Origin of the sequence: Vibrio genomosp. F10 str. ZF-129, from assembly GCF_000287055.2 — a bacterium.
Classification (GTDB): Bacteria; Pseudomonadota; Gammaproteobacteria; order Enterobacterales; family Vibrionaceae; genus Vibrio.
On sequence record NZ_AJYQ02000016.1, the window covers coordinates 1 to 55,376 of the forward strand.

Here is a 55,376-nt window from a genome sequence, read left to right on the forward strand (position 1 = left end):
CGGTTTTACCGCCGATATCTCGGCGTTTGAGTGGTTGTGCTCGCCACCCTGTACCGTTCCACCCTGTACCATCACGCCAGTTGCCGCCACCCCAAACATTGCTGTACATCATTTCGCGCATTAAGAATGCGGTTTGTTCAGAGATAACTTGCGGTGCATATTGAGGTTGATTAAGGTCGACATCCTGCTCCATAAATTCATTGCTACTATCACTGTCAGGGGTAGTGAGCATTTCACAGTTTTCGCGACATATTGTTTTTGGAGTAGCTTGCCATTCAATGTCACCAAATCGGCTCTCTACACGGCCAATATAAAATGGGTCGACATAATAACCGCCATTAGCAAACACCGAGTAGCCTTGGGCCATTTTCACCGGAGTGAGACTGCCTGCGCCAAGTGCTATCGTCTCCGAGCGGGGAAGCTCATCAATATCAAATCCAAAACGGGTTAAGTACTCGCGAGTCTCGTCGAGGCCAACCGCTCTTAACACGCGAACCGCCATGACGTTTTTAGACTGTGCTAGACCAATGCGAACGCGAGTCGGGCCTGTATAGGTTGGTGGTGAGTTTTTAGGGCGCCATGCGGTACCTTGGCTTTTGTCCCACTGGTTGATCGGAGCATCGTTCACTAGAGTCGCCAGAGTCATGCCTTGATCCATTGCTGCGGCATAGATAAATGGTTTAATACTGGAGCCCACTTGTCGAACCGATTGAGTGGCGCGGTTAAATTTGTTGTGCACGAAGTTAAAGCCACCGACGAGTGACAAAATAGCGCCGTTTTCTGGATTCATCGCTACAAAAGCCGTATTGGCATTAGGAACTTGGCTTAAACGCCAGATAGGTTCAATACCGAGTTTGGCAATGTCGTCATTGCTATCGTCAGAGGCAATCTCTGAATTCACTTCATTTTCAAGGATCGGATCGGCCTGTTCTGCGGTGTTACGTACCCAGATTTGTTCACCCACGGATAAAATATCTGAGGCTGCCTTTGGTTCTGGACCTTGGCGGTCATCGGTTAAAAAGCGACGAGCCCAATTCATTTGCGCCCATTCGACTTGTTGCGGGCCGTGATTTTTCACCCAAATAGACGCGGTGTTGCCTTGAATATCAGTGACGATGGCAGGCAGCAATGCGCCATAAGTCGGTTCTTTTGCTAGGTGACGTCGAAATTCTTGAGCAGTGTTCAGTGTTGGCGCTTTTGTCCATACCACTTTTTCTGCGCCTCGGTAACCATGACGCTCATCGTAGGCCAGGAGATTATCAATCGCGGCCTTATTGGCGGCCTCTTGTAATTTAGAATCAACCGTGGTGTAAACGCTCATACCTTGCGTATAAGCGGCTTCGCCATGTTGTTCAACCATCCAAGCGCGTGCTAATTCAGCCACATACGGCGCACTCAGTTCTATTTCTGCACTGTGATAGCGCGATTCGATGACTTCAGCTCTCGCGTCATCAAATTCGCCTTGAGTAATGTAATTCTCATCGAACATGCGTCGCAGTACCACATTACGTCGATTCGTGGCTCTTTCAAGCGAGTAAATCGGGTTCATGGTCGATGGCGCTTTTGGCATGCCGGCAAGCGTGGCTAATTCACTGAGTGTTAGCTCGTTGAGATCGCGCCCGAAGTAGGTTTGCGCTGCGGCGCCAAAGCCATAAGAGCGATAGCCCAAGAAAATCTTGTTAACGTATAGCTGCATGATTTCTTGCTTGCTTAGCGATTGTTCAATCCTAATTGCCAGGAATATCTCTTTGATCTTTCTTATTATTTTCTTCTCATTAGACAAGAAAAAGTTACGTGCCAGTTGCTGAGTGATCGTACTTGCCCCTTGCTTTGCTGATCCTGACATCGCCACGACGACGGCGGCACGAGCAATACCAATCGGGTCAATACCGTAGTGGCTGTAAAAACGGCTGTCTTCGGTCGCGATGAGGGCTTCAATTAAGTGCTGAGGAATATCTTGATATTCAACGGGGGTTCGGCGTTTTTCTCCAAACTGTGCGATTAATTTGCCATCTTGACTGAATACTTGCATCGGAGCTTCAAGCTCAACGTGTCGTAACTCTTCTACGTCTGGTAGATCAGGTTTTACGTAAAAGTAGAAACCAATGATCGTACTGACTCCAAGAATCATGCAAACCAATGTGAATATAAATAGTCGCTTTATGAACTTCACCGAAGAATCCCTGATTAGTAGAGGTAGCCAAAGAGCAACCCCTTGTATTCTAAAATAAAAAATAACTTAGTTTTATATGACGGTGCTAACGCTAGCAACGATCTCTATTGTTGGTCAATAGAGCCACTGGAGCAAAACACATGGGTAAACCATTAATAACTGGTATAGATATTGGCCACTATAGTATTAAAGCCGTGGTCTTAAAGCCAGCAAGTGATGACTATTCAATCGTAAGTTTTAAAGAATTGCCCATTTCAGGTGATGTATTCTCTGATAATCACACCGTTAATCATCAACAAATTGTCAATAAGTTAAAAGAGCTACGAAAATTTCTCCCCATTTGGAGTAAAAGAGTCGCGATTGCGATCCCTGATAACGCAGTGATCAGCAAATTACTGCAAATTGATAGCGATCTTGATGAGCGTGAGACAGAGTTTGCCATCTATCAAGGCTTCTCCCATCAATCCCCTTTTCCTATCGAAGAACTCCGTTTGGACTTTGTTCGGGTTGATAACGACAGCAAAACGCCGACCGCTGCCTATCAAGTTTATGCCACTAAAAAAGAAGTGGTTGACAGTCGTTACCATTCAGTCAAAAAAGCCGGATTTTCTCCGTTAGTGTGTGATGTTCAAGCTCATGGGTTAGTGAGCGTTTGGCGGCAGGCGGCAAAAAAGACAGCCCACCCAGATTGGTTGTTGGTGGATGTTGGTTACACCCAAACATCTTTGTGTATGGACTTTGATAATAAGGCTCATTTTAGTAAAGAGATTGCCCTAGGTACACAATACATGGATCAAGATCCGTCATCGATGGGTTCTTTACTTGAGCAGAAAACGGATCAATTTAATCAGTTGATGATTGACCGAATTCAGCGGCAAATACAAATGTTGCTGTCCGTGAACGGTGATTCATCAGTCAAAGGGATTTGGTTATCTGGGGGCGGCGCGACAACGCCAATGTTGGTTGAGGAAATTCAGCGTAGGCTTTGTATTGAATGTCAGGTTCTAAATCCTCTCGCTTTGTTGGGGCGCTCACGGACTAGAAAGCCACATCATTATAGTGATTTGCATGGTTTTAATACCGCAGTGGGAATCGCAATGAGAGGTCACGATTGGTTGGAGGTTCAACATGCTTTATAGCGTAAACCTTCTACCGTGGCGAGATGAGAAGCGTAAAAAACACAAAAAACGATTTTTCAGCTTGATCGTGCTGTCACTTCTGGTCTCTTTTTTACTGCAATATGTGGCCGGTTGGTACTTCATCGCTGAACTTAATCAACAGCAAGGGCGAATTAACTATTTTACCCGATACATTGAACAACTCGATCAAAAAATCAATGAGCTGAAGCTAACCGAGCAAGACCATTCGGCATTACTCACTCGATTATCTGTCGTGGAAGAACTGCAATCCTCGCGCAATAGAAGTACTGAATTTATGGTTGAAATACAGAAGTTGGTACCGGAAGGGGTGTACGTCGACAAGATAAAAATGAAGGGTAATGAAATAGAGATGAAAGGGATCAGCGATAGCACTGCGCATCTGGCGACGATGCTCGATAATCTCGAAAAGTCTGCATTTTTAGAAGATGTCTCAATGCACTCTATCATCCATGATCAAAAGCGTTTTGGTCAAAGCTATCAGACTTTCGAAGCGTCTTTTCGCATTGCAGTGACCGATGAACGTCCTCTCGATGATGGTATTAGCCAAATGAGACCGAGTAGCAAGACACTAAGTGGCCAGATACCGAGTGAAAAGATAGCCGATAAAGAACGCCGCCGTGCAATGTGCTTAGCGATCTTGAATGTTCATCACTGTGTTGAAGAGCTAGATGGTATGGGGGTTCTGCATGGTTAATTTTCGAGACCTGGACATCGATGAAGTGACAGAATGGCCTTTATTGCCTCAGATGTTGGTATTGCTGCTGCTCCTTATTCTCTTACAGGGAGTCGGTGGCTGGTTTTATATTTTACCTAAAATGGAACAGCTTGAAGTATTGAAAGATGAAGAGCAAACACTGAAGTCAACCTTGCGAATAAAAGCCAATAAAGCGGCCACTCTACCCGTATTACGTGCTCAGCTTGATGAGCTAGAAGAGCGATACGATTACCTGTTGCGTCAGTTACCGGAACAGAAAGAGTTGGCAAGCATGTTGGCATCGGTCAATGAATTTGGTTTAAAGAATTCACTGACCTTTACTCGTATCGATTGGGGCCAAAGGCAGAATCAGACGTTTTTGTATCGGTTGCCTCTCAACTTTGAATTGACGGGAAGTTACGACAACATCGGTCATTTTTCAGAGGCCATTGCGAACTTACCAAGAATCATCGTTCTTGAAGACATTGATTGGCAGCGAGTGAGTCAAGAAAGCAGCACATTACATTTTCGGGTCCGCGCTTATACCTATCAATTCAAAGCGGAGGTCAAAGATGAAGGCTAATGGTTTTTTTCTTTTTCTCTTCGCGGGCTTTCTGAACGGTTGCCAAGCCAACAATGACTCGATCGATGAGTATATTCAGGCCATTGAATCCCAGGCCCGTAAAGAGGTTGTTCGCCTAGAGCCCGTGATTATGTTTCAAGCTTCCGCTTACCAGAGTACCGAGCTTCGTGAGCCGTTTTTTTTACCCAGTGCAGCACTGGTACAAGAGCAGGCGATGGTTAAAAAAGATTGTTGGCAACCCCCAAAGCGAACCAAATCAGGGCCGCTTGAACGCTATCCAATGAGTAAGTTGAGATTAAAAGGCGTCATGGGGAGTGCGAATAGCGTGTCAGCGCTCGTCCAAACGCCTAAAGGTCAAGTGATCAACGTGAGTGAGGGTCAGTTTATTGGTCTTAATAACGGCAGAGTCACTAGAGTGACATCTCATTATGTGTTGATTAATGAAACGCTGCCCGATGGCCTAGGTTGCTGGAGTAAGCGTAACGTCAAGCTTGCTCTTAAATAGAATTATTTGTTTGAGATATCATCATGATTAAAGGATTAACAATGAAAATAGCGACAGTTTGTTCGTTATTCACCGTCACTCTACTGAGCATTCTACTCTTCAGTGTTAATGTGCTGGCAGCTGACACCAATCAATTGAAAAGCATTGATTTTCGGGTGGATGGTGACAAAAGCGCACGCATAATTATCGAGCTAGCCAGTCCATCTTCGGTTGTTGATTTGCAGAAGGTGCAAGAAGGGCTGAGTATTGAGCTACTGCAAACCGATGTCAGTGATGAGCAGTTGTATCTACTCGATGTCAAAGACTTCGGCACAGTGGTGCAGAATATTGAGGTATTTCGTAAAGAGCCGAGTACTTTGTTGGTGGCGTCCATCAGTGGTGATTATGATTTTAACTACAGTTTGAAAGGGAAGTATCTTGACGTTGTGGTGACTCAAGCCAAAGCCGTTCAAAAGCCCAAGCAGGCCAGTCTACTCGAAAAAGAAGGCAAGCTGATTTCAATAAACTTCCAAGATATCCCGGTAAGGAATGTCTTGCAGCTCATCGCCGATTACAACGCATTCAACTTAGTCGTGTCTGACTCGGTGTCCGGTAATCTTACCTTGCGCTTGGACGGGGTGCCTTGGCAACAGGTTCTTGATATTATCTTGCAAGTCAAAGGGCTGGATAAAAGAGTAGAAGGGAATGTTATTTTGGTCGCGCCAACCGCAGAGCTTGATTTGCAAGAACAGCAAAAACTCGAAAAATCCCGCCTTGCTGAGGAGTTAGGCGATCTCTCTTCCGACATTCTCAAAATTAACTTTGCTAAAGCTTCTGATATTGCCGATATGATTGGCGGAGATGGCCCTGTGAGCATGCTGTCTGATCGTGGTTCCATCAGCATTGATGAACGAACCAATTCTTTACTGATTCGCGAGTTGCCTGACAATATTGAGATTATTCGTGACATTGTTTCTTCACTTGATATTCCTGTAAAGCAAGTGCAGATTGAAGCTCGCATAGTGACCATTAATGAAGGCAACATGGATGAGCTCGGTGTTCGTTGGGGGTTTACTCATACCAATGGGAATAATACCGCAGGGGGATCGATAGAAAGTAACTTATGGCAAGTAGGCGCGTTGGCGGGGGATGAGTTGCCCATTGATGACTTTCTCAATGTTAATTTAGGCGCGACGTCAGCGAATGCTTCATCAATTGCGTTTCAAGTGGCCAAATTAGGCTCAGACATGTTACTTGATCTTGAACTGTCGGCATTACAGCGTGAATCGAAGGCTGAGATTATTTCTAGCCCCCGCTTGATTACTACCAATAAAAAACCAGCCTATATTGAGCAAGGCACCGAAATTCCGTATCTAGAGTCCTCGTCTAGTGGCGCAACGACCGTGGCATTTAAAAAAGCGGTCTTAAGTTTGAAAGTCACCCCTCAAATCACCCCAGACAATCGTTTAGTGCTTGATTTAAGTGTGACTCAAGACAGGCCGGGAGAAATCGTTAAGACGGGAACCGGGGAGGCGGTGGCGATTGACACACAAAGAATTGGAACTCAAGTACTGGTCAATAATGGGGAAACCGTGGTGCTCGGTGGAATCTACCAGCACAGCACCACCAATTCGGTAGATAAAGTGCCATTGCTTGGTGATCTACCATTATTGGGGGCGCTTTTCCGCCGAACTTATGAACAAAAAGGCAAAAGTGAACTGCTAATTTTCGTGACTCCGAAAGTAATTCTCCAGTAGTGGGGAATAAATAATCGCGATCAACAAAAAATAAAGTTGCATTAGTGTCATCAGATCTAGATAATTTCGGGTCTTATCACGAAACATCTGTGAGGAATAGGTGCCACAAGCAACTATAAGACTTGAAAATTTCAGGTTACTCTTGTGGCGATGTCATTGAATTAACGTTGTAAATTACTGCTAAAAACATGGCTGAGAAACGCAATATCTTTCTTGTTGGCCCAATGGGCGCCGGCAAAAGTACAATTGGTAGACACCTTGCTCAACAACTGCATATGGAGTTTTTAGACTCAGATACAGTTATTGAAGAACGCACAGGTGCTGATATCGCATGGGTTTTTGATGTTGAGGGCGAAGAAGGCTTCCGTAAGCGAGAAGAATCTGTCATCAATGATCTAACTGACAAGCAAGGCATTGTTCTTGCGACAGGGGGCGGCTCTGTAAATAGTAAGGATAACCGTAATCGTCTATCTGCACGTGGCATTGTTGTTTACCTAGAAACAACAATTGAAAAGCAACTTGCGCGTACAAATCGCGACAAGAAGCGCCCGTTGCTACAAACGGACAATCCGAGAGATGTATTAGAATCTTTGGCGGGTGAGCGCAATAACCTCTACGAAGAAGTAGCGGATTATACCGTTCGTACCGATGACCAGAGTGCAAAAGTAGTAGCCAATCAGATCGTAAAAATGCTAGAAGAACGTTAAGTCGTTTTTTATCGGAGAGCAAACCATGGAACGGATTACGGTCAGTTTGGGCGAGCGAAGCTACCCAATCTCTATCGGTGCCGGATTATTTAATAATTCGGCACAACTTTTTTCTTCTTATATCGATCAAGCATTCTCTGCTTATCAGAAAGTAGTGGTTATCAGTAATGTGACCGTTGCTCCGCTTTATGCCGACCAAATTTTGGCTCAGTTTAAGCAGCTTGGTTGTGAAACCTCATTACTCGAACTTCCCGATGGTGAACAATACAAGAGCCTCGATACCTTTAATCAAGTCATGACCTTTCTGTTAGAAGGCAATTATAGCCGCGATGTGGTTGTGGTAGCACTGGGTGGTGGTGTGATTGGTGACCTTGTTGGCTTTTCTGCTTCGTGCTATCAGCGCGGTGTGGACTTCATCCAAATTCCTACGACATTATTATCGCAAGTCGACTCTTCTGTCGGTGGGAAAACGGCGGTGAATCATCCACTTGGCAAAAATATGATTGGTGCCTTCTACCAACCTAAATCTGTCATCATTGATACCGACTGTTTAGCTACCCTGCCTGAGCGTGAATTTGCAGCGGGCATTGCTGAAGTGATCAAATATGGCATCATTTACGATGTCGCTTTTTTTGAGTGGCTAGAAATCAATTTAGATAAACTCTACGCCCTTGATAAAGAAGCATTAAATTATGCAATATCTCGTTGCTGTGAAATCAAAGCTGAAGTCGTCGCTCAGGATGAAAAAGAGTCGGGTATTCGTGCTTTATTGAACCTGGGTCATACATTTGGTCATGCCATTGAAGCGGAACTAGGGTATGGTAATTGGTTGCATGGGGAAGCGGTTGCATCGGGTACGGTTATGGCGGCGAAAACAGCACAACTGCAAGGATTGATTTCTGAGCAGCAAGTTACGCGAATCATTTCTATACTTAAAAATGCAAAGTTGCCGGTACATACCCCAGAAAGCATGGTTTTTGGTGATTTTATGAAGCACATGATGAGAGACAAAAAGGTATTGGCCGGAGAACTTCGCTTAGTGCTACCCACCAGTATCGGTAGTGCTGAAGTCGTTAAAGGTGTTCCTGAATCTGTACTTGAGCAAGCCATTGATTTTTGTCGTAGTATATAATTTTATTTTATAGACAGTCTTCTGTCAGTAGGACGGCCTAATGAGTTTAACGCATGAATCACGTGTGTTGGAATTAGAGTCTCAAACCGAGTTGCTAGAGCGTTTACAGCTATTGACTAATTTCGGCTCCAATCTTGTCACCGTCGGTGGTGAGATTGGTGCGGGAAAATCGTGGTTGGCGCAACGTTACCTAGAAGCTTGGGCGCAAGATAAAAATCAGTCATTGCTGATGTGTCACCCCAATCAAGATGACTCTCAACGCCGTTCTACTATTTTAAATCAGATCATTTCCAACTCTCTTTTTAGCCCCCAAGATTCCCTCGTTGATAGCCTTGAGCAAATCTTAGAAGGCGAACCTTGTGATCTCGTCATTGTGGTTGATGATGCCCACTTATTGACCGAGTCGTTTATTTCAGAACTGTGGATGTTGGTTCTTGAAGCGCAAAGCAATCCCCATTGGAGCATTAACGTCGTTCTGTTTGCTAAATCCAATAGCATCGAGGGTTTGCTAACCCGTTTAAGCTACGGGCAAGAGCACAAACCGATTGAATTAGAGGTTGATTCACTACGTTCAGAAGAGGCGGAGCGGTTCTTTGAATTTCTTGTCATTCGATATGTGGATGATAATCTAGAAAAACGAGTTCGTCAGGTGTACAAAAAGACCCCGCCTTTACCGGGTGCAATCATGGCATTAGGAGATCATAAAGTGGAAAAACGTATCATCATTCGTTCAATTGTCGGCTCTCCTGGCAAAATTGCTGCACTCATTATTTTACTCTTGTTGATTATTGGTGGTGGTTACTATTGGATGATTAGCCAGCCTTCACCCGATGAGAAAGCGCAACAGATAACCGATAGCCTTGAACAGACCGTTATCCCAACGCTTCCTAGTGTGTCTTCATCGGTTACGACGATGGATGGCGAGTTGGTTACCAATGAAAACCAAGGTGGTGCTGAACTTGTTGATCCTAGCTACCAAGGTGCGATTGATGACAGTATGTCGCTCCCACCGGATGTGGTGGACGAAACGGCAAGTGTAGGGCTCGCTGATGATGATCAGCAACGTGTCGTGATTAACTCGGATGTGGTTGATGCCCTGTTAGATGATAAACCGGCGGACACCAGCACGATTGACAATGCCATTACAGACGCTCAGCAACAAGCCGATGAGGGTGTTGAAGCAGAATCTGTGATTGAAGCCGAATCCGCACCGAGTGAAAAAATCATCACATTCTCATTTTCTCGCGAGGCATTGAAGGCATTTTCACCGCGTAGTTACACGCTCCAACTCGCCGCCATGAACTCGTTAACCGAAGTCCAAGAATTTATCGAGCAGTACGCTATCGAAGATCAAGTTCGTGTTTATCCAACCATGCGAAATGACATCGAGTGGTATATTGTGACTTATGAAAACTACCCAACGATTCAGGTTGCCAGAGACGCCGTCGATACACTGCCAGAAGCGCTGCGTGAACTTGGGCCTTGGGCGAAATCAATGAGTCAGGTTCATAGAGAAATCGATCGTGAGAAATAACGCTGAGCTTAATGCGAAAATATGTTACATTTCGCAGCCTTATTTTGTGGTGGATAGACAGAGCAGTAAATGAAAAAGCAGCGTGCCTTTTTAAAATGGGCGGGTGGAAAATATGGCCTCGTTGAAGATATTCAGCATCACCTGCCTCCTGCTCGTAAGTTAATAGAGCCCTTTATTGGCGCTGGTTCCGTTTTCCTTAATACAGATTTTGAGCAATACCTGCTGGCTGATATTAACCCGGACCTCATTAACTTATACAATCTCTTAAAAGAGCAACCCGAGCTCTATATTTCAGAAGCCAAACGTTGGTTCACTCCACACCATAATCAAAAAGAGGTGTACTTAGACGTACGCGCTCAATTCAATGCAACCGATGATGTGATGTATCGTTCATTGGCCTTTCTGTACATGAACCGTTTTGGCTTTAATGGCTTGTGCCGTTATAACAAAAAAGGTGGGTTTAACGTGCCGTTTGGGTCATACAAAAAACCGTACTTCCCCGAAGCTGAACTAGAGTTTTTTGCGCAAAAAGCAAAGAAAGCGACCTTTATCTGTGAAGGTTACGTTGAGACATTCAAACGGGCTCGAAAAGGCTGTGTAGTTTATTGCGACCCTCCTTATGCACCATTGTCGACGACATCCAACTTTACCTCATACGCAGGAAATGGGTTCTCACTTGACGACCAAGCGGCTCTAGCGGATATCGCTGAGAAAACCGCTTATGAGCGCGGTATTCCGGTATTGATTTCCAACCATGATACAACGCTGACTCGTCGTCTTTATCACGGAGCACAACTCAACACCGTGAAAGTAAAACGAACCATCAGTCGGAATGGCGCTGGGCGCAATAAAGTCGATGAGCTACTTGCGCTGTTTTATGAAAAACAAAATCACATCGCAGACAAATCACTTTAAGCACTAGGATCTCACGACTGGCTTATGTAGAATTGCGCGCGAAACTTGTTCAATCCCCGTTTTAGTTAACTCGCGATTTGAACGGTTTATGTATCCGTTTGGTTGTTTATCCCATTAGGTATTTTAAGCACGCATTTAAGTACGAATTTAAACATAGAGGCTAGGTATGAAAGATTTTCTCATCGCTCCATCCATTTTATCGGCGGATTTTGCTCGCCTAGGCGCAGACGTTGAAAAAGTACTCGCAGACGGTGCCGATGTTGTGCACTTCGATGTGATGGACAACCATTACGTACCTAACCTAACGTTCGGTGCGCCAATCTGTAAAGCATTGCGAGACTATGGCATCACTGCACCAATCGATGTTCATCTTATGGTGAAGCCGGTCGATCGCATTATCCCAGATTTCGCGAAAGCGGGCGCGACGATGATTACGTTCCATGTCGAAGCCTCTGAGCACGTTGATCGTACTTTACAGCTTATCAAAGAACATGGTTGCCAAGCGGGCGTGGTATTAAACCCTGCAACCCCATTGTCTTGTCTTGAGTTTATTATGGATAAGGTCGACATGATTCTTCTGATGTCGGTGAACCCAGGGTTTGGTGGTCAATCGTTTATTCCTCATACTCTTGATAAGCTTCGTTCTGTTCGTAAGATGATTGATGAATCTGGCCGTGATATTCGCTTAGAGATTGATGGTGGTGTTAAAGTCGATAACATTCGAGAGATCGCTGAAGCCGGCGCCGATATGTTTGTTGCAGGTTCTGCAATATTTGGTCGTCCTGATTACAAAGAAGTCATTGACGAAATGCGCGCTGAGCTTGCAAAAGTTAACGCATAAAAGTAGAACTAAGGTCTGTTGACCTAAAACCAAAAATTTAAATTAAGGGGGGCGCATTGCCCCCTTTTTTACGTCTTGTAGCTCAACCTTTAAGACGAACATAATAAATAGGAAAGTAAGATGCCATTAAGCTCAATAAAACTGATTGCCTTCGATTTAGATGGAACTCTGTTAGATAGCGTGCCAGATCTGGCGATCGCTGCTGACCTTGCTGTCAAAGCCTTGGGTTTCCCATCTGTAACGGAAGAACAAGTTCGTGATTATGTTGGCAACGGTGCAGACATACTGATTGGCCGATCCCTCAGCCAGAATTTAATCGTGAATCCAGAGTTGAGTGAAGAGACTCGCCGTAAAGCCCGCATCTTGTTTGATGACTTTTATGAGCAAGGGGGTCATAAGCTGAGCCACCTTTATCCATCGGTTAAAGAGACCCTCGCGGCGCTCTCCAAAGCGGGCTTTACTATGGCTATCGTGACCAACAAGCCGACGAAATTTGTGCCGGACGTGCTGGCTCAGCATGATATTGCTCAGTACTTTACTGATGTCATTGGTGGCGATACTTTCGCGAACAAAAAACCGGATCCGATGGCGTTAAACTGGTTGCTAGAAAAACATGGCGTTAAAGCGGATGAAATGCTGATGGTCGGGGATTCGAGTAATGATATCAAAGCCGCCAAAAACGCCGGTTGCTATTCATTTGGTCTTACCTATGGTTATAACCACGGTGAGCCGATTTCTGCGTCTAACCCTGACTATGTGGCTGATGATATTGGTCAATTGCTCGAAGTCGTTCTCGTTTCAGCGTAAAGCTCAGAAAAGTTACGACAATCCTCTAGTAATATACTTGCCAATGAGTACACTGCTAAAACCGTGTTGATCAATTCGACACGGTTTTTTTAATTAATCATTATGAAGTCAAAGGAATCATTAGCATGAGCAAGCCCATCGTATTGAGTGGTGTTCAACCATCAGGTGAACTTAGTATCGGTAACTACTTGGGTGCTCTACGTCAGTGGCAGCAGATGCAAGATGATTACGATTGTCAGTATTGTGTTGTCGACCTGCACGCCATTACGGTTCGTCAAGATCCAAAAGCGCTGCATGAGGCGACTCTAGACGCATTGGCCATCTGTCTTGCGGTTGGTGTTGATCCAAAGAAGAGCACGCTATTTGTTCAATCACACGTCCCAGAACATGCTCAACTTGGTTGGCTTCTTAACTGTTACACTCAAATGGGTGAACTGAGCCGTATGACTCAGTTTAAAGATAAGTCTGCACGTCACTCAAACGACGTAAATGTAGGTTTATACGATTACCCTGTGTTGATGGCAGCAGATATCTTGCTTTACGGCGCTCACCAAGTGCCAGTAGGTAGCGATCAGAAACAACACCTAGAGTTAGCGCGTGATATTGCGACTCGTTTTAACAACATCTACGGCCCTGAAACGCCAATCTTCCAAGTGCCAGAACCGTACATTCCACAAGTGAATGCTCGTGTAATGAGCCTGCAAGATGCGACTAAGAAGATGTCTAAGTCAGACGATAACCGTAAGAATGTAATCACTCTGCTAGAAGAGCCTAAGTCGATCATCAAGAAGATCAATAAAGCTCAGACCGATGCTGAAACGCCACCACGTATCGCTAATGATTGGCAAAACAAAGCCGGTATCTCGAACCTAATGGGTTTGTACTCTGCGGCAACGGGTAAAACGTTCGAAGAGATTGAGGCTGACTATAAAGGCGTTGAAATGTATGGGCCATTTAAGAAAGATGTGGGCGCTGCATTGGTAGAGATGCTTGAGCCGATTCAATCTGAATACCACCGGATCCGTGCTGATCGTGCTTACATGGACGCAGTAATGAAAGCGGGTGCAGAAAAAGCGTCAGAACGCGCTGCTGTGACACTGAAAAAAGCGTACGAAGCGGTGGGTTTTGTTGCCCGCCCATAAACGAATGCTGAGTCTTCGTTGATTCTATAACGACAATAGCACCGTGATTGTTCAAAGCCTTTAGCCATGCTAAGGGCTTTTTTATTTATAAATCCATCAGTTATCTACAGGCCCCCACCAATCCTCTCTTTCCGTTTACTTTGCTTGTTGAAAGCATGCGCTCCATTCAGCTATTTGATTTGTATATGAGATCGAGATCTCGATAAATAGGGTGAATGTTTCTATTGCTTACATAAAAGTCCAACACTGAGCGGGCAAAATAAAAACGACAATTCAATTAACGTGACATGGAACACCATCTTAAATGCAACACGACATTCTTGATGGTACTCAGAGGTAGATAATGGAAACCAAATTTACACGTAGCTTGCTTGCTCTTGTGGTGGGTTCAACGCTGGCTGCACCCGCACTCGCTGATGTGATTCTTTCTCAATATGTGGAAGGCACCAGTTACAACAAAGCCATCGAAATTGCCAACACCGGTGATACCGCCGTGAGTTTAGATGGCTTTCAATTGGCTAAATCGAGCAATGGTAATGGCTCATGGGGAAGCACTTTGTCTCTTGCCGGCAAAGTGATTGAGGCGAATCAAGTCTTAGTCATTTCTCACTCAAGCGCAAGCCAGGCGATACAAGATGTCACCAATGAGAATAACGGCTCAGTGGTGAACTTTAATGGTGATGACCCGATAGCACTGCTCAAAGCTGATGGCAGTGTTCATGACATGCTAGGCATTATGGGTGATGTCGATTGGGGTAAAGATGTGACCTTGGTTCGTGCCGAGCTGACCCCTTCTACCACTTACCAAGCATCTCAATGGGTGGCACTAGCCACTGACAATATTGAAGGGTTAGGGGCGTTGGAAGCGGTTGAATTGCCACAAGCCTTTGCTTGTACTCAAAACGATTCAACGCCCGTCTTTACTGCTATTCAAGATATCCAAGGAGAAGGGGCTAGCTCTCCGTTTATCAGCGGCTACCCATATATTACGGATGAGGAATATTTCGTCGAAGGTGTGGTGACGGCGGTGACCACAGGGCTGACGAAAGGGTTTTATCTTCAGGCCTTGAATGACGACTATAATTCAAGCACATCGGAAGGATTGTTTGTTCATACTAATTCATCTCAATCAGACTTAGTGGCTGGTGATATTGTTTGTGTCAAAGGTAAGGTCCAAGAGTATTACAGCCATACTCAACTCAAAGTGGAAAACAACAACTGGATTAAGGTCAGTGACCAAACGGCACCTTCAGCGGTTGCCATTGAAATACTAGAAAGCGATGAGAATTTCGAACAAACTCTAGAGCGCTATGAAGGCATGTTAGTCAAAACCACAGAAGCGCTTGATATGCGTGTGACGCGTACATTTGGCTATGACTATGCCGGGCGTCGTAACAATATGGTGCTGGCGCAAGGTGAAATTAATATGCAGCCAAACCAATTGTATGCGGCAGGCTCTGAGCAAGCGAATGAGCAAAATCAGCGTAATAAACTGGCTCGAGTATTTGTTGAGACCGATCAGAAAGCCCCCAACGGACAGATCCCGTACTATCCAGACTTTGGCCGCACAGATATCGATCAAAATGGGTCAACGGAAGATTACATTCGCATCGATGATTCGATTATTGGGCTAGAAGGTGTTTTAAGTTACAGCTACGGCGAGTATCGACTCATTGCGACCAATCAATTGAGCCGTGATAATTTTGTTCGCAACGATCCACGTACTGAACGCCCTCAAATGAATCGAGGGGATTTACGTATCGCGACGTTCAATGTGTTGAACTACTTCAATTCTCCATTTGGTGGTGATGCGAATTTACATGGCGACAACCGCGGTGCAAATAGCTACGAAGAGTTTGAAGTTCAACAGCAAAAAATCGTCAATGCTATTTTGTTGCTTGATGCCGACATCATTGGCTTGATGGAAATTGAAAACAATGGGTTTGGTGCCAGCGGAGCGATTACGCAACTCGTCGATCAAATTAACTTGCGTATCCCGAAACAAAAAGATCACTATAAATTTGTGGCGATCGATTCGAATCAAGACGGTGAGACCAATCATCTAGATTCCATTGGGACCGATGTCATTACTACGGGTGTGATTTATCGCAGTAAGGCGGTGAAGCTAAAACAGAGCCGCGTGATTGCGATGCCAAGTCAGCTAGCACCTGAAGTGATCGATGATAAGGGCAAAGTGATTGAAAGTGGTAAAAACTATCAACGTGATTCTCTTGCTCCTACGTTTAAAGTGAAAGGAACGAAAGAGAAAATCACCGTTGCAGTGAATCACCTTAAATCGAAAGGCTCAAAATGTTGGGAAGATGCGGCTCCGATTGAGCAAGGCGGTCAAGGCGGGGTTGACGCCGACAAGCAAGGGTCGTGTGAAAACTTCCGAGTTGCTGCAGTGGTTGCGTTAGGTGAAGCACTGGAAGAGATCAAAGGGCACAAAGTCATTCTTGGTGATATGAATGCGTATGGTAAGGAAGATCCAATGCTTATCCTTACCGATTACAGTGCTGAGAAGTACGGCAAAGAGATCAAAGCGGCACGTAATACCTTTATTGCGGGTGAACCACAATTTGGTGATGATGGCGCTGTGATCACCAAGAATTTCGGTTACATCAATGCGGTTGAGATGCACCATCCAAAAAGCTGGAGTTACTCATACAATGATGAAGTCGGTGCTTTAGATCACTTACTGATCAGTGAGAGCTTAGCAGAAAAAGTGGTGGACGCGACAGATTGGCATATCAATGGTGGAGAATCGACGCTGTTTGATTACAACGAAGAGTTTAAAGGTGATTTTCCGAAGTACCAAGATCACTACCGTTCATCTGACCATGATCCTGCCGTTCTAGAGTTACAGATGGGAGGTTCATTTGGCCTGGGCGCATTAGTGTCGATGTTCGGTCTGATGATGTGGCGACGTCGTGATTCTTAGCGTCTAGCTCATTCAAGTGTAAAACGTTAAGGCCAGTGTTTACTGGCCTTATTTCATTTTTTTCAGCGTTAATACTTGCCTTTCCTACTTGGTATTGCACAATACCGCCCTCTAAAGTGTTTCAATGTGTTGAGCTGTATTGTTGCCATGCTATTGATTATCGATAATTACGATTCGTTTACCTATAACCTGTACCAGTATTTTTGTGAATTGGGTGCAGAGGTTAAGGTTGTGCGTAATGATGCGATTGATGTGGCTGGAATCGAAGCGTTAAAGCCGTCACACCTTGTTATTTCCCCTGGCCCTTGTACGCCTAATGAAGCGGGTATCTCTCTTGCTGCCATCGAGCACTTTGCCGGTCAGTTGCCTATTATGGGGGTTTGCTTAGGGCATCAAGCCATTGCCCAGGTTTTTGGTGCAAACGTCGTGCGTGCTCGACAGGTCATGCATGGCAAAACATCCCCAATTACTCACACCAATCGCAGCGTCTTTCGTGGCTTAAATAACCCCCTAACGGTCACTCGATACCATTCGTTAGTGGTACAAAATGGCACCCTGCCAGACTGTTTTGAATTAACCGCTTGGACCACACTTTCCGACGGCTCCATCGATGAAATTATGGGATATCAGCACAAAACGTTACCCATCGATGCGGTTCAATTTCACCCTGAATCGATCAAAACAGAGCAAGGCCACGAATTACTCGCCAACTTCTTAGCCCGCTAGGCGGATCGTTCGATCTGACCGTGATCACTTTTCTTAACATTTCTTTCATATTATTTGCGTTGATGAGTCAGTGAAAAACTATTCGCAACATATATCCTGTTTTTGCTTATCACCTTGATACGCTTGAGTTGTTGCCCTCCTTATAGATTCAATTTAAAAAAAAGCTTCATAAAAGAACCGACTTGATGCATAAATAGTCATGTGTAGTGACTATCTGTGGATGAGCCCACGCTTGAAAAGAATAATTCACTATTGAAATGGTTAATTGAATGTAAATACAATGCTGCAGCAGTAAATATGCGAAATTTTATATTCCTTCACTTTGAGAGGGTAATACGCAGAACTGCTTGTTGGTCGTGTTAAGAGGGAATGTGCAATGACAGCTGAAAATTTTGGTTCAGGGAAAGAAAAGGTAGAACGCGAATTATTTAACGAGGTGATGGTGCCTTGTTATAACCCAATGGAAATGATTCCAGTAAAAGGGGAAGGCGCGCGAGTTTGGGATCAAGAAGGTCATGAGTACATCGACTTTGCTGGTGGTATTGCGGTGAGCTGTCTAGGTCATTGTCACCCAGCTATGGTCAACGCACTAACAGAACAAGGTAATAAAATTTGGCATTTAAGTAATGTCATGACGAATGAGCCGGCACTGCGATTGGCTAAAAAACTGACCGAGGTTAGCTTTGCTGAAAAAGTGTTCTTTGCTAACTCGGGTGCGGAAGCCAATGAAGCGGCACTCAAGCTTGCTCGTCGCTGGGCAGCGGATGTCCATGGCCCTGAAAAATCAGAAATCATTGCCTTTGAACAAGGGTTCCATGGTCGTACTTTCTTCACCGTGACTGTGGGTGGTCAGGCGGCTTATTCAGATGGTTTTGGCCCAAAACCCGGTGATATTACGCATTTACCATACAATGATATCGCGGCACTAGAAGCGCGTATATCGGAGCGCACTTGCGCCATCATGATGGAGCCACTTCAAGGAGAAGGCGGCATCATCTCTCCGACGAACGAATTTATGAAAGCGGTTCGCGAGCTGTGTGATAAATACAACGCTCTGCTTATTTTTGATGAAGTTCAAACCGGCAATGGCCGTACCGGCGATTTCTATGCTTATCAAGGGTTAGGTATCACACCGGATATTTTGAGCACGGCGAAATCACTCGGTGGCGGTTTCCCTATTGGCGCAATGCTCACCACAGCAGCGTTGGCTGAGCACCTGAAAGTGGGCACTCATGGCTCGACTTATGGCGGTAACCCACTTGCTTGTGCTGTTGCAGAAGCCGTGGTTGATGTTGTCAGTCAGCCTGAAACATTAGCGGGTGTTAAAGAACGTGAAACGCTCTTTCGTCAAGGATTGGCTAAGATTAATGATAAGTACCAAATCTTTGCAGAAATACGTGGCAAAGGCTTGTTACTAGGCGCTGCACTTAATGAGCAGTGGCAAGGTCGTGCTCGTGATGTATTAGTGGCAGCAGGTCAACATGGGCTTATGGTGTTGGTTGCGGGTGCTAATGTTGTTCGCTTTACGCCGTCTTTGGTGATTTCTCCACAAGAGATCGAAGAAGGGCTTGCTAAGCTTGATGCGGCAATCGCATCGTTAACCTCGAAATAAGTTAACAACCTATATGTATTCTTCTGAATACCGTTCAGGGGCTAGAGACTCTTTTTAGCCCCTATTGCATCAGGAGGGAATTTCGATGCTGGTTATTCGTCCCATTTCAATGTCTGACTACGATGCCTTGCATACTTGTGCAGTGGAATCAGGTCACGGTTTTACATCTCTTCCTGTTAACGAAGAACTACTGACTAATCGTATCCAACACTCTGAATACAGCTTTGCAAAAGGCGACGTGACAGAGCCGGGGGATGAAGGCTACCTAATGGTCGGCTTTGATAGTGAAAGTGGTGAAGTGGCAGGTTGTACAGGAGTGGAAGCTTCTATCGGTTGGGATGTGCCTTTTTATTCCTACCACATCAGTACTGTGGTGCACGCATCGCCTAAATTGGGCGTGAATAACGTGGTTAAATTGCTGACGTTTGGTAATAACTACACGGGCTGTACCGAAATTTGCACGCTGTTTTTACGACCAAGTTTTCGTGGTGGGCTGAATGGACGTTTGATGTCTAAGTGTCGATTCTTGATGCTGGCGGAACACCCACATCGATTCTCTAAAACCATATTCGCGGAGATGCGTGGGGTATCCGATGACGAAGGAAATTCCCCATTTTGGCAATGGCTCCAGGAGCATTTTTTCTCGATTGACTTCACCATGGCCGATTATTTAACCGGTATTGGTAAGAAAGGCTTTATCGCCGATCTGATGCCTAAGCTGCCAATCTATATCAACTTGCTGAGTAAAGAAGCTCAGGCTGTGATTGGTAAAGTTCATGACAACACATTGCCAGCACTGAAACTGCTAGAGCGTGAGGGCTTCACCTGTCGAAACTACGTCGATATTTTTGATGCAGGCCCTACCGTAGAGTGTGACGCTCGAAATATTGAGTCAGTACGTCACTCATTTCGAGCCAAGGTCGTGATTTCAGAGCACACAAGTGCTGATCATTACTTAATATCAAATACGTCATTTGAGAACTTCCGTGCCACCGCAGCAAAAGCAGCGTATGACCACGCAAGTAACACGGTGATATTAGCGTCTGATGTTGCTAAAGCATTGCAGGTTTCTCAGGATGATTATGTGCGTATGCTCGCCCAGTAACGGTTTTTATCCGTAATTTGTTTCTTCGGTAACCTAATTTTCTCAGAAAAATGTACAAGGATTTCATTATGACTCATTGGATTGGTGGCGAGTGGATCGCTGGACAAGGCGATGCGATGGTTTCAACAAGCCCATACAACAACCAGCAAATATGGCAAGGTGATAGCGCGACTCCCGCTCAGGTGGAAGCGGCGGTCACTGCGGCTCGAACCGCCCTTGTTGAATGGAAAAATCGAAGCTTTGCTGAGCGAGAGAAAGTGGTGTTAGCTTTTGCCGAGAAAGTAAAAGAACACAGTGAAGAGATTGCTGAGATTATTGCTAAAGAAACCGGCAAGCCTATTTGGGAAACGCGTACCGAAGCTGGCGCGATGGCTGGAAAGATCGCTATCTCAATCCGTGCATACCATGAGCGTACAGGGGAAGCGAGACGCGAAGCCGCCGGAAACCAAATCGTTCTGCGTCATAAACCATTAGGTGTGATGGCCGTTTTCGGGCCTTATAATTTCCCTGCCCACCTTCCAAATGGTCACATCGTGCCAGCATTGCTAGCGGGAAACACGGTGGTGTTTAAACCTTCAGAGCAAACGCCGTGGGTGGGCGAGTTTGCTATGAAGCTATGGCAACAGGCAGGTTTACCAGCTGGTGTGCTTAATCTGGTTCAAGGTGCCAAAGAAACGGGGATTGCTCTGGCAGATTCCAAAGGCATTGACGGTGTGCTCTTTACCGGCAGTGCCAATACGGGGCACGTATTACACCGCCAATTTGCAGGTCAGCCAGGTAAAATGCTGGCACTAGAGATGGGTGGAAACAACCCAATGGTGATCTCTGAGCAGTTTGGGGATGTTGACGCGACGGTTTATACCATCATTCAGTCTGCTTTCATCAGTGCAGGTCAACGCTGTACCTGTGCCCGTCGCCTTTACGTTCCGCAAGGAGAGAAAGGGGATGCATTGCTCGGTCGTCTTGTTGAAGCCACCAGAAAAATAAAAGTGGATCACCCTTTTGCTGAACCTGCGCCGTTTATGGGCCCTCAAATCTCGATGGATGCCGCTAAGGTTATTTTGCACGCTCAAGCTCACCTTCATTCTCTTGGGGGCGAAAGTCTGGTAGAAGCCAAAGCAGGGGAAGCGGCCTTTGTTTCACCAGGTATCATCGATGTGACTGCGGTCGATGAGTTACCAGATGAAGAATACTTTGGGCCGCTATTGCAAGTCGTTCGCTATGACAGCTTAGAACGTGCAGTAGAGATGGCTAACGACACTCGCTTTGGATTATCCGCGGGGCTTATTTCAACTGACGACAGCGAATGGGATTACTTTGTTGACCACATTCGTGCTGGTATTGTGAACCGTAACAGACAGTTGACCGGGGCCAGTGGTGATGCACCATTTGGAGGCCCTGGTGCGTCAGGTAATCTAAGACCAAGTGCTTATTACGCTGCTGACTACTGCGCATATCCAATGGCTTCAATGGAAGGCGACGAAACTCTATTACCAGCGACGTTTAGCCCAGGGATTGAACTGTAACTTTCTATTTATATATCATCACCGAATTAAGGACTCGTTATGACACCGGATACTTTATTTACGGCTTTATGGAATGATTATATTGAGCGTCTGTGCCCATCGGCTGAGATTGTGCATAAATTGCTGCGCGAAGAGGACGTTTTGATTAATGACCATATCGCCTTGAGGACCTTCAATTCTTCTCGTCTTGGTATTGCTACGTTAGCGAAGCCATTTTTGGATGTTGGGTACGTGGCATGCGGTGACTATGAGTTCGAGAGTAAAAAACTCGTCGCGAAACACTATGAACACCCTGACCCGAAGCAACCGAAAGTGTTTATTAGTGAGCTTAAAGTGGATGAGTGTTCAAGTGAGTTACAACAGATCGTTGCTAAGCTTGTTGAGCAAGTGGATCACAGTAAGCTGAAAGGTCATGAATTCTTGTTTGGTGGGCGTCTTTGGGATCTAAGTGATACTGATTATCAAACATTAGCCGGCGAGAGTGAATATGCAGCATGGCTAGCGGCCCATGGTTATGGGGCCAATCACTTTACTGTGAGTGTGAATCAACTCAATCAATTTTCAGAAGTGAAAGACGTCAACGATCATCTTCGCCAAGCGGGTTTTAAGATAAATGAATCGGGTGGCGAAGTGAAAGGCTCACCAGAGGTGTTGCTTGAGCAGTCTTCGACGATGGCCGATAAGGTCGAGGTGACATTTAGCGATGGCACTAAATCGATCCCAGGTGGCTTTTACGAGTTTGCCAAGCGTTATCCGATGGCAAATGGTGAACTTTACACGGGTTTTGTGGCAGCTTCAGCCGATAAGATTTTTGAAAGTACTGATAGCTAAGTACAAAGTATTATAATAGCTAAGTGAAAAGTACTAATAGCCAATAGAACCGTTTTTCGTTTTGATTTGTGGTCGACAATATAAAAAACGATAGACATAAAAAAGCCACCCAAATTACTGAGGGTGGCTTTCTAATTTTTATCAATTTCTAATCATTAGAAATTAACGAGTTCCGTATACAACGATAGTTTTACCGTGTGCAGAAATTAGGTTCTGTTCTTCTAGCATCTTCAAGATACGACCAACGGTCTCACGAGAACAGCCAACGATTTGACCAATCTCTTGACGAGTGATCTTAATCTGCATGCCGTCAGGGTGAGTCATTGCATCAGGTTGTTTTGCTAGGTTAAGAAGCGTTTGTGCAATACGGCCAGTCACATCTAGGAAGGCTAAATCACCCACTTTTTGGCTTGTCACTTGTAGACGGTTAGCCATTTGTGATGAAAGACGCATTAGAATGTCTGGGTTAACTTGGATAAGTTGACGGAATTTCTTGAAAGAAATCTCAGCAACTTCACAAGGAGATTTAGCACGAACCCATGCAGTACGCTCTTGATCTTCTTCAAACAAGCCTAGCTCGCCAATAAAATCACCTTGGTTTAGGTAAGAAAGAATCATTTCCTTACCTTCTTCATCCTTGATCAGTACCGCTACAGAACCTTTAACGATGTAGTACAACGTTTCGGCTTTTTCACCGGCGTGAATTAGCGTGCTTTTTGAAGGGTACTTATGAATATGACAGTGTGAAAGAAACCACTCTAGTGTTGGATCTGTTTGAGGTTTACCTAAAACCATAATATCTCACTTCCTCTGAAGGTGTGCTTGTCGCTTTCCGCGGTGTGCTTGTCGCTTTCCATACAGTCAGCTAGCCTAAAATAAGCCTGCTTAGGATAAGAGCACGTTATTCATGCTACAAGCTATCTAGTATCTCGGTTAAGAATAGTATCCTTTTTTACTTCAAATTTCTTGATTTTAATCGCTTCTGTGCGCGGTTATTTTACGCAAAAATGTGCACATGATCACGGTATGAAAAGTAATCGACTTCTTTGATGAGCGTTTATCCAATTTTCCCGGTTTCGATCAGCTGCTGTAGGATTGGTCTTGCAATCAGTTCCATCGCAAAGCTCATCTTCCCACCTGGTACCACCAATGTATTGTGTCGTGACATGAATGAGCCATCAATCATAGCGAGGAGGTATGGGAAGTCGACGTTCTTTATGCCACGTAAACGAATGACGACAAAACTTTCATCCAGACTTGGGATGCCTTTTGCGTTAAGTGGGTTTGATGTATCAACTGTAGGAACGCGCTGAAAGTTAATATGAGTGCGAGAAAACTGAGGGGTAATATAATTTAGGTAATCATCCATAGATCGCACAATCGAATCCATGACGGCTTCACGTGAATGGCCACGGTCTCGCGTGTCTCGAACAAACTTTTGAATCCACTCTAAATTCACAATCGGCACCATGCCTATGAGTAGATCAACATGTTGGGCAACATTGACATCCCCGTCGACAACGCCACCATGCAGTCCTTCGTAAAACAGCACATCTGAGTCTTGAGGCAAATCTTGCCACGGTGTGAAGGTGCCGGGCATTTGGTTATAGGGCACCGCTTCATCGAAGGTATGAAGGTAACGTCGTACCTGCCCAGTTCCTTCGTTACCGTAAGTACGGAAAAATTCCTCTAGGGTAGGAAAGTCGTTGGCCAGCGGGCCAAAGTAACTGATGTGTTTACCTTGTTCTCTGGACTTTCGAATCTCCACATCCATTTCTGGTCGAGTGAAGCGATGAAAACTGTCACCTTCCACCCAAGCTGGTTTCACGTTCATCATATTGAACATTTTGCGAAACGCTTCTGATGTGGTGGTGGTTCCTGCTCCAGAAGAGCCCGTTACCGCGATAATAGGATGTTTTGCTGACATGACTAACCTTGTCGTAAATGTAACTTACTTGTTGAGTATTCAATAAATCTTAACGTTAGCGTTTCACTATAGCATGCCAAATGGAAAGGTCTACGCCAGTAAGGTGAGTGAAACGAAAAGCGAGAAGGCTATAGCGATTCACGCATTTTTATGTCGACTGTTTCATGCAACTCTGAGAACACAACCGTCGCATCGCCACTTTTAAGTAACGTTTTTACCTGTTCAACTTTATCTTGCAAAGAGCATTCAATCTCTCCGTAATCGGTTCCTTCACGAAGGACAAACTCCTTAATAAGGTTTTCTAAAGTATCGTTTTCTATTTGCTGCCAAGGAATGATCATAGTGGCCTATTCGTGGTTTTGATTGGATGGTGCGTGCTTTAATGTTTCGTAATAATCGGGGAGAACGTGTTCTAACCAGAAATTTGGCTTCGTTAAACTCCCTGAGATAAACCCAACATGGCCGCCATGCTCCAACAACTGGTAGTCGATGTTATCGGGTAAAATGAAACTTGGTATCACCGCCTGGGTCATAAAGGGATCGTCTTTGGCATGAATGATCTGCAAGGGTAAGGTGATCTCTTGTAATCGATGAATACCAGAGCAACGTTGATAATAGCTCTGCGCACTTTCAAAACCATGTAAGGGCGCAGTAATCAGCTCATCAAATTCATACAACTTGGAGATGCGCTTAATACGTTGATAAGAAAGCCCAAGCTCACCTTTAAGCAGGCGGTGTTTGTGCAGAGCGCTTTTTTTCAAAGAAGAGACTAAATAACGCCGATATACTTTTGAAAACCCTTGCTCAATTCGCTCAGAACATGCTGATAGATCCAGTGGTGCGGACACTATGGTCGCCGCATCCAACAATGGATTGTCTTTGTAGTGAGCAAGATAGTTGACCAACATGTTGCCACCCAGTGAGATACCGACGGACACTTTCGTATTGGTAGGAAAACGCATGTTTAGGTAATTCAGAAAAAACCGAGCGTCTTCTATTTCGCCAGAATGATACGCTCGTGCGAGGTTATTCGGTTTTCCACTGCAACCGCGAAAGTGCATCATAACCGAAAGCCACCCTTGCTTGGCAAAAGCTTGCATTAATCCATTGGCGTATGGGCTATAAAAGCTGCCCTCTAATCCGTGAAATAGCACAAAAATGGGCTTTTGTATGGCACTCTCTGATAGCGGGTCTTCACTCCAGGCTAGGTCAACAAAATCACCATCTGGCGTGTCTAGCGTCTGCCAGACAGGTTCAAATAAGGCATTTTTACGTATGAAGCGTGGCACAATGGTTTGTAGATGCGGGTTTTTTATTCCCGTAGCTGGATGAAATTGAGTCATAGTGGACCGTTAGTGTTTGTCGCAAGGCGCTGGAGCTGAAAAAGCTTGGTATAGGTGCTCACCACCCAGTTGACGGCAGTAGCGTTGCGTGAGTGATTGGTGCTCGCAATGGTTCAAAGGAATCCCATTAATGCAATCAACGAGATCAGATTGTTGTTGTTTTTCTAGTTGAAGCTCAAATTGCAACGATTCGCGATAAAGCGTATCGGGAACATGGCGTTTGAGTTTCCGCCTTAGCTCTCGGTAGCTATGAAGCAAGGCCTCTGAGCGCCCAAGACACTCTTCAACTTTGTGCCAGTCTTCATCTTGAAAACTGACGTTTTGTTCATCTAACCATTTCAGAAGTAGCAATAAATTGACGTTGCCATGGAACTGATTTTGAAGCTCTAAACACGCCTGCTTAACCTCATGCACACTATAGTACTGAAGACTAAACTGCCACAGCCTTTCAAGTGTTAAGGAGATATTTGCGCGTGTTTGAGTCATTACTGGTTATATTCCTCTTCCATCTGTTCTAGAGCTTCTTGCTCGGTCATCCACTCCATTTCAACCTGTTCGAGTTGAGATTTACTGGTTGCCTGAAGTGCGAGTACTTCATTAAGCTTAGCTTTATTTTCAGCATCATAAAGAGAAGTGTCTGACAAATGCTGCTCAGCAATGGCAATCGCTTCATTGAGCTTATCCATACTCTTCTCTAACTTCGTGAGGTTTTTTCTTAGTGGCGAGGTCAGTTTTCTAAATTCTGCATCACGACGCTTTTGCTCTTTTTTCCCGGCAGCACTATTGCTGCTGCTTTTCTCTGGTAAGTCTGCTTGCGCTTCTTTACGTTCAATTTTCTGTTGTTCAGTGAGCCACTTATAGTAATCACTAAGATCACCATCAAAAGGGGCGACCTGGCGATCGTGGACCAAATACAGATCGTCAGTTGTCGCTCGAAGTAAGTAACGATCGTGACTGACAATCACCATGGCCCCTTCAAAGGTCTGCAGGGCAAACGTCAGAGCTTGGCGCATATCCAAATCAAGGTGGTTGGTCGGTTCATCGAGTAGCAATAGATTCGGTTTTTGCCACACAACGAGAGCGAGAACAAGGCGTGCTTTTTCTCCGCCAGAAAAGGGCGCCACTTTATCCAGTGCCTTTTCGCCCTGGAAACCAAAGCTACCTAGGTAATCGCGCAGTTGCTGCTCGGTCTTACCAGGCGCTATCTGCATCATATGCTGTAACGGCGTTTCATCAGGATGTAAGGTTTCGAGTTGATGCTGAGCAAAGTAACCAATTTTAACGCCTTGAGAATACCCTAAATCACCTGATTGAGGCTTTAATTCACCAGAGAGGAGTTTGATTAAGGTTGATTTACCTGCCCCATTGCGCCCTAAAAGACCGATACGACTACCGGGAACAAGATTGAGACGGATTTTTTCTAAGATCAGAGTGTTATCGTACCCTGTACTGACATCATCCATCATCATGATTGGATTAGGTAGGGCGGCTGGCTCTTTAAATTCAAAACTGAATGGGTTATCAAATTGCGCGGGCAGCACTTTTTCCATTTTCTCTAACGCTTTAATTCGACTTTGAGCTTGTCGTGCTTTCGACGCTTTGTATCGAAAGCGATCAATATAGCTTTGCATATGCGTCATTTGTTTCTGCTGCTTTTGGAACATCGCTTGCTGTAAAATCAGCTTTTGCGCTCGTTGTGTTTCAAAAGAAGAGTAGTTACCGGTGTATTCGTTAAGCTGTTGGTTTTCTACATGTACGATTCGGCCAACGATCGGGTCTAGGAAATCTCGGTCATGGGAAATAAGAATCAAGGTGCCAGGGTAGCTTTGTAGCCAGCGCTCAAGCCACATAACCGCATCTAAATCTAAGTGGTTGGTGGGCTCATCGAGAAGTAATAAATCAGAGCGACAAAGAAGCGCTTGAGCAAGGTTGAGGCGCATTCGCCACCCCCCCGAGAATTGGGTCAAACTCCAACTCATTTGCTCCTGGCTAAAGCCCAATCCATCCAGAAGCTCAGCGGCTCTTGAATTAATGGTATAACCACCAATGGTTTCAATTTTTCCGTGCAGTTCTGCTACCAGAGTTCCATTATCAGCGGCTTCTGCATCTAACAGTGCTTGTTCTAGTGCACGATATTCACGATCACCATCAATCACATACTCAAGCGCACCACGTTCAAGTGCCGGTGTTTCTTGTGCTACCCAGGCTAACTCCCAATGAGAAGGTTGGCTAAATGATCCAGCATCGATAGACAGCTCATCTTTGAGTAGAGCAAAAAGTGTGGATTTTCCGCAGCCGTTTTTACCGACTAATCCCACCTTGTCACCAGGGTGGATTGTGGCAGAGGCTTGTTCTAAGAGAGGCTTTCCGCCTCTAAGTAACTGAATGTCAGAAAAGATAATCATAAAATATTAACTTGCACGTGGTGGCATTTATGGCGACAAATAGTAGGTCTAATAAGGATAAATGTCGATCATTATACAAATTGGGTTATGATGCTAAAAAAGAATAACAACTTTACAACATGCTAGGATGATTGCTTGCGAAATGACGGAACTCAATAGCTCAAATCAAAAACCTCTCAAAGTATTAGTGATTTACGCTCACCCTGAGCCTAATAACTCAATCGCTAACCAAGTGATGCTAAAAAAAATCGAATCCCTTGAGCATGTGACGATTCGTGATCTCTATGCCCATTACCCCGACTTTTTTATTGATGTTGCTTTCGAGCACCAGCTTTTGCTAGAGCATGATGTCATTGTGTTTCAACACCCTCTTTATATGTACTCTTGCCCATCACTGCTTAAAGAGTGGTTTGATCGAGTATTGAGTAAGGGGTTTGCTTTTGGTGATACATGTCAATTAGAAAATAAGATTTGGCGCAATGTGATCACCACCGGGGGGAATGCTGAGGCGTTTTGTGAGAAAGGTTACAACAAGTACCCATTAGAACAAATTTTACAACCTTTTGAGTTAATGGCGTCGCTGTGTCGTATGACTTGGGTTGAACCCTTGGTGCTGTATTGGTCGAGAAACGTGACGGATGCAGAACGTTACCAGCATGCTGATTTATATCGTCAATGGTTACAATCTCCAATCACCGCATTCGACGTCACGGTAGAATCTGATCAAATAGACCAGAATGGCACGCAAGGAGACCAGCATGGCAATTGAGTATGATTTTTTGCAAAGCAGTGTCATTTTCCTTACCGCGGCTGTCGTTGCTGTACCGCTAGCGCAACGAGTGGGTTTGGGTTCTGTTTTGGGGTACTTGATCGCGGGTGTCGCAATCGGTCCTTGGGGGCTGGGGTTAATCAGTGATGTGGACGCTATTTTGCACTTTGCTGAGTTTGGTGTTGTTCTATTGTTGTTTCTCATCGGTTTGGAGTTGAACCCGAAAAAGCTATGGCAAATGCGAGGGCCAATTTTAGGTTTAGGGGGCGCTCAGGTGGTGATTACCACAGTCATTATCTCAGCTATCGTTAGTGTGTTTGATCTAAGTTGGCAGGCCAGTCTTGTCATCGGTATGGGGCTCGCGCTCTCTTCTACGGCCATCGCACTGAGGGTAATAGAAGAACGTGGTTTAGCCGGCGGAGAAACAGGCCAGTCAGGTTTTGCGGTGTTACTGTTTCAAGATGTCGCGGTCATTCCTATGTTAGCGATACTGCCGATTCTGGCAGGGAACACAGCAGGGAACTGGCTAGATGCCATCTGGATGCTCGGTGGCGTTGCGGGATTGCTCATTGGCGGCCATTTTCTGCTTCGTCCTTTGTTTCGATATGTTGTGTTGAGTGGTGTCCGAGAGGTCTTTACCATTGCTGCGCTATTATTGGTCATCGGTATTGCGCTGACCATGAAACAACTGGGCTTATCGATGGCATTAGGAACGTTCCTTGCTGGGGTACTTTTAGCCGAAAGTGAATATCGCCACGAGCTAGAAATCGCCATTGAGCCTTTTAAAGGTTTACTACTCGGTCTGTTCTTTATTTCGGTAGGAATGGCTGCCAATCTGGGTTTGTTGGCGTTAGAGCCGATGAAAGTGTTGTTAGCGGTTGCCGGACTTGTCTTTGTTAAAGGTTGGGTGCTTTATCTGCTCGCCCGCTTCTTTGGTATTCGCGCTAAAGCTCGCAGTAAAATGTCCGCGATTCTTAGTCAAGGTGGTGAGTTTGCGTTTGTTATTTTTACTGCCGCTACCGCCGAAGGCCTTCTGAGTGCCGATCAACTGTCGTTCTTGTTGGTTGTCGTGAGTCTATCTATGGTCACGACGCCCATTTTGTTGATGGTTCAAGCAAAGTGGTTTGCCAAATTTTTAAATGCGCAAGAGTCGAGTGGGATCCCATCCGATATCATCAATAAAGAACCGAGAGTCATCATTGCCGGTTTTGGTCGATTTGGTCAGGTTGTTGGGCGATTGATGTACGCCAATAAAATCAAGATTACCGTGTTAGAAAGTGACGCAAGCCAAATTCAGTTATTGAGAAAGTTTGGCTATAAAGTCTTTTATGGTGATGCCACTCAGCTCGATTTATTGCGTGCTGCGGGGGCAGACAAAGCCGAAGCGATCGTCATATGCACCGATACGCCAGATGAAATCATTAAAATCGTAGACTTGTGTAAACAGCACTTTCCAAAGCTAAAAATATTGGCCCGTGCGCGCAGCCGGGTTGAAGCGTATCAATTGCTCAATCATGGCGTCGATAAGTATTCGCGTGAGACCTTTCTAGGTGCATTAGATCTTGGCAAACAGGCATTGATGGAACTAGGGATGCATCCATATCAAGCAAAACGAGCGGAAGCGCACTTTAGAAAGCTGGATAACACAATGTTAAAAGAGTTATTACCTCAGCATAAACAAGACAAACAACTCGCGTTAAGAGCAAAAGAAGCACGCAAAGAGTTGGAAGAGATCTTTGGCCGAGAAATGGATAACGATAGTCAATCTCATAATTATTGGGATAAGTAGTCATGCTGGTGGTGTGAAACCCCAGATACCAAAGGAGTGATTGTGAGTAATATTGAAAAGAAAGCAAAAAAACGCTTTATAGCAGGCGCAAGCTGTCCGAAGTGTCAAGCGCCAGATGCTTTGCGTTGGTGGATAGAGAACAACATTGAAATGGTTGAGTGTGTTGAGTGTCAGCATGTGGATCAGCGTAAACCGAAATCTGTAGATTCTAGTGAACATGCGTCACAGGAAATGATTGGGATTTTTAAGCCGGAATAATTGAGTTTCTTTATTTGATCCCCATAATATAGCCAACTGATTTGGGGAAACTCAAGTCCTGAATTTTTGCTTGGGGAGTGTCTCAAGCTTTAACTGCCTTGGAGCAAATATGAAAATTGAAAAGAACGTTGTCGTTAGCTTGGCATATGAAGTGAAAGTTGAAGGTGCTGTTGTTGATCAATCAACGGCTGATGCGCCTCTTGATTATCTTCATGGTCACAACAATCTGATTACAGGTCTAGAAAGCAAACTAGAAGGTAAGGTAGCTGGCGACAAGTTCTCTGCGACAATCTCTCCTGAAGATGGCTACGGTGAGCACAGTGACGAGCTTGTTCAACGTGTTCCTGCTGATGTCTTCCAAGGCGTCGAAGAAATTGAAGTTGGCATGCGTTTTCTTGCGGATACCGATCAAGGCCCAATCCCTGTCGAAGTGACAGAAGTCGATGGTGATGAAGTTGTGGTAGACGGTAACCATATGCTTGCGGGTCAGACTCTAACATTTGACGTTGAAGTTATTGCTGTTCGTGAAGCAACGGCAGAAGAGCTTGAGCATGGCCATGTTCATAAAGAAGGCGGTTGTGGCGGTCACCATCACGATCATGACCATGAAGGTGGTTGTTGTGGCGGTGAAGGTCATGGCGAGAAAAAAGAAAAAGACGGTTGCTGCGGAAGCGGTAATTGCAGCTCACATTAATTCGTTTGGTCGATAGCGTTTGCCTATAACGCAATGGTCGAGACTAAGCAAAAAGCGCTAACCTGATTAAGATTGGCGCTTTTTTTTGAGGTAGAATTAGGTTACTGAACTCTGATGTATAAACGTATTTCTACGCGAAAAAATACATCTGCAACAGAGCTAGTATTCACATCAGCACTCCCTAGCTTGTTTCTCAAATAGCTCAGTCAGTTAGTGTGACATTGAATAGTTATGATTAAAAAATGACTGCAAGAAGTGTGATTCGATGCTAGAATCCATTTTTAACAACTAACAGAACTGGAAAGATGGGAAATAACGTAGTCGTTCTAGGCACCCAATGGGGTGACGAAGGTAAAGGCAAAATAGTTGACCTTTTAACTGAAGATGCAAAGTATGTTGTTCGCTACCAAGGCGGTCACAATGCAGGTCACACTCTAGTCATTGACGGTGAGAAAACCGTTCTTCACTTAATTCCATCAGGCATCCTTCGTGATAACGTAAAATGTGTTATCGGTAACGGAGTTGTATTATCGCCTGAAGCACTTCTTAAAGAAATGAAACCTCTAGAAGAGCGCGGCATTCCGGTAATGGAACGTCTATTCATTTCTGAAGCTTGTCCACTCATTCTTCCTTATCATATTGCTATTGATCAGGCGCGTGAAATCGCTCTTGGCAAAAAAGCGATTGGCACAACTGGCCGCGGTATTGGTCCAGCATACGAAGATAAAGTTGCTCGTCGCGGTCTTCGCGTTGGTGACCTTTTCGATAAAGCTGCATTTGCTGAAAAATTAAAGAAAGTGATGGAATTCCATAACTTCCAACTTGAGCATTTCTACAAAGTTGACCCAGTTAGCTATGAAGAAGTTCTAGAGCAAGCGATGGGCTATGCTGACATGCTAACGTCAATGGTTATTGATGTAACTGATGAACTTGATGCGGCGCGCAAACGCGGTGATAAGATCATGTTTGAAGGCGCACAAGGCACTTTACTTGATATCGACCACGGTACTTACCCATACGTAACCTCTTCAAACACGACTGCTGGTGGTGTTTCCGCGGGTTCTGGTTTTGGCCCACGTCACATCGGTTACATTCTAGGTATTACTAAAGCTTACTGTACTCGTGTAGGTTCTGGTCCATTCCCAACAGAGCTTTACGATGGCCTTGATAAGCAAGACCCAGTCGGCAAGCACTTGGGTGATGTTGGTCATGAATTTGGCGCGACAACAGGTCGTCTACGCCGTACTGGTTGGTTTGATGCCGTTGCAATGCGTCGTGCTATCCAGATCAACTCTCTTTCGGGTATGTGCCTCACTAAACTAGACGTACTTGATGGCCTAGAAGAGTTGAAAATCTGTACTGGTTACAAGATGAAAGACGGCTCTATCATGGAAGTTTCTCCAATGGCTGCTGAGTCATTTGAAGAAGCAACGCCAATCTACGAAACAATGCCAGGCTGGTCTGAGAATACGTTTGGTGCTCAATCTATCGATGCGCTTCCAAAAGCTGCTCTAGATTACATCAGCCGTATTGAAGAACTGACCGGTGTTCCGATTGATATTGTATCAACGGGTCCAGATCGTAATGAAACAATTATTAAGGTTCACCCATTTAGCGCTTAATGCTAAAGCGAAATGGTTGAAATATAAGTAATTGCAAAAACCGGCCTAAATGGTCGGTTTTTTTATGTTCCGTTTGATGTTATTTTGTTCATCAGTGGCAAGAAGTTGCCGAGCTAGGCAAGTTTTGTCTAAAGAGTTTATCTCTGTTGCCGATACATAAATCAAGCCCATGCCCCCAATGTGAAAGTTCACTATACTGATGGGGCGTTCGGAATTTGATAAAGAGTGCAGATATGAAGCTACGAATAGTGGCAGCTTCGTTAATCGTGGTACTAAGTTCATCATTGAGTCATGCAAAAGTGGCGGAAGTGGGTGAGCCTATTCCCATTTATACTGAAGCTGAATTAATTAAACTGATCGAACAAAATAAGCATCTAGAACGAGTCAAAGCCGATAAATGCCAGTTAGTGGAAGATATCGTTGCTCGAGCGACTCGTATTAGTTTGCCTTCTTACGAATTCCTGTATGGTGACATGCTGGCGTGGGGCGTTTGTGTTGAGCAAGACGTTGAATTAGGCATTTACTATATGGAAAATGCGGCCCATCAAGGTTTGCCTTCGGCCCTTGAACAGCTCGGTCGTTATTATTCTCGTGGTACGTTGGTACAGCAAGATAAAGAACGAGCGATTCCTTATTTGCGTGAAGCCGCCGCTATGGGCAATTTAAACGCTCGCATTCATTTGGCCGAGTTACTTTTACGTGACTATGGCAGCCCTCTCGACTATGAAGATGCGTATCGATGGCTTTATAACTCGATCAGCGCAGACCAACGAACGCATCGGCGTATATCGGTGTTAAGACAAGGTCTGGAAAACCGCATGCCAGAGAATATCATCGCTAGAGCCAAACGGCGCGATACATTCTGGTAATAGTCACTGAGTTTTATTTGTTAATGCCTAGCTTCTGCTAGGCATTTTGTTTCTTAATCTTAAAAGCAATTCTGTAGCTTAATCGAGGACTCAGATATACTTAGAGTTATCCCTCCTTGCTTCAGTAGGCGAGTCTATGTCAGATAAAGTGAATATCGATCCCTTTGCGGATCGTGAATCCAAAAATTACGAAAATCCCGTTCCGAGCAGAGAGTTCATCATTGAATTCCTGAGAGCGGCTAATGTACCAATGAACCGTAACGACCTATTTGAAGCATTAAAGTTGCAAGGAGAAGAGCAATACGAAGGTTTGCGTCGTCGTCTTCGAGCAATGGAGCGAGATGGTCAACTTATCTTTACCCGTCGTCAATGCTACGCATTACCTGAAAAACTGGAACTGGTAAAAGGCCTGGTTATTGGGCACAAAGATGGTTTTGGTTGGGTACGCCCTGAGGGGAGCATAGGTAAAGACAACGATGTGCTGCTACCTCATCACCAAATGCGCAGCATTATTCACGGTGATTTAGTTTTAGTACAACCTGCTGGTACCGATAAGCGCGGTCGCAAAGAGGGGCGTTTAGTTCGAGTATTAGAGGAACGCAAAACACCCCTGGTTGGACGATTCTTCCTTGAATACGGCCACTCTTTTGTCGTGACTGACGATTCACGTATTACCCAAGACATCTTGATCCCAAATGAGCATAAAGGTGGCGCTCGAATGGGGAATGTCGTCGTGATTGAGCTGACAGACCGTGGTACAAAAAGCCGCGGTATGATGGGGAAAGTGACCGAGGTTCTTGGTGAAAATATGGCACCAGGTATGGAAACGCAAATCGCCATCCGCACCCACCAAATACCGAATGAATGGCCAGAGGCTGTCGATAAACAAATTGCTAATCTGGGCGAACATGTACCAGAAGAAGCCAAGGAAGGTCGTGTCGATCTTCGAGATCTTCCTTTAGTCACCATTGATGGTGAAGACGCGCGTGACTTTGATGATGCTGTCTACTGTGAAGCCAAAAAAGGTGGAGGATGGCGTCTTTGGGTCGCGATTGCTGATGTGAGCTATTACGTTCGTACCGACACCGCACTAGACAAAGAAGCGATCAATCGAGGCAACTCGGTTTACTTCCCTTCGCAAGTCGTTCCTATGCTGCCTGAAGTGCTGTCCAACGGATTGTGCTCATTGAACCCGCAAGTTGACCGCTTATGTATGGTTTGTGAAATGACGATCTCGGCAAGTGGTAAGCTGTCGGGTTACAAGCATTATGAAGCGGTAATGAATTCTCATGCTCGACTGACTTACAACAAAGTAGGGTCGATTTTAGATGGCGATGAAGAGCTTCGTCAGCGATACGAAAAAGAAGTTCCTCATTTAGAAGAACTTCATAAAATGTATAAAATTCTAAAGCAAACGCGTGACAAGCGTGGTGCGATTGAATTTGAAACGGTTGAAACTAAATTTATCTTCAATGCGGATCGTAAGATTGATCGTATTGAACCTGTGATTCGCAACGATGCCCATAAAATCATCGAAGAATGCATGATTTTAGCCAATATCGCTTCAGCCTCTTTGGTTGAAAAAGCAAAAGAAGCGGCTCTGTATCGAATACATGAAACTCCAGGGGAAGAAAGACTCACGGGGTTTAAGAGTTTCTTGGCTGAATTGGGCTTAACATTGGAAGGGGGGTTATCGCCATCGCCAACGGATTACGCTCAACTGATGCACCAAATATCAGAGCGAGAAGATAAAGAGCTGATTCAAACCATGCTGTTGCGTTCAATGAAGCAAGCCGTGTATAACGCCGATAACTGTGGGCACTTTGGTTTAGCACTAAAGCGTTATGCCCACTTTACCTCACCAATTCGTCGCTACCCTGATTTGCTTTTACATCGAGCAATCAAATACCTTATCGCTAAAGGCGAAGGACGTAATACTGATCGTTGGACACCAACGGGCGGTTATCATTACTCATTTGATGATATGGACTTTTACGGTGAACAGTGCTCAATGACAGAACGACGGGCAGATGATGCGACGCGTGAAGTCAATGACTGGCTTAAGTGTGAATACATGCAAGACCATGTTGGCGAGGAAATGGATGGCGTTATCGCCAATGTCACCGGCTTTGGATTCTTTGTTCGCTTAACCGAGTTACACATTGATGGGTTAGTTCACATCTCATCACTGGCCAACGACTATTACCAGTTTGATCCTATGGGGCAGCGCCTTGTGGGGGAAAGTGGTGGAATGACCTATCGGTTAGGGGATTCAGTCAAAGTCACGGTAAAAGCCGTTAACCTAGACAGCCGCCAAATTGATTTTGAACTGGTTGGAACCGAAAGAAAAGTTCGCGGAAAAGGCAAGACAACTAAGAAACGTGCAGCGGAAGCGCAAGAAAAAGCCAAAAATAAACGACGAGCGTCAACAAAAGGTCGAACAGACAGAAATAAAGGTTCTGCTGCTAAACCTCTGGTTGAACCGACTAAGCGCCCTGATGGCAGTCATGAAGATAAGCCAAAGAAAGGCACAAGTAAGAAAAAAGCCTCAAAAGGCCGTAAAAAGAAACCACGCACAAGCTCTAGTAAACCTAGTGCAAAGCAGTAATGACTGGATTATAGAATGAGTAACGAATTTATTTATGGCATTCACGCTGTGAAAGCGGTGCTAGAAAAAGACCCTGCAAGGCTGATAGAAGCGTATGTACTAAAGGGGCGTCAGGATGATCGTGTCATGCCTTTGCTACAAGAGCTGCAAGTGTGTGGTGTGTCGATTCAGCAAATGGGCCGTAAAGCGCTGGATGACAAAGCACAAGGTGCGAATCATCAAGGGTTAATCGCAAAAGTGAAAGCCGCCAAGCAGCTAAATGAAAATGACCTTGAAGCCATATTGGAACAACATGAGCAACCTTTGCTGTTGGTTCTCGATGGTGTGACGGATCCGCATAATCTAGGTGCTTGCTTAAGAAATGCGGATGCGGCTGGTGTTGCTGCGGTTATTGTGCCGAAAGACCGTTCATCACCGTTAACTGCGACGGTGAGTAAAGTGGCTTGTGGTGCTGCTGAAACCGTACCGCTAGTAAGAGTGACCAACTTGGCTCGTACAATGCGTGCTCTACAAGAAAAAGGCGTATGGTTTGTGGGAACGGCAGGCGAAGCGACACACAATATCTATCAAGCTAATCTCTCTTCTGGTTCATTAGCGATCGTGATGGGAGCCGAAGGTGACGGCATGCGCCGACTGACTCGTGAAACCTGCGATGATTTGATAAAAATCCCGATGGCGGGCAGCGTATCAAGCTTGAACGTATCTGTAGCTTCTGGTATTTGCCTATTTGAGGCGGTAAGACAACGTCTCGCCTAATTCAGTAAAAGACAAAAAGATAAGTTGAAAAGAGGATTAAGAGAGGACGTTTGTCTTTTCTGACCTCTTTTTCTCTTATGACTATCCTTCTTTATCCTCTCTCCTTCTTTGTTATTAAGCATCTTCGATTAATATTCAAACAACCCTTGCATGTGAAACTGTGATCTGTATAATGCACCGCACTGGTTAAGCCAGTTGTGAACCAATGAGCATCGAGGAGCTAACTTTTCGTCAGATAAGTTAGGTAATGTAAACTCAGCTTATGTTCGCGGTTAATACAATTATCTATTTATCTTTCGAGATAACTATACTAAAGGTGACTTTAGCCATAGGGATAGCTAATCGAAAATTAACTGACAATGCGTCCTAATCTTGGATGCTACGGTTTCACATAAATCAATCGGCATTCTCTCGTTTTAACGAGTTTGAGTGGCGATATTGTTTGTGTAATATTTAATTATTGGAGCTCTGTCTCATGCAGAACCAACGCATTCGAATCCGCCTTAAAGCATTTGATTACAAGCTAATCGATGCTTCTACTGCGGAAATCGTAGAAACAGCAAAGCGTACCGGCGCACAGGTTCGTGGTCCTATTCCACTACCTACTCGTAAAGAGCGTTTCACTGTTCTTATCTCTCCACACGTCAACAAAGATGCACGTGACCAGTACGAAATTCGTACTCACAAGCGTTTGATCGACATCGTTGAGCCAACAGATAAAACTGTTGACGCTCTTATGCGTTTAGATCTTGCTGCAGGCGTTGATGTACAAATCAGCCTAGGTTAAGGGAGATTAGAATAATGATTGGTCTAGTCGGACGTAAAGTGGGTATGACCCGCGTATTTACCGAAGAAGGCGTTTCTATCCCAGTAACTGTTGTTGAGGTTGAAGCTAACCGTGTTTCTCAAGTACGTACTATTGAGAACGACGGCTACGCAGCAATCCAAGTAACTGCTGGTACTAAGAAAGCTAACCGTGTATCTAAGCCAGAAGCTGGTCACTTTGCGAAAGCAGGTGTTGAAGCTGGTCGCGGTCTTTGGGAATTCCGTTTAGAAAACGGAGAAGAGTTTGAAGTTGGCGCTGAGCTAAACGTAGAACTATTCAATGAAATTAAGAAAGTAGACGTTACTGGTACATCTAAAGGTAAAGGCTTCCAAGGCGCTATCAAGCGTTGGAATTTCTCTACTCAAGATATGACTCACGGTAACTCTTTGTCTCACCGTGCACCGGGTTCAATTGGCCAATGTCAAACTCCAGGTCGCGTATTCAAAGGCAAAAAAATGGCAGGTCACATGGGTGCTGAGCGTGTAACGACTCAAAACCTAGAGATCGTACGTGTTGACGCTGAGCGCAATCTTCTCCTTATTAAAGGTGCAGTACCGGGCTCAACAGGTGGCAACGTGATCGTAAAACCAGCTATTAAAGCATAACGTCTAGGAGTAAGTAATGGAATTGATGGTTAAAGGTGCTGATGCACTAACTGTTTCCGAAACTACTTTCGGACGTGAGTTCAACGAAGCCCTTGTTCACCAAGTAGTTGTTGCATTTGCAGCAGGTGCTCGTCAAGGTACTCGTGCTCAAAAGACGCGTTCAGAAGTTTCTGGCGGTGGCGCTAAGCCATGGCGTCAAAAAGGTACTGGCCGTGCACGTGCTGGTACAATTCGTAGCCCAATCTGGCGTACAGGTGGTGTTACTTTTGCTGCGAAACCACAAGATCACAGCCAAAAAGTTAACAAGAAAATGTACCGCGGTGCTATGAAAAGCATTCTTTCTGAGCTTGTTCGTCAAGAGCGTTTAATCGTTGTTGATAACTTCTCAGTAGAAGCACCAAAAACAAAAGAACTTGTAGCTAAACTTAATGAACTTGAGTTAAGTGATGTTCTAATTGTGACTGCCGAAGTAGATGAGAATCTATTCTTAGCTGCTCGTAACCTGTACAAAGTTGATGCACGTGATGTTGCTGGTATTGATCCTGCAAGTCTAATCGCATTCGACAAGGTTCTAATAACTGCTGAAGCAGTTAAGCAAGTTGAGGAGCTTCTAGCATGATCACTGAAGAGCGTCTACTAAAAGTTCTACGTGCTCCACATATCTCTGAAAAAGCAACTATGGCTGCTGAGAAAGCGAACACTATCGTTTTCAAAGTATCTATCGATGCAACTAAGAAAGAGATCAAAGCAGCTGTAGAGAAGCTATTTGAAGTTGAAGTTAAGTCTGTAAATACTCTTATTACTAAGGGTAAGACCAAACGTCAAGGTCTACGCCAAGGTCGCCGCAGCGACGTTAAGAAAGCGTACGTTACCTTGAACGAAGGTCAAGATCTTGACTTCGTTGGCGGTGCTGAGTAACAGGAGTAGTTAAAAATGGCTATTGTTAAATGTAAGCCGACTTCCCCTGGTCGTCGTCACGTTGTTAAAGTTGTTAACGCTGACCTACACAAGGGTAAGCCATACGCACCACTTCTAGAGAAAAACTCTAAGAATGGTGGTCGTAATAACAACGGTCGTATTACAGTACGTCACATCGGTGGTGGTCATAAGCACCATTACCGTCTAGTTGACTTCAAACGTACTAAAGACGGTATCCCAGCGAAAGTTGAGCGTCTAGAATACGATCCAAACCGTAGCGCTAACATCGCTCTAGTTCTGTACGCAGACGGTGAGCGTCGTTACATTATCGCACCTAAAGGTGTTAACGCAGGTGACCAGATCCAATCAGGTCCTGATGCGCCAATTAAAGCAGGTAACACTCTGCCATTGCGCAACATTCCAGTAGGTTCTACTGTACACTGTGTTGAACTTAAGCCTGGTAAAGGTGCACAGCTAGCTCGTTCGGCTGGTGCTTATGCTCAAATCGTCGCTCGCGACGGTGCATACGTTACTCTCCGTCTACGTTCTGGCGAAATGCGCAAAGTACTTTCTGAAGGCCGTGCAACGGTCGGTGAAGTTGGTAACTCTGAGCATATGCTACGTGAATTAGGTAAAGCTGGTGCTAGTCGCTGGCGTGGTGTTCGTCCAACCGTTCGCGGTGTGGTAATGAACCCGGTTGATCACCCACACGGTGGTGGTGAAGGACGCACATCTGGCGGTCGTCACCCTGTATCACCATGGGGCCAACCTACCAAAGGCTTCAAGACTCGTAAAAACAAACGCACCGACAAGTACATTGTACGTCGTCGCACTAAATAATCTATAAAGAGGAATCGCCATGCCACGTTCTCTCAAGAAAGGTCCTTTTATTGACCTACACTTGCTGAAGAAGGTAGAGAAAGCGGTGGAAAGCGGAGACAAAAAGCCTATTAAGACTTGGTCCCGTCGCTCAATGATCATCCCAACAATGATTGGTTTGACCATCGCTGTCCATAATGGTCGTCAGCACGTTCCAGTATTTGTTACCGAAGAAATGATCGGTCACAAACTGGGCGAATTCGCACCAACTCGTACTTATCGCGGCCACGCTGCAGATAAGAAAGCTAAGAAGCGTTAGGAGTAGATGATGGAAGCACTAGCTAAACATAACTTTGCTCGCATTTCGCCTCAGAAAGCTCGCTTAGTTGCAGACCAAATTCGCGGTAAATCTGTTGATCAGGCTCTAGAAATTTTGACGTTCAGCAACAAAAAAGCTGCTGTACTGATTAAGAAAGTTCTTGAATCAGCAATCGCTAACGCGGAACACAACGAAGGTGCAGATATCGACGATCTAAATGTCGCTAAAATCTTCGTAGACGAAGGCCCTATCATGAAGCGTATTATGCCTCGTGCTAAAGGTCGTGCGGATCGTATCTTGAAGCGTTCAAGCCACATCAGTATTGTTGTAGCTGATCGCTAGACTAGGAGAGTAAGCAATGGGTCAGAAAGTACATCCTAATGGCATTCGCCTTGGCATCGTTAAGCCTTGGAATGCTACATGGTTTGCTAATACCAAAGATTTCGCTGCCAACCTAGACGGCGACTTCAAGGTACGTCAGTTCTTAACTAAAGAGCTGAAAAAAGCATCTCTATCACGCATCGTTATCGAGCGTCCTGCTAAGAGTATTCGTGTGACTATTCACACTGCTCGCCCAGGTGTTGTTATCGGTAAGAAAGGTGAAGACGTAGAAAAACTACGCGCAGCTGTAGCAAAAATCGCAGGTGTACCAGCGCAAATTAACATCGCTGAAGTACGTAAGCCTGAGCTTGATGCTCAACTTGTGGGTGATAGCATCGCGTCTCAACTAGAGCGTCGTGTTATGTTCCGTCGTGCTATGAAGCGCGCGGTACAAAATGCTATGCGTCTAGGCGCTAAAGGCATCAAAGTGGAAGTAAGCGGTCGTCTTGGCGGCGCTGAAATCGCACGTTCTGAGTGGTACCGTGAAGGCCGCGTGCCTCTACACACTCTACGTGCAGACATTGATTATGCAACTTCTTCGGCTCACACCCAATACGGTGTGATCGGCATTAAAACTTGGATCTTCAAAGGTGAGATTCTAGGTGGTATGCCAGCAGCTAACGCTGTTGAGCCAAAAGGCGACAAGCCTAAGAAGCAGCGTAAAGGCCGTAAGTAAGGAGTCGACAGATGCTACAACCTAAACGTACTAAGTTCCGCAAGGTTATGACTGGTCGCAACCGTGGTCTAGCTAAAGGTACAGATGTAAGCTTCGGCACATTTGGTCTTAAAGCTGTTGGCCGTGGTCGTCTGACTGCTCGTCAAATTGAAGCGGCACGTCGTGCAATGACGCGTCACGTTAAGCGTCAAGGTAAAATCTGGATCCGTGTGTTCCCAGATAAGCCGATCACTGAAAAACCACTTGAAGTTCGTCAAGGTAAGGGTAAGGGTTCAGTTGCATACTGGGTTGCCCAAGTCCAACCTGGAAAGGTTATGTACGAAATGGACGGTGTACCTGAAGAATTGGCTCGTGAAGCGTTCCGTCTTGCGGCTCGCAAACTGCCGTTCAAAACTACATTTGTAACTAAGCAGGTGATGTGATGAAAGCACAAGATCTACGCGAGAAAAACGTTGAAGAGCTTAATGCTGAGCTATTAGAATTGCTACGTGAACAGTTTAACTTGCGCATGCAAGCTGCGACTGGTCAACTTCAGCAAACTCATACTCTAAAAGCTGTACGCCGTGACATCGCACGTGTGAAAACTGTTTTGACTGAAAAGGCAGGCGCATAATGAGCGAACAGAAACGTACCCAGCAAGGTCGTGTTGTTAGCGATAAGATGGACAAGTCTATCGTTGTTGCTATCGAACGCACAGTGAAACACCCTATCTACGGTAAGTACACTAAGCGTACGACTAAAGTACACGCACACGATGAAAACAACGAATGTGGCCTAGGCGACAAAGTTGAAATTTCTGAGTGTCGTCCTCTGTCTAAGACTAAGTCTTGGACATTGGTATCAGTCTTAGAAAAAGCGAAAGGTTAATTTCGATTTTTCTTTGATGATCAAGCGGCTCCAGATTATTTTTGGAGCCGCTTGTTTTTTGTCTACCCAATCGAAAGAAAGGGTGGTACAATTCGCGTCCCTTATATATAGGGCAGCCCGACCCGAGAGGGTCTAGTATTAATATTTAGCGGAGCACTAACATGATCCAAATGCAAAGTACACTCGACGCTGCGGATAATTCCGGCGCTCGTAGAGTAATGTGTATTAAGGTCCTGGGTGGTTCACATCGCCGTTATGCACATATCGGAGACGTCATTAAAGTTACTGTTAAGGAAGCAATTCCTCGCGGTAAAGTTAAGAAAGGTGACGTTCTGAAAGCGGTGGTCGTGCGCACTCGTAAAGGCGTTCGTCGTCCAGACGGTTCTGTCATTCGCTTCGACCGAAATGCTTGCGTATTGTTGAATGACACTACTGAGCAACCAGTCGGCACACGTATCTTTGGTCCTGTGACTCGTGAACTTCGTAATGCGAAATTCATGAAAATTGTGTCACTTGCACCAGAAGTTCTGTAAGGAGCGGCAACATGGCAGCTAAAATCCGTCAAAATGACGAAGTAATCGTTCTTGCTGGGAAAGACAAAGGCAAGAAAGGTAAAGTAACTAAGGTATTGGTTACTGGTAAGTTAATCGTTGAAGGTATCAACCTTGTTAAAAAACACCAAAAGCCTGTACCGGCTCTAGGTCAACAAGGTGGCATCGTTGAACAAGAAGCAGCTATTGATGCTTCTAACGTTGCAGTCTTTAACGCGGCTACTGGTAAAGCAGACCGTATCGGTTTCCGTATCGAAGATGGAAAGAAAGTTCGTTTCTTTAAATCTAACGGCGAAATCGTTTCTAACTAATTAGAATGTAATTTGGAGTTCTACTATGGCGAAACTGCATGATTACTACAAGTCGTCTGTAGTCGCTGAACTGACCAAAGAGTTCAGCTACTCAAGCGTCATGCAAGTCCCTAGGATTGATAAAATCACCCTAAACATGGGCGTTGGTGAAGCAATCAACGATAAGAAACTGCTTGAAAACGCAGCTGCTGATATGGCAATGATCTCAGGTCAAAAGCCACTTATCACTAAAGCGCGTAAATCTGTTGCAGGTTTCAAAATTCGTGAAGGCTACCCAATTGGTTGTAAAGTAACCTTACGTGGCGAACGTATGTGGGAGTTTCTGGAGCGTCTAGTTTCAATTGCTCTTCCACGTGTACGTGACTTCCGTGGTGTTAGCGCTAAGTCTTTTGACGGACGCGGTAACTACAGCATGGGCGTTCGCGAGCAAATCATCTTCCCGGAAATCGACTACGATAAAGTAGATCGTATTCGCGGTCTTGATATTACTATCACGACGACTGCTAAATCCGATGAGGAAGGGCGCGCTCTGCTGACTGCATTTAACTTCCCATTCCGTAAGTAAGGTGAAGGGTTACTGTTATGGCTAAACAATCAATGAAAGCACGTGAAGCTAAACGTGCCAAACTAGTAGCAAAGTTCGCTGTAAAGCGTTCTGCGTTAAAAGTTATCATTAGCGATGTAAACGCATCAGAAGAAGATCGTTGGAATGCAGTTCTTAAATTGCAGTCTCTTCCACGTGATTCAAGTGCATCTCGTCAGAGAAACCGTTGCGCCCAAACTGGTCGTCCACACGGTTTCCTGCGTAAGTTCGGTCTAAGCCGTATTAAGGTTCGTGAAGCTTGCATGAAAGGCGAGATTCCGGGACTTCGTAAGGCTAGCTGGTAATTGCCACTTAATCATTTGGAGTAAATCTTATGAGCATGCAAGATCCGATTTCGGATATGCTGACCCGAGTACGTAACGGTCAGGCAGCAAATAAAGTTGCTGTTACAATGCCTTCTTCAAAGCTTAAAGTTGCAATTGCTGCACTACTTAAAGCTGAAGGTTACGTTGCTGATTTCGCTGTAAACAGCGAAGTAAAACCAGAGCTAGAAGTTACTCTTAAGTACTTCCAAGCTAAACCAGTAATTGAGCAAATCCAACGTGTTTCACGTCCTGGCCTGCGCGTCTACAAGAATAAAGACTCGCTTCCGTCAGTGATGGGTGGACTTGGTATTGCTGTCGTTTCCACTTCCAAAGGTCTTATGACTGATCGCGCTGCACGTAAAGCCGGTCTTGGTGGTGAAATCATCTGTTACGTCGCTTAAGGAGTAGACTATGTCTCGTGTTGCTAAAGCACCTGTCGCTATTCCAACCGGCGTAGAGGTGAAATTGAATGGCCAAGAAATCACTGTAAAAGGTGGTAAGGGTGAATTAACTCGCGTTCTAAACAACGCTGTAGTTATTGCGCAGGAAGAAAACAACCTAACTTTCGGTCCACGCGAAGGTGTTTCTAACGCTTGGGCACAAGCAGGTACTGCTCGTGCACTAGTGAACAACATGGTTGTTGGTGTTACTGTAGGCTTCACTAAGAAGCTGACTCTTAAAGGTGTAGGTTACCGTGCTGCTATGAAAGGCAACGCTGTAGGTCTAACCCTTGGCTTCTCCCATCCGGTAGAGCATGCTCTTCCAGAAGGTATTAAGGCTGAATGCCCTAGCCAAACTGAGATCGTTATTACTGGTTGCGACAAGCAATTAGTAGGTCAAGTTGCGGCGGACATTCGTTCTTATCGTGAGCCTGAGCCTTATAAAGGCAAAGGTGTTCGTTACGCCGATGAAATCGTGCGTACTAAAGAAGCTAAGAAGAAGTAAGGTAACACTATGGATAAGAAAGCATCTCGCATCCGTCGTGCTACACGCGCACGTCGTAAGATTGCAGAACTGGGTGCAACTCGCCTAGTAGTACACCGTACTCCTCGTCACGTGTACGCTCAGGTTATCGCATCTAATGGCTCTGAAGTTATCGCTGCAGCGTCTACAGTAGAAAAAGCGATCCGTGAGCAAATTAAGAACACTGGTAACATCGATGCAGCACAAGCAGTAGGTAAAGCTATTGCAGAGCGCGCTCTTGAGAAAGGCGTAGCTTCAGTTGCATTTGATCGTTCTGGTTTCCAATACCACGGTCGAGTAGCGGCGCTAGCAGAATCTGCTCGCGAAGCTGGTCTGAAATTCTAAGGTAGGGTTGGAAGATGGCTAAAGAACAACAACAAGCAAGTGATTTGCAAGAAAAACTGATCGCAGTTAACCGTGTTTCTAAAACGGTTAAAGGTGGTCGAATCATGAGCTTCACAGCACTAACAGTAGTTGGTGATGGTAATGGTCGCATTGGTTTCGGTTACGGCAAAGCACGTGAAGTACCAGCTGCGATTCAAAAAGCAATGGAAAAAGCGCGTCGTAACATGGTTACTATCGCACTTAACGAAGGCACTCTTCACCACGCGGTGAAAGGTCGTCACTCGGGCTCTAAAGTTTACATGCAACCTGCAGCAGAAGGTACTGGTGTTATCGCCGGTGGTGCTATGCGTGCAGTACTTGAAGTTGCTGGCGTACACAACGTACTTGCGAAAGCGTACGGTTCTACAAACCCAATCAACGTTGTTCGCGCAACAGTTGCTGGTCTAGTAGATGTTAAGTCGCCAGAAATGGTTGCTGCTAAGCGTGGTCTAACTGTTGAAAGTATTTCGGAGTAGAACACGATGGCAACTATTAAAGTAACTCAAACTAAAAGCTCAATTGGTCGCCTACCTAAGCATAAAGCATGCTTAAAGGGTTTAGGCCTTCGTCGCATCAACCATACAGTAGAACTTGAAGATACTCCGTGTACACGCGGTATGATCAACAAGGTTTACTACATGGTTAAGATTGAGGAGTAATCAGAATGCGTTTGAATACTCTATCACCGGCTGCTGGCTCTAAACCTTCTAAGAAGCGTGTAGGTCGTGGTATCGGTTCTGGCCTTGGTAAAACAGGTGGCCGCGGTCACAAAGGTCAAAAGTCACGTTCTGGCGGCTCTGTTCGTCCAGGCTTTGAAGGCGGTCAAATGCCTTTGAAACAGCGTTTACCTAAATTCGGTTTCACTTCTCGTAAGAGCCTAGTGTCTGCTGAAGTTCGTCTAGCTGAGCTAGCGAAAGTAACGGGTGACGTTGTTGATCTTAACAGCCTTAAAGCTGCTAACATCATCACTAAGAACATCGAATTTGCAAAAATCGTTCTTTCTGGTGAAATTGGTAAAGCGGTAACTGTTAAAGGTCTACGCGTGACTAAAGGCGCTAAAGCTGCAATCGAAGCTGCAGGCGGTAAAATCGAGGAATAATCTCGAGGAACGAGGTACAGATGGCTAAGAAACCAGGACAAGATTTTCGTAGTGCTCAGAGCGGCTTAAGTGAACTGAAGTCGCGCTTATTATTCGTAATTGGTGCACTTTTAGTATTCCGAGCCGGCTCTTTTGTGCCGATTCCTGGTATTGACGCAGCTGTACTTGCCGATTTGTTCGATCAGCAAAAAGGTACCATCGTTGAAATGTTTAACATGTTCTCCGGTGGTGCTCTTGAGCGTGCATCTATATTAGCATTGGGCATTATGCCGTATATTTCAGCATCTATTGTTGTCCAATTGCTAACTGTAGTTCATCCAGCGTTAGCCGAACTCAAGAAAGAGGGTGAAGCAGGCCGTCGTAAGATAAGCCAATATACGCGTTATGGCACGCTTGTACTTGCAACATTCCAAGGCATAGGTATTGCAACTGGCCTACCAAACATGGTCGATAATCTGGTTGTTATCAACCAAACCATGTTTACGCTAATTGCTACCGTAAGTTTAGTAACCGGCACCATGTTTTTAATGTGGTTAGGTGAACAGATTACAGAGCGTGGAATTGGTAATGGTATTTCGATACTCATTTTTGCAGGTATTGTTGCTGGGTTGCCTTCGGCAATCGGACAAACAATTGAGCAAGCGCGTCAAGGTGAATTGCACGTACTTCTTCTATTGTTAATTGCAGTATTATCTTTTGCTGTTATTTACTTCGTCGTTTTCATGGAGCGTGGTCAACGTCGTATCGTCGTTAACTATGCGAAGCGTCAACAAGGTCGTAAAGTTTTTGCAGCGCAAAGTTCTCATTTGCCACTTAAAATTAATATGGCAGGTGTAATACCAGCGATTTTTGCATCAAGCATCATTTTGTTCCCAGGAACATTAGCACAGTGGTTTGGTCAAAATGGCGAGAGCAGCGCATTCGGTTGGTTAACTGATGTGTCTTTGGCTCTTAGCCCAGGTCAACCCTTGTATGTAATGCTTTATGCAGCAGCAATCATTTTCTTCTGCTTCTTTTACACGGCATTGGTTTTCAATCCGCGTGAAACAGCAGATAATTTGAAGAAGTCTGGTGCATTCGTACCCGGTATCCGCCCAGGTGAGCAGACAGCGAAATACATCGATAAAGTGATGACTAGACTTACCCTTGCGGGTGCTCTATATATTACCTTTATTTGTCTGATTCCTGAGTTTATGATGGTCGCATGGAACGTACGTTTCTATTTTGGCGGCACATCACTACTTATCGTAGTGGTAGTAATCATGGACTTTATGGCACAGGTACAGACTCATCTGATGTCACAACAGTATGATTCTGTGTTGAAAAAAGCAAATCTGAAAGGCTACGGCCGTTAATTCAGATTTCATTTACGGAGTTTAGCAATGAAAGTTCGTGCTTCCGTTAAAAAAATCTGCCGTAACTGTAAAGTTATCAAGCGTAACGGTGTCGTTCGCGTGATTTGCAGTGAGCCAAAGCATAAACAACGCCAAGGCTAATTAGCAGAATTTTTTACTTGTAAAACTAGGTAGTGTCGAGTATATTCCTCGGCCTACCTTTTGCGTGCAAAAGAAGTAGTATGCCGCAGCGTATCCTCACGGGCTCTGCTGCGGATAATTCTTTATCAAAGTACTAGGAGTGAATAGTGGCCCGTATAGCTGGCATTAACATTCCTGATCAGAAACACGCTGTAATTGCTTTAACAGCAATTTACGGCATTGGCAAAACTCGCTCTCAAGCTATTCTAGCTGAAGTAGGTATTGCTGAAGATGTTAAGATCAGTGAACTAACTGAAGAACAGATCGATCAACTGCGTGATGGTGTGGCTAAATACACTGTAGAAGGTGATCTACGTCGTGAAGTATCGATGAACATCAAGCGTCTTATGGACCTTGGCTGTTACCGCGGTCTTCGTCATCGTCGCAGTCTACCACTACGTGGACAGCGTACTAAAACCAACGCTCGCACCCGTAAGGGTCCGCGCAAGCCGATCAAGAAATAGTCGGATAAGGTAGAGTACAATGGCAAAACAACCAACTCGCGCGCGTAAGCGCGTACGCAAGCAAGTAGCTGATGGCGTAGCGCACATTCATGCTTCTTTTAATAATACAATCGTAACTATCACAGATCGCCAAGGCAACGCTCTTGCTTGGGCTACTGCTGGTGGTTCTGGTTTCCGTGGTTCTCGTAAATCTACTCCGTTCGCTGCACAAGTTGCTGCTGAGCGTTGTGCTGAAATGGCTAAAGAATACGGTCTTAAGAACTTGGAAGTTATGGTTAAGGGTCCAGGTCCAGGTCGTGAATCTACTGTTCGCGCACTGAACGCTGCTGGTTACCGCATCACAAACATTGTTGATGCTACACCAATCCCTCATAACGGTTGTCGTCCACCTAAGAAACGTCGCGTTTAAGTTTCGTTTTTAGGAATATTGGAGAAGAATCATGGCAAGATATTTGGGCCCTAAGCTTAAGCTTAGCCGTCGCGAAGGCACAGACTTATTCCTTAAGTCTGGTGTACGTGCGATCGATACCAAGTGTAAAATTGATAACGCACCAGGTGTACACGGCGCTCGTCGCGGTCGTCTATCTGAGTATGGCGTTCAGCTTCGTGAGAAGCAAAAAGTTCGTCGTATCTACGGCGTTCTAGAAAAACAATTCCGTAACTACTACAAAGAAGCTGCTCGCCTTAAAGGCAATACAGGTGCAAACCTACTTCAGCTTCTAGAAGGTCGTCTTGACAACGTAGTTTACCGTATGGGCTTTGGCGCTACTCGTGCTGAATCTCGTCAACTAGTTAGCCACAAAGCTATCTTAGTTAACGGTAACGTTGTAAACGTTCCTTCATTCAAAGTTTCGGCTAACGACGTTGTTTCTATTCGCGAGAAAGCTAAAAAGCAAGCTCGTGTAACAGCTGCACTAGAAGTTGCAGGACAACGTGAGAAACCAACTTGGATTGAAGTAGATGCTGGCCAAATGGAAGGTACATTCAAGCGTATGCCTGAGCGTTCTGACCTATCAGCTGACATCAACGAACAATTGATCGTCGAGCTTTACTCTAAGTAAGGTTTAAACTAAAGAGAGGACACAATGCAGGGTTCTGTAACAGAATTTCTTAAGCCACGTCTTGTTGACATCGAACAGATCAACACGACACACGCAAAAGTAACTCTTGAGCCGTTAGAGCGTGGTTTCGGTCATACTCTAGGTAATGCTCTTCGCCGCATTCTTCTATCTTCTATGCCAGGTTGTGCTGTAACAGAAGTTGAGATTGAAGGCGTATTACACGAATACAGCACCAAAGAAGGTGTACAAGAAGATATCCTTGAGATTCTTCTTAACCTAAAAGGTTTAGCTGTTCGCGTTGCCGAAGGCAAAGATGAAGTGTTTATAACACTGAACAAATCAGGCTCAGGCCCTGTGGTTGCAGGTGACATCACCCATGATGGTGATGTAGAGGTCGTAAATCCTGAACACGTTATTTGTCACCTAACGGATGACAACGCTGAGATCGCTATGCGTATCAAAGTTGAACGTGGTCGTGGTTACGTTCCAGCTTCCGCTCGCATTCATACCGAAGAAGATGAGCGTCCTATTGGTCGTTTGCTCGTTGACGCTACATACAGCCCAGTAGACAAAATTGCCTACTCTGTTGAAGCGGCACGTGTTGAACAACGTACCGATTTAGACAAGCTTGTTATCGATATGGAAACGAACGGTACTCTAGAACCTGAGGAAGCTATCCGTCGTGCAGCTACTATTTTAGCTGAACAACTGGATGCATTCGTAGATCTTCGTGATGTACGTGTTCCTGAGGAGAAGGAAGAGAAGCCAGAATTCGATCCTATCCTACTGCGTCCTGTAGACGATCTTGAACTAACAGTTCGCTCTGCCAATTGTTTGAAAGCAGAAGCGATTCACTACATCGGTGATCTTGTACAGCGTACTGAGGTTGAGCTACTTAAAACGCCAAACCTTGGTAAGAAATCTCTTACAGAGATTAAAGACGTACTTGCATCACGTGGTCTTTCTCTGGGCATGCGCCTAGAAAATTGGCCGCCAGCGTCTATCGCTGAAGATTAATCGATATTAGTTAGAAGGATTAGGTCATGCGCCATCGTAAGAGTGGTCGTCAACTCAACCGCAACAGCTCACATCGTAAAGCGATGTTTAGCAATATGGCATGCTCTCTAGTTAGTCATGAAGTTATCAAGACTACTTTGCCAAAAGCAAAAGAGCTTCGCCGCGTCGTTGAGCCTTTGATTACGCTAGCTAAAACGGATAGCGTTGCTAACCGTCGTTTAGCATTTGCTCGCACTCGTGATAACGAAGTTGTGGCAAAACTGTTTAACGAACTAGGTCCACGTTTTGCTACCCGCCAAGGCGGTTACACTCGTATCCTAAAAGCTGGTTTCCGTACTGGTGATAAAGCTCCAATGGCATTCATTGAGCTTGTAGATCGCCCAGTAGCAGAAGAAGCAGCTGAGTAATAGTTCGTTTGAACTTATAAAAGCCGAGCGAAAGCTCGGCTTTTTTGTATCTTGAATATTCTCCGTTATCCAACAAGGTTTAGATATTTAAAGATCGACATAAAAAAAGGATTAGCATTACGCTAATCCTTTTTAGTCTCAATCGCCAAATAGCGATGAATCGTCACTGCACTTACAGAATCGCTAGAAGTTCAACTTCAAATACTAGCGCAGCAAATGGTGGAATTGCAGCGCCAGCGCCACGCTCACCGTATGCAAGATCTTGTGGGATGTATAGTTTCCACTTAGAACCGACAGGCATTAGTTGAAGAGCTTCAACCCAACCTTTAATTACACCGGTCACTGGGAACTCTGCAGGTTCACCGCGAGATACAGAGCTATCAAATACAGTACCGTCAGTTAGCTCACCGTGGTAATGAACGCGTACTTGCTTGTCTGACGTCGGGATTTCACCTGTACCTTCAGTCATTACTTCGTATTGTAGGCCAGACTCAAGAACCGTCACTTCTGGGCGTAGAGCGTTGTCTGCTAGGAAAACTTCACTGTCTGCAGATGCTGCTTTTGCCGCTTCAGCACGAGTCGCTTCAGCACGAGTGTGTAACTCTTGTAGTGCATTGTTAATTTCATCAATTTCAATTGCTGGCATGTCACCAGTGAGAGCCGTTGCGATACCAGCCGCGATAGCGTCAACGTTTAGGCCTTCAAGACCACTACCAGCGAGTTGTTGACCCATTTGTAGGCCAATTCCGTAGCTTGCTTTTTGCTCAACAGTTTCGAATTTTACTTCAGACATGAATGTCACTCTTAGTTAAATAAATTTAAGCGGTAAAGGATACCAGTTAACGATACAGGTTTAAACGGCTGAGAAGAATTGCTACTTCTGAGCTATCACAATGTGAGCTTTATCTTACATCGGCACAATAACGATGAGATTTTACCACTCAATGACGTTCTGTATAGAAATGAGATATACTCGTTGTTTCTTGGTTTTTATACTCTAGTAATGATATTTCGGAGGCGGATAGTAATGAATCGTCGTAAAAAGAAGCCACAAAGTACGAATTATTTGGGGCTTGTCCTGGCTCAATTGAAAGGCATTGAGTGGCATCGGTACGAACAAACGCTACGAACTCTGTGGTTGCAACTTCCCAAGCTTCATCAGCGTGCATTGATGGTACTCATTCCAGGGTTGATTATTCTGTTACTTTTACCAAGCGTTACCATCAAAGAAACCGTTCAAACACCGACGAACGAGCGTGTAGAAATTGCTATCAATACACAAGGGCTAAGTGAGCAATCAAGTCAAAAAAGTATTTCACCTGATTCTGACGTTTGGAATGAATATACGGTAAAGACTGGCGACACATTAGCGAAAGTGTTTCGGATTAACGAATTACCCATGGCCGATTTGAATGCGCTGGTTGAAATTGAAGGCGGCGATAAGCCGTTGAGCCGGATTAAGCAGGGGCAATTGGTCAGATTCAAACTATCAGAAGATGGCAGGTTGGACATACTACAGCTTTCAAAAAGCAAAGATTCAGTGATGTTTTTCCGACTCTCCGACGGAGGTTTTGGCCGAAGCAAGTAGTGATGACGCCTTCAACAGTTTCTTGACTGGCAGTATTGGTAGGACTATCAGAGCGATTCCCAGTAAGGTCAGCAAATCTGGAATTTCAGCAAACCACCATATCCCAAATAAGGTGACGAACAGTAAGCCAGTATATTCTGCTATCGCAATTTGGTAAGCGTGTGTTTTCTTATAAGCCATGACAGCGAATGCATTGTAAACAAGAATGAGGGATGCGCTTAATGCCACCCAGCCTAGCTGGACTATTTCAATAGGTTCCCAAAATACCCAAGCAAGTAACCCTGAGGTGGGTAACGAAAACAATGTTGTCCATACCAGAGTCGTTATGACCGGTTGTTCTTTGGGAATGAGTCGAACCAAAATATTGAATAGTGCGAGTGTCAATGCGGTTCCCAGAGCAAAAATCGCTGCCCAATGGAATTGAGATGGGCGCAGAACGATCAAAACCCCTGCAAAACCAATCATGGTTGCAAACACTTTGCTCATATTCGGTTTTTCTTTTAATAACCACAACGACAGTGGCAACATCAGTAGTGGTGCTGCATAAAAAATCGCATTAGCCGTCGCTAAAGGTAAATGGGTGATAGCAACCATCATACATCCGCTACCAATGAGTACTAATGTGGCACGAGCTAAGGTGATAACTGGATTATCGAGTGCTTTTTGTTGTTTTGGTAAGCGTAGCCAAAATGGGACTAAAAGCACTATAGAGAATAGTTGTCTAAGGAAGATATACTGGAAAGGAGAGATTCCTCCGTCTAGGAGCTTGACTGCGACATCAGAGAGCGAGGCCGCTAAATTTCCTATTACGAGTAGAACAATACCCAACGATACGGCGGATAGTTTCAGCACATTATTTTTCCAGTCTCATATCTATGTGTGGAATACCATCTTCTAAGTACATGTCCGATATAGAGGTAAATCCATGCGAGCCATAGAAATCCGACAAATGTTGTTGGGCGCCGATAGTGATCGATTGATCTGGCCAGAGTGACTGACATTCAAGTAGTGCTCGTGTAATGAGTTGATGCCCCAGTCCCAACCCCCTAGCGCTATCCAATGTGGCAACACGACCAATGCTGACGTCGTCATAGCTGGTTTTCTGTGGAAGCAAACGTGCACAAGCGGCAAGCTTACCTTCATAATACCCCAGTAAGTGATGGACATCTTCGAAATGATCTTTGTCATCAAGTTCTGGGTAAGGGCAGTTTTGTTCAACAACAAATACGTTGACTCTCAATTTTAGGAGTTCATAAAGCTGAAATGTCGATAGCTGATCAAAGGGTAGCGTCTGCCACTCGATATGTTTCATTCAATAATTGCTCATTAAGAAAAGTATCTTGCAACTATACCAATGAACTATTTTTCAACGCATTAACAATTGTTAATTACTGAGAAGTATTCTTGATTCGACTTAGGCTAATCGCTGTAATACCCAGATAAGCCGCGATCTGATAGTCGTTAAGACGGGTGAGAAGTTCAGGATAGTGTTGGCAAAATAGTTTGTAGCGTTCGCGAGGAGTGAACAGCAGCATAAAACGTTCTTTGCTTTCTTTAAACATGAGCTGGCTTTCTAGTAATGTCAGGTAGACGCTATGTTTTTCAGATCTCCAGTGGTGAAGGACATCGATTGGAAGATGAACGAGAAGTGTTGGAGTCAGTGTTTCTAATAGGTAGGGTGAAGGCTGAGCTTTTATGACACTTTCAAAACCTATCATCCAATCTTGCTCCCAATAAAACTCTTTACTGAACTCTTTCCCTTTATCGGTAAGGTAGCTCGCGTGACAGATCCCTTCTAAGACAAAATAGATCCCGTCAGCAAGCTCACCTTGATTGACTAATATGTGACGAGTCGGTAGTTCAAGCAGTGAGCTAGATTGAACAAGCGCATCAATATCGGTAGAGCTGAACTGTTGCTCGGTTAAATATGTTATAAATCGTTCCGTCATTTTTGCCCCATAAAAAA

65 protein-coding genes and 1 pseudogene are annotated in these 55,376 nt (G+C 44.9%); 55 read left to right on the top strand and 11 right to left on the bottom strand.

The features are described from left to right. Positions 1–2,173, bottom strand: a 2,173-nt coding sequence (locus A1QO_RS02245; RefSeq protein ID WP_038126551.1) for a penicillin-binding protein 1A, incomplete at its 3' end; no start/stop codon positions are given. Positions 2,174–2,313: 140 nt separating this feature from the next. Here A1QO_RS02245 and pilM point away from each other — a divergent pair. From pilM to A1QO_RS02335, 18 genes and pseudogenes are all read left to right on the top strand, one after another. Next, positions 2,314–3,312 (top strand): type IV pilus assembly protein PilM, encoded by a 999-nt coding sequence (gene pilM, locus A1QO_RS02250; protein WP_017039287.1) that lies wholly within the window; start codon positions 2,314–2,316, stop codon positions 3,310–3,312. After that, entirely contained in the window at positions 3,302–4,027 is a 726-nt protein-coding gene (locus tag A1QO_RS02255; protein WP_017039286.1) for a PilN domain-containing protein, read from the top strand. Before pilM ends, A1QO_RS02255 begins: the two co-directional genes overlap by 11 nt. Beyond that, positions 4,020–4,610 (top strand): type 4a pilus biogenesis protein PilO, encoded by a 591-nt coding sequence (locus A1QO_RS02260; protein ID WP_017036113.1) that lies wholly within the window; start codon positions 4,020–4,022, stop codon positions 4,608–4,610. Before A1QO_RS02255 ends, A1QO_RS02260 begins: the two co-directional genes overlap by 8 nt. Then, positions 4,600–5,115: a pilus assembly protein PilP gene (locus A1QO_RS02265; RefSeq protein WP_017036112.1), complete on the top strand. Its 516-nt coding sequence runs from the start codon at positions 4,600–4,602 to the stop codon at positions 5,113–5,115. The genes A1QO_RS02260 and A1QO_RS02265 overlap by 11 nt, the downstream gene beginning before the upstream one ends. Positions 5,116–5,234: 119 nt before the next feature. After that, positions 5,235–6,851, top strand: a pseudogene (locus A1QO_RS02270) (type IV pilus secretin PilQ); the annotation flags it as partial. A gap of 188 nt (positions 6,852–7,039) precedes the next feature. After that, the gene (aroK, locus tag A1QO_RS02275; RefSeq protein WP_017036110.1) at positions 7,040–7,558 is read left to right on the top strand and encodes a shikimate kinase AroK; all 519 of its coding nucleotides are present in this window, start codon (positions 7,040–7,042) and stop codon (positions 7,556–7,558) included. 25 nt (positions 7,559–7,583) lie between these two features. Further along, positions 7,584–8,690 carry a 3-dehydroquinate synthase gene (gene aroB, locus A1QO_RS02280; RefSeq protein ID WP_017039285.1) on the top strand — a complete coding sequence of 369 codons (1,107 nt, stop codon included), beginning with the start codon at positions 7,584–7,586 and terminating at the stop codon, positions 8,688–8,690. 40 nt (positions 8,691–8,730) lie between these two features. After that, positions 8,731–10,224 (top strand): AAA family ATPase, encoded by a 1,494-nt coding sequence (locus tag A1QO_RS02285; RefSeq protein ID WP_017036108.1) that lies wholly within the window; start codon positions 8,731–8,733, stop codon positions 10,222–10,224. Positions 10,225–10,293: 69 nt separating this feature from the next. Then, positions 10,294–11,139, top strand: coding sequence for a Dam family site-specific DNA-(adenine-N6)-methyltransferase (locus A1QO_RS02290; protein ID WP_017036107.1), 846 nt, complete (start codon positions 10,294–10,296; stop codon positions 11,137–11,139). Between the two features lie 166 nt (positions 11,140–11,305). Continuing rightward, a complete protein-coding gene (rpe, locus tag A1QO_RS02295; protein ID WP_017036106.1) occupies positions 11,306–11,980 on the top strand; it encodes a ribulose-phosphate 3-epimerase in 675 nt (224 codons plus the stop codon). Between the two features lie 120 nt (positions 11,981–12,100). Beyond that, on the top strand, positions 12,101–12,787 hold the full coding sequence (locus tag A1QO_RS02300; protein WP_017036105.1) for a phosphoglycolate phosphatase: 687 nt from the start codon (positions 12,101–12,103) through the stop codon (positions 12,785–12,787). Between the two features lie 125 nt (positions 12,788–12,912). Next, on the top strand, positions 12,913–13,929 hold the full coding sequence (gene trpS, locus A1QO_RS02305; RefSeq protein ID WP_017039284.1) for a tryptophan--tRNA ligase: 1,017 nt from the start codon (positions 12,913–12,915) through the stop codon (positions 13,927–13,929). Between the two features lie 343 nt (positions 13,930–14,272). Then, positions 14,273–16,870 (top strand): ExeM/NucH family extracellular endonuclease, encoded by a 2,598-nt coding sequence (locus tag A1QO_RS02310; RefSeq protein ID WP_017036103.1) that lies wholly within the window; start codon positions 14,273–14,275, stop codon positions 16,868–16,870. A gap of 147 nt (positions 16,871–17,017) precedes the next feature. Then, positions 17,018–17,596 (top strand): aminodeoxychorismate/anthranilate synthase component II, encoded by a 579-nt coding sequence (locus A1QO_RS02315; RefSeq protein ID WP_026026742.1) that lies wholly within the window; start codon positions 17,018–17,020, stop codon positions 17,594–17,596. 376 nt (positions 17,597–17,972) lie between these two features. After that, positions 17,973–19,208 (top strand): aspartate aminotransferase family protein, encoded by a 1,236-nt coding sequence (locus A1QO_RS02320; protein ID WP_017039283.1) that lies wholly within the window; start codon positions 17,973–17,975, stop codon positions 19,206–19,208. A gap of 85 nt (positions 19,209–19,293) precedes the next feature. Further along, positions 19,294–20,313: an arginine N-succinyltransferase gene (astA, locus tag A1QO_RS02325; protein WP_017038796.1), complete on the top strand. Its 1,020-nt coding sequence runs from the start codon at positions 19,294–19,296 to the stop codon at positions 20,311–20,313. A 68-nt stretch (positions 20,314–20,381) separates the two neighbouring features. Then, the gene (gene astD, locus A1QO_RS02330; protein WP_017036099.1) at positions 20,382–21,839 is read left to right on the top strand and encodes a succinylglutamate-semialdehyde dehydrogenase; all 1,458 of its coding nucleotides are present in this window, start codon (positions 20,382–20,384) and stop codon (positions 21,837–21,839) included. A gap of 39 nt (positions 21,840–21,878) precedes the next feature. Next, positions 21,879–22,670: a DUF1338 domain-containing protein gene (locus tag A1QO_RS02335; protein ID WP_017039282.1), complete on the top strand. Its 792-nt coding sequence runs from the start codon at positions 21,879–21,881 to the stop codon at positions 22,668–22,670. Positions 22,671–22,832: 162 nt separating this feature from the next. On the opposite strand, the gene crp is transcribed toward A1QO_RS02335, so the two are convergent. From crp to A1QO_RS02365, 6 genes are all read right to left on the bottom strand, one after another. Beyond that, the gene (gene crp, locus A1QO_RS02340; RefSeq protein WP_017036097.1) at positions 22,833–23,465 is read right to left on the bottom strand and encodes a cAMP-activated global transcriptional regulator CRP; all 633 of its coding nucleotides are present in this window, start codon (positions 23,463–23,465) and stop codon (positions 22,833–22,835) included. 262 nt (positions 23,466–23,727) lie between these two features. Beyond that, positions 23,728–24,597, bottom strand: coding sequence for a phosphoribulokinase (locus tag A1QO_RS02345; protein WP_017036096.1), 870 nt, complete (start codon positions 24,595–24,597; stop codon positions 23,728–23,730). Positions 24,598–24,725: 128 nt separating this feature from the next. After that, complete coding sequence (locus A1QO_RS02350; protein WP_017036095.1) at positions 24,726–24,938, bottom strand: YheU family protein; 213 nt, start codon at positions 24,936–24,938, stop codon at positions 24,726–24,728. A gap of 6 nt (positions 24,939–24,944) precedes the next feature. Beyond that, a complete protein-coding gene (locus A1QO_RS02355; protein ID WP_017036094.1) occupies positions 24,945–25,940 on the bottom strand; it encodes a hydrolase in 996 nt (331 codons plus the stop codon). A 9-nt stretch (positions 25,941–25,949) separates the two neighbouring features. Next, positions 25,950–26,426, bottom strand: coding sequence for a TIGR02444 family protein (locus A1QO_RS02360; RefSeq protein ID WP_017036093.1), 477 nt, complete (start codon positions 26,424–26,426; stop codon positions 25,950–25,952). Next, entirely contained in the window at positions 26,426–28,345 is a 1,920-nt protein-coding gene (locus A1QO_RS02365; protein ID WP_017039281.1) for an ABC transporter ATP-binding protein, read from the bottom strand. The genes A1QO_RS02360 and A1QO_RS02365 overlap by 1 nt, the downstream gene beginning before the upstream one ends. A 142-nt stretch (positions 28,346–28,487) precedes the next feature. Between A1QO_RS02365 and kefG the strand changes: the two genes are divergently transcribed. The 36 genes from kefG (at position 28,488) to rplQ (ending at position 51,822) form a co-directional block, all read left to right on the top strand. After that, positions 28,488–29,114 carry a glutathione-regulated potassium-efflux system ancillary protein KefG gene (gene kefG, locus A1QO_RS02370; protein ID WP_198926677.1) on the top strand — a complete coding sequence of 209 codons (627 nt, stop codon included), beginning with the start codon at positions 28,488–28,490 and terminating at the stop codon, positions 29,112–29,114. Beyond that, the gene (gene kefB, locus A1QO_RS02375) at positions 29,104–30,903 is read left to right on the top strand and encodes a glutathione-regulated potassium-efflux system protein KefB (protein WP_017038803.1); all 1,800 of its coding nucleotides are present in this window, start codon (positions 29,104–29,106) and stop codon (positions 30,901–30,903) included. Before kefG ends, kefB begins: the two co-directional genes overlap by 11 nt. Before the next feature lie 51 nt (positions 30,904–30,954). Continuing rightward, positions 30,955–31,161, top strand: a complete 207-nt coding sequence (locus A1QO_RS02380) for a YheV family putative zinc ribbon protein (RefSeq protein ID WP_170746597.1) — start codon at positions 30,955–30,957, stop codon at positions 31,159–31,161. Between the two features lie 109 nt (positions 31,162–31,270). Next, positions 31,271–31,855 (top strand): peptidylprolyl isomerase, encoded by a 585-nt coding sequence (gene slyD / locus A1QO_RS02385; RefSeq protein ID WP_017036088.1) that lies wholly within the window; start codon positions 31,271–31,273, stop codon positions 31,853–31,855. Positions 31,856–32,160: 305 nt separating this feature from the next. Next, positions 32,161–33,477 (top strand): adenylosuccinate synthase, encoded by a 1,317-nt coding sequence (locus A1QO_RS02390; protein ID WP_017036087.1) that lies wholly within the window; start codon positions 32,161–32,163, stop codon positions 33,475–33,477. Positions 33,478–33,710: 233 nt separating this feature from the next. Beyond that, the gene (gene motX, locus A1QO_RS02395; protein ID WP_017036086.1) at positions 33,711–34,346 is read left to right on the top strand and encodes a flagellar protein MotX; all 636 of its coding nucleotides are present in this window, start codon (positions 33,711–33,713) and stop codon (positions 34,344–34,346) included. Between the two features lie 136 nt (positions 34,347–34,482). Further along, positions 34,483–36,954 carry a ribonuclease R gene (gene rnr / locus A1QO_RS02400; protein ID WP_017038804.1) on the top strand — a complete coding sequence of 824 codons (2,472 nt, stop codon included), beginning with the start codon at positions 34,483–34,485 and terminating at the stop codon, positions 36,952–36,954. Between the two features lie 15 nt (positions 36,955–36,969). Beyond that, positions 36,970–37,710, top strand: coding sequence for a 23S rRNA (guanosine(2251)-2'-O)-methyltransferase RlmB (rlmB, locus tag A1QO_RS02405; protein ID WP_017036084.1), 741 nt, complete (start codon positions 36,970–36,972; stop codon positions 37,708–37,710). Positions 37,711–38,185: 475 nt separating this feature from the next. Continuing rightward, positions 38,186–38,497, top strand: coding sequence for a 30S ribosomal protein S10 (gene rpsJ, locus A1QO_RS02410; RefSeq protein WP_001181007.1), 312 nt, complete (start codon positions 38,186–38,188; stop codon positions 38,495–38,497). Between the two features lie 14 nt (positions 38,498–38,511). Beyond that, positions 38,512–39,141 (top strand): 50S ribosomal protein L3, encoded by a 630-nt coding sequence (gene rplC / locus A1QO_RS02415; protein WP_017036083.1) that lies wholly within the window; start codon positions 38,512–38,514, stop codon positions 39,139–39,141. Positions 39,142–39,157: 16 nt separating this feature from the next. Further along, the gene (rplD, locus tag A1QO_RS02420; RefSeq protein WP_017036082.1) at positions 39,158–39,760 is read left to right on the top strand and encodes a 50S ribosomal protein L4; all 603 of its coding nucleotides are present in this window, start codon (positions 39,158–39,160) and stop codon (positions 39,758–39,760) included. After that, complete coding sequence (rplW, locus tag A1QO_RS02425; protein WP_017036081.1) at positions 39,757–40,059, top strand: 50S ribosomal protein L23; 303 nt, start codon at positions 39,757–39,759, stop codon at positions 40,057–40,059. The genes rplD and rplW overlap by 4 nt, the downstream gene beginning before the upstream one ends. 15 nt (positions 40,060–40,074) lie before the next feature. Further along, the gene (rplB, locus tag A1QO_RS02430; protein ID WP_017036080.1) at positions 40,075–40,899 is read left to right on the top strand and encodes a 50S ribosomal protein L2; all 825 of its coding nucleotides are present in this window, start codon (positions 40,075–40,077) and stop codon (positions 40,897–40,899) included. A 19-nt stretch (positions 40,900–40,918) separates the two neighbouring features. Beyond that, positions 40,919–41,197: a 30S ribosomal protein S19 gene (gene rpsS, locus A1QO_RS02435; protein ID WP_005435078.1), complete on the top strand. Its 279-nt coding sequence runs from the start codon at positions 40,919–40,921 to the stop codon at positions 41,195–41,197. Positions 41,198–41,206: 9 nt separating this feature from the next. Further along, entirely contained in the window at positions 41,207–41,539 is a 333-nt protein-coding gene (gene rplV, locus A1QO_RS02440) for a 50S ribosomal protein L22 (protein ID WP_026026743.1), read from the top strand. A 16-nt stretch (positions 41,540–41,555) separates the two neighbouring features. Then, entirely contained in the window at positions 41,556–42,254 is a 699-nt protein-coding gene (gene rpsC, locus A1QO_RS02445; RefSeq protein ID WP_017036078.1) for a 30S ribosomal protein S3, read from the top strand. An 11-nt stretch (positions 42,255–42,265) separates the two neighbouring features. Next, a complete protein-coding gene (rplP, locus tag A1QO_RS02450) occupies positions 42,266–42,676 on the top strand; it encodes a 50S ribosomal protein L16 (RefSeq protein ID WP_017036077.1) in 411 nt (136 codons plus the stop codon). Continuing rightward, a complete protein-coding gene (gene rpmC / locus A1QO_RS02455) occupies positions 42,676–42,867 on the top strand; it encodes a 50S ribosomal protein L29 (protein ID WP_017036076.1) in 192 nt (63 codons plus the stop codon). Before rplP ends, rpmC begins: the two co-directional genes overlap by 1 nt. Further along, positions 42,867–43,121, top strand: a complete 255-nt coding sequence (rpsQ, locus tag A1QO_RS02460; RefSeq protein ID WP_017036075.1) for a 30S ribosomal protein S17 — start codon at positions 42,867–42,869, stop codon at positions 43,119–43,121. The genes rpmC and rpsQ overlap by 1 nt, the downstream gene beginning before the upstream one ends. A gap of 161 nt (positions 43,122–43,282) precedes the next feature. After that, positions 43,283–43,654, top strand: coding sequence for a 50S ribosomal protein L14 (rplN, locus tag A1QO_RS02465; protein ID WP_017036074.1), 372 nt, complete (start codon positions 43,283–43,285; stop codon positions 43,652–43,654). Positions 43,655–43,665: 11 nt separating this feature from the next. After that, positions 43,666–43,983 carry a 50S ribosomal protein L24 gene (rplX, locus tag A1QO_RS02470; RefSeq protein ID WP_017036073.1) on the top strand — a complete coding sequence of 106 codons (318 nt, stop codon included), beginning with the start codon at positions 43,666–43,668 and terminating at the stop codon, positions 43,981–43,983. Positions 43,984–44,008: 25 nt separating this feature from the next. After that, a complete protein-coding gene (gene rplE / locus A1QO_RS02475; RefSeq protein WP_017036072.1) occupies positions 44,009–44,548 on the top strand; it encodes a 50S ribosomal protein L5 in 540 nt (179 codons plus the stop codon). A 17-nt stretch (positions 44,549–44,565) separates the two neighbouring features. Beyond that, entirely contained in the window at positions 44,566–44,871 is a 306-nt protein-coding gene (rpsN, locus tag A1QO_RS02480) for a 30S ribosomal protein S14 (RefSeq protein WP_017036071.1), read from the top strand. Positions 44,872–44,900: 29 nt separating this feature from the next. Beyond that, the gene (rpsH, locus tag A1QO_RS02485; protein ID WP_017036070.1) at positions 44,901–45,293 is read left to right on the top strand and encodes a 30S ribosomal protein S8; all 393 of its coding nucleotides are present in this window, start codon (positions 44,901–44,903) and stop codon (positions 45,291–45,293) included. Positions 45,294–45,303: 10 nt separating this feature from the next. Further along, positions 45,304–45,837, top strand: coding sequence for a 50S ribosomal protein L6 (gene rplF, locus A1QO_RS02490; RefSeq protein ID WP_017036069.1), 534 nt, complete (start codon positions 45,304–45,306; stop codon positions 45,835–45,837). Between the two features lie 9 nt (positions 45,838–45,846). Then, positions 45,847–46,200: a 50S ribosomal protein L18 gene (gene rplR / locus A1QO_RS02495; RefSeq protein WP_017036068.1), complete on the top strand. Its 354-nt coding sequence runs from the start codon at positions 45,847–45,849 to the stop codon at positions 46,198–46,200. A 14-nt stretch (positions 46,201–46,214) separates the two neighbouring features. Next, positions 46,215–46,715: a 30S ribosomal protein S5 gene (rpsE, locus tag A1QO_RS02500; RefSeq protein WP_017036067.1), complete on the top strand. Its 501-nt coding sequence runs from the start codon at positions 46,215–46,217 to the stop codon at positions 46,713–46,715. Positions 46,716–46,721: 6 nt separating this feature from the next. Next, positions 46,722–46,898 carry a 50S ribosomal protein L30 gene (gene rpmD / locus A1QO_RS02505; protein WP_017036066.1) on the top strand — a complete coding sequence of 59 codons (177 nt, stop codon included), beginning with the start codon at positions 46,722–46,724 and terminating at the stop codon, positions 46,896–46,898. 5 nt (positions 46,899–46,903) lie between these two features. Continuing rightward, entirely contained in the window at positions 46,904–47,338 is a 435-nt protein-coding gene (gene rplO / locus A1QO_RS02510) for a 50S ribosomal protein L15 (protein ID WP_017036065.1), read from the top strand. A 20-nt stretch (positions 47,339–47,358) separates the two neighbouring features. After that, positions 47,359–48,693 carry a preprotein translocase subunit SecY gene (gene secY, locus A1QO_RS02515; RefSeq protein ID WP_017036064.1) on the top strand — a complete coding sequence of 445 codons (1,335 nt, stop codon included), beginning with the start codon at positions 47,359–47,361 and terminating at the stop codon, positions 48,691–48,693. Positions 48,694–48,720: 27 nt separating this feature from the next. Beyond that, entirely contained in the window at positions 48,721–48,834 is a 114-nt protein-coding gene (gene rpmJ / locus A1QO_RS02520; protein ID WP_000868186.1) for a 50S ribosomal protein L36, read from the top strand. Positions 48,835–48,980: 146 nt separating this feature from the next. Further along, positions 48,981–49,337, top strand: a complete 357-nt coding sequence (gene rpsM, locus A1QO_RS02525) for a 30S ribosomal protein S13 (RefSeq protein WP_005450559.1) — start codon at positions 48,981–48,983, stop codon at positions 49,335–49,337. 19 nt (positions 49,338–49,356) lie between these two features. Further along, positions 49,357–49,746 carry a 30S ribosomal protein S11 gene (rpsK, locus tag A1QO_RS02530; protein ID WP_005597095.1) on the top strand — a complete coding sequence of 130 codons (390 nt, stop codon included), beginning with the start codon at positions 49,357–49,359 and terminating at the stop codon, positions 49,744–49,746. A 31-nt stretch (positions 49,747–49,777) separates the two neighbouring features. Beyond that, positions 49,778–50,398 (top strand): 30S ribosomal protein S4, encoded by a 621-nt coding sequence (gene rpsD, locus A1QO_RS02535; protein ID WP_017036063.1) that lies wholly within the window; start codon positions 49,778–49,780, stop codon positions 50,396–50,398. A gap of 24 nt (positions 50,399–50,422) precedes the next feature. Next, the gene (locus A1QO_RS02540; RefSeq protein WP_017036062.1) at positions 50,423–51,415 is read left to right on the top strand and encodes a DNA-directed RNA polymerase subunit alpha; all 993 of its coding nucleotides are present in this window, start codon (positions 50,423–50,425) and stop codon (positions 51,413–51,415) included. Between the two features lie 26 nt (positions 51,416–51,441). Beyond that, entirely contained in the window at positions 51,442–51,822 is a 381-nt protein-coding gene (rplQ, locus tag A1QO_RS02545) for a 50S ribosomal protein L17 (protein ID WP_017036061.1), read from the top strand. A 172-nt stretch (positions 51,823–51,994) separates the two neighbouring features. Here rplQ and A1QO_RS02550 read toward each other — a convergent pair whose 3' ends face one another. Further along, positions 51,995–52,615, bottom strand: a complete 621-nt coding sequence (locus A1QO_RS02550; protein WP_017036060.1) for an FKBP-type peptidyl-prolyl cis-trans isomerase — start codon at positions 52,613–52,615, stop codon at positions 51,995–51,997. A gap of 234 nt (positions 52,616–52,849) precedes the next feature. Between A1QO_RS02550 and A1QO_RS02555 the strand changes: the two genes are divergently transcribed. Next, a complete protein-coding gene (locus A1QO_RS02555; protein ID WP_017036059.1) occupies positions 52,850–53,410 on the top strand; it encodes a LysM-like peptidoglycan-binding domain-containing protein in 561 nt (186 codons plus the stop codon). Here A1QO_RS02555 and A1QO_RS02560 read toward each other — a convergent pair. The 3 genes from A1QO_RS02560 to A1QO_RS02570 form a co-directional block, all read right to left on the bottom strand. Then, entirely contained in the window at positions 53,360–54,262 is a 903-nt protein-coding gene (locus tag A1QO_RS02560) for a DMT family transporter (RefSeq protein WP_017038808.1), read from the bottom strand. The two genes, A1QO_RS02555 and A1QO_RS02560, sit on opposite strands and share 51 nt — an antisense overlap. Position 54,263: 1 nt before the next feature. After that, a complete protein-coding gene (locus A1QO_RS02565) occupies positions 54,264–54,722 on the bottom strand; it encodes a GNAT family N-acetyltransferase (RefSeq protein ID WP_017036057.1) in 459 nt (152 codons plus the stop codon). 76 nt (positions 54,723–54,798) lie between these two features. Beyond that, entirely contained in the window at positions 54,799–55,359 is a 561-nt protein-coding gene (locus A1QO_RS02570; protein ID WP_017038810.1) for a Crp/Fnr family transcriptional regulator, read from the bottom strand. Between the last annotated feature and the right edge of the window lie 17 nt (positions 55,360–55,376).

What these genes read in the sequence shown, in the direction of transcription:
- pilM (WP_017039287.1), top strand. Translation starts at nt 2,314, where the DNA reads ATGGGTAAACCATTAATAACTGGTATAGATATTGGCCACTATAGTATT.
- A1QO_RS02255 (WP_017039286.1), top strand. Translation starts at nt 3,302, where the DNA reads ATGCTTTATAGCGTAAACCTTCTACCGTGGCGAGATGAGAAGCGTAAA.
- A1QO_RS02260 (WP_017036113.1), top strand. Translation starts at nt 4,020, where the DNA reads ATGGTTAATTTTCGAGACCTGGACATCGATGAAGTGACAGAATGGCCT.
- A1QO_RS02265 (WP_017036112.1), top strand. Translation starts at nt 4,600, where the DNA reads ATGAAGGCTAATGGTTTTTTTCTTTTTCTCTTCGCGGGCTTTCTGAAC.
- aroK (WP_017036110.1), top strand. Translation starts at nt 7,040, where the DNA reads ATGGCTGAGAAACGCAATATCTTTCTTGTTGGCCCAATGGGCGCCGGC.
- aroB (WP_017039285.1), top strand. Translation starts at nt 7,584, where the DNA reads ATGGAACGGATTACGGTCAGTTTGGGCGAGCGAAGCTACCCAATCTCT.
- A1QO_RS02285 (WP_017036108.1), top strand. Translation starts at nt 8,731, where the DNA reads ATGAGTTTAACGCATGAATCACGTGTGTTGGAATTAGAGTCTCAAACC.
- A1QO_RS02290 (WP_017036107.1), top strand. Translation starts at nt 10,294, where the DNA reads ATGAAAAAGCAGCGTGCCTTTTTAAAATGGGCGGGTGGAAAATATGGC.
- rpe (WP_017036106.1), top strand. Translation starts at nt 11,306, where the DNA reads ATGAAAGATTTTCTCATCGCTCCATCCATTTTATCGGCGGATTTTGCT.
- A1QO_RS02300 (WP_017036105.1), top strand. Translation starts at nt 12,101, where the DNA reads ATGCCATTAAGCTCAATAAAACTGATTGCCTTCGATTTAGATGGAACT.
- trpS (WP_017039284.1), top strand. Translation starts at nt 12,913, where the DNA reads ATGAGCAAGCCCATCGTATTGAGTGGTGTTCAACCATCAGGTGAACTT.
- A1QO_RS02310 (WP_017036103.1), top strand. Translation starts at nt 14,273, where the DNA reads ATGGAAACCAAATTTACACGTAGCTTGCTTGCTCTTGTGGTGGGTTCA.
- A1QO_RS02315 (WP_026026742.1), top strand. Translation starts at nt 17,018, where the DNA reads ATGCTATTGATTATCGATAATTACGATTCGTTTACCTATAACCTGTAC.
- A1QO_RS02320 (WP_017039283.1), top strand. Translation starts at nt 17,973, where the DNA reads ATGACAGCTGAAAATTTTGGTTCAGGGAAAGAAAAGGTAGAACGCGAA.
- astA (WP_017038796.1), top strand. Translation starts at nt 19,294, where the DNA reads ATGCTGGTTATTCGTCCCATTTCAATGTCTGACTACGATGCCTTGCAT.
- astD (WP_017036099.1), top strand. Translation starts at nt 20,382, where the DNA reads ATGACTCATTGGATTGGTGGCGAGTGGATCGCTGGACAAGGCGATGCG.
- A1QO_RS02335 (WP_017039282.1), top strand. Translation starts at nt 21,879, where the DNA reads ATGACACCGGATACTTTATTTACGGCTTTATGGAATGATTATATTGAG.
- crp (WP_017036097.1), bottom strand. Translation starts at nt 23,465, where the DNA reads ATGGTTTTAGGTAAACCTCAAACAGATCCAACACTAGAGTGGTTTCTT.
- A1QO_RS02345 (WP_017036096.1), bottom strand. Translation starts at nt 24,597, where the DNA reads ATGTCAGCAAAACATCCTATTATCGCGGTAACGGGCTCTTCTGGAGCA.
- A1QO_RS02350 (WP_017036095.1), bottom strand. Translation starts at nt 24,938, where the DNA reads ATGATCATTCCTTGGCAGCAAATAGAAAACGATACTTTAGAAAACCTT.
- A1QO_RS02355 (WP_017036094.1), bottom strand. Translation starts at nt 25,940, where the DNA reads ATGACTCAATTTCATCCAGCTACGGGAATAAAAAACCCGCATCTACAA.
- A1QO_RS02360 (WP_017036093.1), bottom strand. Translation starts at nt 26,426, where the DNA reads ATGACTCAAACACGCGCAAATATCTCCTTAACACTTGAAAGGCTGTGG.
- A1QO_RS02365 (WP_017039281.1), bottom strand. Translation starts at nt 28,345, where the DNA reads ATGATTATCTTTTCTGACATTCAGTTACTTAGAGGCGGAAAGCCTCTC.
- kefG (WP_198926677.1), top strand. Translation starts at nt 28,488, where the DNA reads ATGACGGAACTCAATAGCTCAAATCAAAAACCTCTCAAAGTATTAGTG.
- kefB (WP_017038803.1), top strand. Translation starts at nt 29,104, where the DNA reads ATGGCAATTGAGTATGATTTTTTGCAAAGCAGTGTCATTTTCCTTACC.
- slyD (WP_017036088.1), top strand. Translation starts at nt 31,271, where the DNA reads ATGAAAATTGAAAAGAACGTTGTCGTTAGCTTGGCATATGAAGTGAAA.
- A1QO_RS02390 (WP_017036087.1), top strand. Translation starts at nt 32,161, where the DNA reads ATGGGAAATAACGTAGTCGTTCTAGGCACCCAATGGGGTGACGAAGGT.
- motX (WP_017036086.1), top strand. Translation starts at nt 33,711, where the DNA reads ATGAAGCTACGAATAGTGGCAGCTTCGTTAATCGTGGTACTAAGTTCA.
- rnr (WP_017038804.1), top strand. Translation starts at nt 34,483, where the DNA reads ATGTCAGATAAAGTGAATATCGATCCCTTTGCGGATCGTGAATCCAAA.
- rlmB (WP_017036084.1), top strand. Translation starts at nt 36,970, where the DNA reads ATGAGTAACGAATTTATTTATGGCATTCACGCTGTGAAAGCGGTGCTA.
- rpsJ (WP_001181007.1), top strand. Translation starts at nt 38,186, where the DNA reads ATGCAGAACCAACGCATTCGAATCCGCCTTAAAGCATTTGATTACAAG.
- rplC (WP_017036083.1), top strand. Translation starts at nt 38,512, where the DNA reads ATGATTGGTCTAGTCGGACGTAAAGTGGGTATGACCCGCGTATTTACC.
- rplD (WP_017036082.1), top strand. Translation starts at nt 39,158, where the DNA reads ATGGAATTGATGGTTAAAGGTGCTGATGCACTAACTGTTTCCGAAACT.
- rplW (WP_017036081.1), top strand. Translation starts at nt 39,757, where the DNA reads ATGATCACTGAAGAGCGTCTACTAAAAGTTCTACGTGCTCCACATATC.
- rplB (WP_017036080.1), top strand. Translation starts at nt 40,075, where the DNA reads ATGGCTATTGTTAAATGTAAGCCGACTTCCCCTGGTCGTCGTCACGTT.
- rpsS (WP_005435078.1), top strand. Translation starts at nt 40,919, where the DNA reads ATGCCACGTTCTCTCAAGAAAGGTCCTTTTATTGACCTACACTTGCTG.
- rplV (WP_026026743.1), top strand. Translation starts at nt 41,207, where the DNA reads ATGGAAGCACTAGCTAAACATAACTTTGCTCGCATTTCGCCTCAGAAA.
- rpsC (WP_017036078.1), top strand. Translation starts at nt 41,556, where the DNA reads ATGGGTCAGAAAGTACATCCTAATGGCATTCGCCTTGGCATCGTTAAG.
- rplP (WP_017036077.1), top strand. Translation starts at nt 42,266, where the DNA reads ATGCTACAACCTAAACGTACTAAGTTCCGCAAGGTTATGACTGGTCGC.
- rpmC (WP_017036076.1), top strand. Translation starts at nt 42,676, where the DNA reads ATGAAAGCACAAGATCTACGCGAGAAAAACGTTGAAGAGCTTAATGCT.
- rpsQ (WP_017036075.1), top strand. Translation starts at nt 42,867, where the DNA reads ATGAGCGAACAGAAACGTACCCAGCAAGGTCGTGTTGTTAGCGATAAG.
- rplN (WP_017036074.1), top strand. Translation starts at nt 43,283, where the DNA reads ATGATCCAAATGCAAAGTACACTCGACGCTGCGGATAATTCCGGCGCT.
- rplX (WP_017036073.1), top strand. Translation starts at nt 43,666, where the DNA reads ATGGCAGCTAAAATCCGTCAAAATGACGAAGTAATCGTTCTTGCTGGG.
- rplE (WP_017036072.1), top strand. Translation starts at nt 44,009, where the DNA reads ATGGCGAAACTGCATGATTACTACAAGTCGTCTGTAGTCGCTGAACTG.
- rpsN (WP_017036071.1), top strand. Translation starts at nt 44,566, where the DNA reads ATGGCTAAACAATCAATGAAAGCACGTGAAGCTAAACGTGCCAAACTA.
- rpsH (WP_017036070.1), top strand. Translation starts at nt 44,901, where the DNA reads ATGAGCATGCAAGATCCGATTTCGGATATGCTGACCCGAGTACGTAAC.
- rplF (WP_017036069.1), top strand. Translation starts at nt 45,304, where the DNA reads ATGTCTCGTGTTGCTAAAGCACCTGTCGCTATTCCAACCGGCGTAGAG.
- rplR (WP_017036068.1), top strand. Translation starts at nt 45,847, where the DNA reads ATGGATAAGAAAGCATCTCGCATCCGTCGTGCTACACGCGCACGTCGT.
- rpsE (WP_017036067.1), top strand. Translation starts at nt 46,215, where the DNA reads ATGGCTAAAGAACAACAACAAGCAAGTGATTTGCAAGAAAAACTGATC.
- rpmD (WP_017036066.1), top strand. Translation starts at nt 46,722, where the DNA reads ATGGCAACTATTAAAGTAACTCAAACTAAAAGCTCAATTGGTCGCCTA.
- rplO (WP_017036065.1), top strand. Translation starts at nt 46,904, where the DNA reads ATGCGTTTGAATACTCTATCACCGGCTGCTGGCTCTAAACCTTCTAAG.
- secY (WP_017036064.1), top strand. Translation starts at nt 47,359, where the DNA reads ATGGCTAAGAAACCAGGACAAGATTTTCGTAGTGCTCAGAGCGGCTTA.
- rpmJ (WP_000868186.1), top strand. Translation starts at nt 48,721, where the DNA reads ATGAAAGTTCGTGCTTCCGTTAAAAAAATCTGCCGTAACTGTAAAGTT.
- rpsK (WP_005597095.1), top strand. Translation starts at nt 49,357, where the DNA reads ATGGCAAAACAACCAACTCGCGCGCGTAAGCGCGTACGCAAGCAAGTA.
- rpsD (WP_017036063.1), top strand. Translation starts at nt 49,778, where the DNA reads ATGGCAAGATATTTGGGCCCTAAGCTTAAGCTTAGCCGTCGCGAAGGC.
- A1QO_RS02540 (WP_017036062.1), top strand. Translation starts at nt 50,423, where the DNA reads ATGCAGGGTTCTGTAACAGAATTTCTTAAGCCACGTCTTGTTGACATC.
- rplQ (WP_017036061.1), top strand. Translation starts at nt 51,442, where the DNA reads ATGCGCCATCGTAAGAGTGGTCGTCAACTCAACCGCAACAGCTCACAT.
- A1QO_RS02550 (WP_017036060.1), bottom strand. Translation starts at nt 52,615, where the DNA reads ATGTCTGAAGTAAAATTCGAAACTGTTGAGCAAAAAGCAAGCTACGGA.
- A1QO_RS02555 (WP_017036059.1), top strand. Translation starts at nt 52,850, where the DNA reads ATGAATCGTCGTAAAAAGAAGCCACAAAGTACGAATTATTTGGGGCTT.
- A1QO_RS02565 (WP_017036057.1), bottom strand. Translation starts at nt 54,722, where the DNA reads ATGAAACATATCGAGTGGCAGACGCTACCCTTTGATCAGCTATCGACA.
- A1QO_RS02570 (WP_017038810.1), bottom strand. Translation starts at nt 55,359, where the DNA reads ATGACGGAACGATTTATAACATATTTAACCGAGCAACAGTTCAGCTCT.